Source organism: Erwinia sp. INIA01, assembly GCF_025947915.1.
Taxonomy (GTDB): domain Bacteria; phylum Pseudomonadota; class Gammaproteobacteria; order Enterobacterales; family Enterobacteriaceae; genus Erwinia; species Erwinia coffeiphila.
The window spans coordinates 663,779-721,449 of record NZ_JAPDNC010000002.1 but is presented as its reverse complement, the minus strand read 5'-3'; the positions used below and the strand labels follow the sequence as shown (position 1 = coordinate 721,449).

Genomic DNA, 57,671 nt, shown 5'->3' with positions numbered 1-57,671 from the left:
GAGCGTCTGAAAAATTCGATACTGCTGCGGATCGGTATCCTGAAATTCATCGATCAAAGCGACAGGGAAGCGCTGACGTACGGCAGCAGCTAACAGGTCGCCGCCGGGCTGTTGTAAGGCAGCATCGAAACGGCCAAGCAGATCGTCAAATCCTAACTGCGCGTGCAGGCGTTTTTCCTGACGGGTCACGGTACGGATTTCGTCCAGCGCACGGGCAACAATCAGATCGCGCAGCGTGTGGGGCTGTGCCAAAAAAGTATCAATCTGTTCAAAGAGCGGATGAACGGGAGCGACACCTTTTTTCGTTTTTTCCACCAGCACCCGCTGGCCAAAGCGTTCGAGATCTTTTGCCACGTCATAATCAAGAGTTTCGCTTTGCGCCCACTGGGTAATTTTATTCAGCCAGTTAGGTAAGTGCTTACTGTTGTAGCTACGCCGGTCGATACCTGACGCGTCAATCAGCTCAAACAGATTTCCCGCCGCCAGCCACGCCTGCTTCAGCGCAGTTATCTGGCCGATAATCGCCTCGTGCCGCTGTACCAGCGTTTCTTCCGGGTCCGGCGCTGATTTCAGTGAAGGAGCCTCGCCCCCCAGCCAGGGCGACAGGTCCCTGAGCAGCTGTTCAGGCCCATCCCACAGCTGGCGAACAACACGGGCAACCGGCAGCGGTAGCGGATAGCAGTGGCGTCGCCAGAAATCCGCCGCTGCACGGCGGCGCAGCGGCGTTTCATCTTCAATCAGCTGCTGTTCGAACAACATGCCGGATTCAAAGGCGTTCAGATTGAGCATCCGCTGACAGAAGCCGTGAATGGTAAAGATACCGGCTTCATCCATCTGCCGCTCGGCCGCCAGCAGTACTGATGCAGCCTGCCGCAGATCGGGAATTTGCTCAATCAACGCTTGCAGCATCGGATTACGGCTTTCACCACGCACACAGTCGATACGCAGTGCGTGGATGTTTTCACGAATACGCCCGCGAAGCTCGGCGGTGGCGGCCTCGGTAAAGGTCACCACCAGAATCTCCTCCACCGACAGCGGACGGCTGAATGCAGATTCTCCGCCTAATCCCAGCAGCAGTCGCAGATAAAGCAGGCCGATGGTAAAGGTTTTCCCCGTACCCGCCGACGCTTCAATCAACCGCTCGCCGTGCAGCGGCAGGGTTAACGCATTCAGCCTTTCCGCAACCTGCTGACTCATGGTTTATCCTGGCTCACCGGGAACGACTGTTGCAGGGTAGACAGATTTTTCCAGGTCTTCCATCCTGCCGGAGCCGCATAGTCCGCCTTACCGTGATGGCTGCCGGAAATCTGCGATAGCAGTGCCAGACCGGTTGGTGCGATAACCGCCTGATGGAAGAAATCAGCAATGCCATCCGGCGTCAGCGCCTGAATCTGCGCAATCACTTTTTCGCGCGTATCGAACTGATAATTTTCGCGATTAAAATCTTTGCTGTAACGACCGGCTTCTTCATCCAGAGTCTGCGGACGCTGTTTCAGCTCGTTGATCATCGCCGCCTGATACTGGGCAAAATCCTCTTTGCTCAGCGCACGCAGGCGCTTCTCGGCGGAAGGATAAAATGCCTGGAAACGCTGCAGCAGGTAAGCGGGCTGCTTGACGTTACTTTGCAGCAGGAAGCCGATGCCCCACTGACGCCCCACCGGCATCTGGAAGGCAAACACCGCATAGCCAAGCTGCTCTTCGGTACGCAGCTGGTTATAGAACCACGGCTGGATAATCTGGCTCAGCATGCTACTGCTGGCCATACTTTGATGTTCATCAAAGCCAACCGGCACGTAGACCGCCGCCAGCGCCGAGTCCGTGCTGCTTCCCGCTTTTTGCAGATTGGCCAGCGCCTTGTTATCCACTTTAATGAATTCATTGTGCCACCAGCTGTGGCCTTCGCAGTTCAGCTGCTGTCTGACCTGTTCAGCCAGATTGTTTACCGCCTCAGGAGTCATATTGCCGACAACCAGCAGCTCGGGCGTAGACTGCTCCAGCAGCATTTTACGGTAGTCCAGTAACTGCTTCAGGGTGATAGCAGGCAGTAACTTACGGCGCTCGCTACGCTGGGTATAAGGCAGACGCGACAGCAGCTGCGCAGGCTGGATAGCCAGTTCAAATGCTTTGCCTTTTTCCGCCGAGTCCAGGCGTTCCAGATACCAGGATTTGGCCTGTTCCAGCTGTTGTTCCGTCGGCGTGAAGCTGGCATACCCTTCCAGCAGCTGCTTCATCAACTTCGGCAGGCGCTGCGTAAAGCCGCTGGCGCTGAACGTCACGCCATCATCTTCCCCGGTGGAAAAACTAATGCCGCCGACCGATGCCTGCGAACTCAGTTCATCCAGCGCTACGCCAGCCAGATAATCATTGAGAGCGAACAGCACCTGATTCTGTGCGCTGTCCACCGCTGCTTTGTTACGCAGCGCCAGGGTGATATTGGCCTTAGGCTCATCAGCATAGTACTGGCTGGGCATGTAGAAGACCCGCAGCCCAGGCTGATTGAGCAGTTCCTCCGGACGTTCATACTTCTTATCCGGTTTGATCAGACTGAAGTCGTCAGGAATGTACGGGTTGAGCACCGGCAGAGACAGGGTTATTTTGTCGCTCTCTGCCTGCCATTTACTGAATCTTTCGCTGCCGATCTTATCCACCTGATAAGGCGCATCAACAAAGTAGGCCGTTTTGTTATGTGGTTCATTCGGGCTGATAAACCAGATGCGGGCATTCTGCGGGGTCATTCCCTCAAGGCGCGCTTTAATAGCCTGTGGATCGTAGCGGTCTGCGATGTAAGGTGCATCCAGCACATCGGCAACCGGCACGCGAAGCATGGTATCCACCAGCCATTCGATGTAGTCCATATCACGGGTGATGGAGGGATAACGGAAATCCAGGTCCAGCACGTGCGCCACTTCATCAAAGTAACTTTTATCGATGCCCTGCGTACGTAAGGTGTTCAGATAGCTGAAGACTGCGGCGATAACTTCATCACGATTGGCCTGGCCTTTATCCGTCAGCGAGACGGAAATCGAGAATACCCCACCGTTGCGGTCGATAACCGGATCGGCACCGGCACTGATAGAGTCAGCCAGCCCACGGCTTTGCAGCCAGTCTGATAAGGTGTTTTTGCTGCGGTTACCAATCAGATAACCAATAAGCGTATCGGTTTTACTGCGGAACTCGGCGCTGTTGTTATCAATGCGGAACTCAATGCGCAGCTGCTTGCGCGGCTGTGCAGGCACATAGTGAATGATGATGCCTTTCTGCTTATCGGTGACCACCGGCACGGTGATATCCGGCACCGTCGCCTGACGGTTTTCGACGCGGCCAAAGGTTTCGGCGGCTATTTTTTCCAGCTCGGGCAGCGGTTTATTACTGTAGATCACCGCTTTCATCAAATTGGCTGAGTAATAACGATGATAAAACGCCTTCAGGGCATCGTGCAGTTTACTGCCCGGCTTATCGCGCAGGGTTTCCAGATTCCCGCCGGAAAAGCGTGAGCTGGGATGTTCAGGGTTTAGCGTTTCAGCACCAACCTGTGCCATACGCAGGCCATCACGGGATCGCGCCATGGTCAGCTCGGCGTTGACCGCATTACGTTCGCGATCGGCATTGACCGGGTCGAGCAGCGGTTCGGCAATGGCGTCGGCCAGCCTGTCGGCAGCCGGTTGCAGCGCATCGTTCTCCACTTCCAGATAAAACGCCGTACGATAGGATGCGGTACTGGCGTTGTGGCTACCACCGTGCTTTTTCAAAAATTCGGCAAGGTTATCCGGCTGCGGGTAACGCTTTGACCCCATCAGCACCATGTGCTCAAGATAGTGTGCCAGACCAAGCTGATCGGTGGGGTTTTCCAGCGATCCGACCGGCAGCGCCAGTGCGGCCAGCGACTTTGTGGCCTTGTCATCGGAAACCAGCAAAACGGTCATGCCGTTATCCAGGCGGATTGCTTTGTACTGACGAGGGTCTTTTTCACTTTTACGAATAATGTCTGTGACCGGTTGCCATCCGGTTTCTGCCTGTGTCAGCGGGCTGAACAGGGCGAAAAAGACAAAGTAAACTAACCAGACTGCATAACGACGCATTCAAACTCCCTCAATTTTGCTGGTGTTTAATTGTTATAAAATAACACTACAGGAGATCATCCTGATTGTCCGTAAAACTTCCCCTATCTTCCTTGGGGAATGTGGGTACATCACCAAATACTATACAGAACGGTGCGCCTGAAGCAGCGGTAAAAGCCAGCGTTCAGCATTCTCGGTCATTGCCAGCAGGTACGTTTCATCCAGCGTACGGATCACCCGTTGCAGATAGGGATCGCTGCCTTCGCCCTCAATCTGATAATTTCCCTGCCAGCGCGCCAGCAGCTTGTTACGCGCTTTTTTCTGCGCAGCATCATCTCGCAGCAGCTCACCGGATGATTCATCGTAACTTTCCTCCAGCCAGGCAGCACCGGATTCAGTCAGCAGCAACGGTGAGCACATGCCCTCGCGGTAGCCCGCAACGTAACGTGCCAGCTGATGCAGGGCGTCATCCGCCGTAATCGCCGGGAATCGCCATTCGCTATCGTTGCGCCCCAGCATCAGGCTGGTACCATTGCCGCCCGTCGCACAGTAAACCAGGTGTTCCAGCCACAGGGTCAGGCCATCCTTAAAGTTAAGATTGCCCGGCCGCCAACGTAACAGTCCACTGTCCTGCACCTGAGCAAGCCATCCGGTAAGCAAAACACCGTCAACCAGCAGCGAGATTTCCCGGCTTTCCGCCGCCGCACGCTGCTCGCGCACGCGGCTGGCCAGCACGTTCATTTCCTGCTCCTGCTCTTGCCAAACCAGTTCACCGAATGCGCCGTAGGGTAAAGCCCCTGAAGCACGTTGCCGGGCGTAAAGGCGGGAACTTTCTTCCCCCTCTATCAGGCTGTTAAGCAACTGCGCATTCATCTGATAACGCGTCAGGCCATCCAGTGCAAAAGGCTCGGCGTCTGGCAATTCCATCTCTTCCAGTCTGAAGCTGACGCCAAGCCGCATGCTGAAAAATGCCCTGACCGGATGCCGCCAGAAGCGCACCAGTTGCTCAAAGCTTAGTGAATCAAGCTTTTCCGCTGCTAAAGGCTGCATAAACGGCGGATGAGCAATACCCGATGCTTTAGCAGCAGGTAACCACTCGTCAGCAAAACTTCTGAACTCAGAAGCTGCACTGAAGTTTTCGGCCGCAAAAGGCATTCTGCTGTGCAGATGATGCAGATGGTGCGCCACGTTTTTCGCACTGCGGTCAACATCCAGCGAACGGTCTTCGGGCAAGCAGAAGCTCTGGCAGATGTACTCCACTAATTCACTGACCAGTACAGAGGGATATCGTTCCGTATTATCCTGAATTGAACGGGCGATATAGCTGATATACAGCTGCTGCTGCGCTGAATTTAGCGCTTCCAGGAACAGATAGCGGTCATCATCGCGGCGGCTGCGATCGCCTTTTTGCAACTGCTTGCTCATTAAATCAAAGCCGAGCGGTGGCAGCGTTCGTGGATAAATACCGTCGTTCATACCCAGCAGGCACACCACCTTGAAGGGAATAGAACGCATCGGCATCAGGGTACAGAAGTTCACCGGCCCCGCGAGGAAACGCTGGCTGATACGCTGCTGATCGAGCCGGGAGACCAGTTCATCGCGCAGTACGGTTAGCGGTACGGCCTGCTGATAACCGGCTTCAACGCCGTAGCCAATCACCTGCTTCCACTGATCTTCAATCAGCGTTAGCGCCGCTTCCGTTTCCGCATCGCAGATAAAGAAATCATCTAATAGCTGGCGACAGAGCGGCAGCCAGTGTGCCAAATCGCTGGTTTCATCCAGCCAGCGCCGCCAGCGATGCAGCTGCATCAGTAACTCGGCCAGATTCCCAGCCAGTTCCGCGATCAAGCCACTGGACTCATCATAAGGCAGGACCCCCTGCCACTCCCCGGCATCACTGTTCATCGCGTAGCCCAACAGCATTCGCGTCAGGCCGAAGTGCCAGGTATGCTGACCGGTAGCCGGCAGGTCCAGCTCGCGGACGTTGTCATCATCCAGACCCCAGCGAATACCGGATTCAGCAACCCAGTGGCGCAGCAGGCGTAGCCCCTCTTCATCAATTGCAAAACGCCCCGCCACCGCAGGAACTTCAAGCAGGGCCAGAACATCTTCAGCGGTGAAACGGCTGTCAGGTAGGCTCAGTAGCGAAATAAACGCCTGAAGCGCGGGGTGCGCCTGACTGGCGCGACGGTCGGAAATGGCAAACGGCAGCGCACGCACCGGTGGTGCATTACCAAATACCGCCTGAATAAAGGGCGTATAGGCATCGATATCAGCCACCATGACGATGATATCGCGCGGGGTCAGCGCCGGATCGTCAGCCATCATTGCCAGCAGCCGATCCTGCAGAACTTCGACCTCGCGCTGCGGGCTGTGGCACTGATGGATCACAATTGAACGATCTTCCGGTGCAAGCAGGCGTTTGGCTTCACTGTTTTCCCATTCGCTTTTTTTCAACCCGATAACCGCGTTGTCTTCCAGTTCCAGCAAATCCCGCTTCAGCGTTTGCAGCAGGTTTACCGGCTCAATATCGACAAAGGCGAAGACCTCATTAGGTTCAATCTGCGCCAGCAGGTAGAGATTATCGCGCCCCAGCTTGCCCCATGAAGCCAACAGAGGATTACTCAGCTGCTGCTCACCTGCATCGTTGAACAAAGACGATGCGCTGTCAGCATCACGGAACTGGGAGATCTCATGATTATCCTGATAATGCCTGCGGTTGCGGTTTTGCAGCCTGGCCAGAAACGCGTAATCCTGAATATCTCCCCAGTAATGACGGCAGGGATTGGTAAACAGCAGATGAATATCGATATGTTTACCCAGCGCGCTAAGTGCCTGTAAATAAACCGGCGGCAGTGCCGAAATCCCACAAATAAACACCCGATCCGGCAGATTTTCCGGGCGAGTTGAGCTGTTTTCCAGCCGGTGAATAAAACGCTGATAAAGGTTGGCACGGTGCCATTCAGGTTGCCCAAGCTGATGGGTATATTCAACCAGTGCCGCCCACAGCGGAGCCTGCCAGACCTGTGCCTCGCCAAGCCCCTCGGTCAGTTCGCCTTTTTCCCATCCGTTAAGCCACTGCGGACGATACACCAGATACTGGTCAAACAGGTCGGCAACTCTGGATGCCAGCTGGAACAGCTTGCGCTTATCGTCGTCATCGCTAAGGTAATTACGCAGCGTTGCGAAAGCCTCTCCCGGCAGCATCTCAGGGAGGATCGCCATCAGTTTCCAGCTCATACCGGACTTGCTAAAAGCGCTCTCACGTGGAATATCCGGTAACACGCGAACAAACATGTCCCAGATAAAGCTGGCGGGGAGCGGGAATTCAATATTAGCCGCAATACCAAAATCTTCGGCCAGCGACATTTGCAGCCACTGTGCCATTCCCGGGCTTTGTACCAGCACCACCTCCGGGCTCAGCGGATTGGGCAAGGGCTGATTTTTTATCTGCCATGATGCCAGCGTCTTAAGCAGATCCAGCTGATTGGAATGGTATACCGTGAACATAACCGACAGATTCTCAACGTAAGAGGGTTTAATTTCCTGAAGGGTACTCTACCCGCACAGGACGAACATTGGAAATGTAGCACCATAGCGGTCAATTACCCACCGCCGGGCAGCGTAGCTGAACCAGTTCGGCCCGGCGCCCCGAAGGGCTTACCGTTTTGGCGATTAACAACGGGCATCCTTCCGGGCCATCCTTCTGCTGCACCTGTGCCTGCCATCCCTCCAGCGGATTACCCTGCAACAGTTGCCGGGCGTTACGCCATGCGCTGCGCTGCTGCCACTGTTGCTGGAACCCCTCTGCCAGCACCAGCTGATAGCGCATCAGAGCCATGATGCTAAGGCTAAACAGCAGCAGGGCAAACAGTGTTTCAACCAGGCTAAATCCCCGTTGATTACTACGAGGGATCATCACACAGGCTCCTGTCGGGCAATGGGCAATAATCCAGCCAGCCCTGAGGGACCGCGCTAACTTTCCCACCGGTAAGGCTGCTAACCCAGCGATACAGAGACAACGTTCCACTGCCGCTGTCACCGCGCAGCAGCATTCCGGAGGCGTGGCTTAGCAGGCAGGCGCGCCAGGTATACTGCGGCTGGATCTGGCAGTACCAGCCTTCAGCAGTATGCCAGGTCAAGCGTTCTCCCCAAGTCAGCGCAGATACCGCATCGGTGTACTCAAGGATATAGTGCCGTTCATCAGTGACCAGGCTGAGATTATCACTCAGCTGCTGGCGTGTAGCGTGCAGCAATGCGGTGCCCATAAGCAGAATGATAATCACCATCAGCAGTGCGCCGTTTCCCTGTTGTCGGTGCATTATAAATTCTCCGCCACCAGCCAGTGCTCAATATGCTGGACCAGAGCAGGCCAGACGCTGGAACTCCCCTTCAACATGAATCGGACCTGCTGCCGATTGCGAACCACCCTGAACTCCTCAATGGCGATGACGCGGGGATCGTTCAGCTTCTCCCAGCCGCCGCCTTCACAGCGATCAACGCCGCGCTGCATTTCCAGATTTTTCGATCTTAAGCGAAAGCCGTAGTAATCGCTGTCTTCTCGCCCGGTACTCTCCCATTGCCCGTTGCTGTTTTCATCCCAGCGCACCAGCAGGCAGCGACCTGCGTTCTGAATCTGCATCGCGGCCCCGCTACAGCGACCGTGGCAGTAGCCCGCGCGCCGGGCGGCTTTTTCCAGCGTCTGCATAATCTGCTGCAGCTCTTCATTGAGCTGAACCTGTATCTGCAGGCGCAAATTATGCTGCTGCAATAGCGGTAACGTTCGCGCAGCGCCGAGCATTATGACGCTTCCGATCGCCATCGCCAGCAGCGTTTCAAGTAAGGTAAATCCCCCCGTATTCATCGGCATCCTTCCTCTGATACTGAGCAAATGCGCACCCTGCCACGCGAAGAGACAATGATTCGCCGTTCACCGGCATCGCTGGCAATAGTGATATTGCCAGGGCGGGCGGTATTCTTCACACCATAGAACCCGATTTCCGCGGTCATCGAGCGTATGCTGACTTCCGGCCACGGAGCCAATAGTGTAAAGCGGGCCTGCGGGGAACAGACATCAGGAACACTTCCGCCTCCCAGACACCAGTATCTGCCCGGCTTAAGCCAGATGACCCTGTCGGCGTTATGCCACCAGGCATCGCTGCGCAGGCGCAGAAGCAGCCGCTGGATCTGCTGCGCACTGTCATTAAGCTGACGTAGCTGCTGCCATCGCTGCCAGCCCTGCCATGACCCCAGGCTCAGTACAGCGATGAGCGCGATTACCATCATCAGTTCCAGCAATGTGAATCCCGCTGATCGCGTTATTTTCATCAGCCGAGTGTTGGCTTTTCTCCGCCACGCCGCCAGCAGTACCTTGTGGGTTTACGCGTTATCTTCCAGGCTAAATACGTCTTCTCACCGGCTTTCATTGCCGCTGCGTGGCGCTACGCATTTTTACCAACAAGTCTGATACCATCGCCGGATTTGCCTGGCACCAATGGTGAGAAAGGCTAAGATGCCTGAGCGGGTCAACGGTGCAAGAGCCGAAAAAACCCTGAAAAAAGCCAGCGTGCCAGATTCGAGCAGAACCAAGAGAGAGAAAATGGATGAGATTCAAATGATCGATATTGCCACCTCGCTGCCGCAGGTGAAGATCGATTTAAAATACGCCACAGCGGATAACATTACCGGCCAGCCGATTTACTGCGAACACCGTTGCCTGTTGCACCCGGATGCTGCAGCGGCGCTGGCTCGCAGTGCGCATATCGCCGCTCTTGCAGGCTTTACCCTACTGGTCTACGACGCATACCGCCCGCAGAAAGCGCAAATGAATCTGTGGCTGGCCTGCCCTAATCCTGACTACGTTATCCCCGTCACTCAGGGCTCGAATCACTCCCGCGGAACGGCTGTTGACGTCACGCTGATGGATGAACAGGGAGCGATTGTGGATATGGGCAGTGGTTTTGACGAAATGCACGAATGTTCACATCCCTGGCATCCTTCGATCCCGACGCTGAAATTACGTAACCGGCTGATGCTGAGTGCGATTATGCTTGAAGGGGGCTTCAAGGGGATTACGACAGAATGGTGGCACTTTGAGCTGCCTGGAGCGGCAGATTATCCGCTGCTGACGGATATTTTTGACTGTTACCCACCGCAATCCGCGGCGTAATGCTATCCCCGGCATTATGCATGCCGGGGATAGCATTTTTACACGGCTACCGGCGCTTTAATCGCCGGATGCGGGTCGTAACCGACGATTTCGAAATCATCGAAACGATAGTCGAAAATAGAGGCCGGTTTACGTTTAATCACCAGCTGCGGCAGCGCGCGCGGTTCACGGCTCAGCTGCAGGCGAGTCTGTTCCAGGTGATTGCTGTACAGGTGGGTATCCCCCCCGGTCCAGACGAAATCACCCACTTCCAGATCGCACTGCTGTGCCATCATATGCACCAGCAGAGCATAACTGGCGATATTAAACGGCAGCCCGAGGAAGATATCGCACGAGCGCTGATAGAGCTGGCAGGAAAGCTTGCCGTCCGCGACGTAAAACTGGAAGAAAGCGTGACACGGTGCCAGCGCCATCTCGTCCAGTTCACCCACGTTCCACGCCGAAACGATGATACGGCGAGAATCGGGATCGTTTTTAAGCTGCTCAACAACCTTGCTCAGCTGGTCGATCTGGCGACCATCCGGTGCCCCCCAGCTGCGCCACTGTTTGCCGTAGACCGGGCCGAGGTCGCCGTTTTCATCCGCCCACTCGTCCCAGATCGAGACGTTATTTTCCTTCAGATAAGCGATATTGGTGTCGCCATTGAGGAACCACAGCAGTTCATGAATGATGGATCGCAGATGGCACTTCTTGGTGGTGACCAGCGGAAAACCGTCCTGCAGATTGAAACGCATCTGATGACCGAAGACCGACAGCGTACCCGTTCCGGTACGATCGTTTTTCGGTGTGCCCTGCTCAAGGACATGCTGCATTAATTCCAGATACTGTTTCATTTTTCCTCACGAAGTTGCTGCTGTGGGCGACGACGATACGCCCAGATCATCATAATCACGCCAGCCAGAATCATCGGCACGGAGAGGATTTGCCCCATGCTGATGCCGCTGAACAGACCAAGCTGCTGATCGGGCTGGCGGAAGAACTCAATAATAATACGGAAGGCGCCATAACCAATCAGGAACAGGCCTGAGACGGCTCCCATCGGGCGCGATTTGCGGATAAACACATTCAGAATGATAAACAGCACGATCCCTTCCAGAATCAGCTCATAAAGCTGTGAAGGGTGGCGCGGCAGTACACCGTAGGTCGCCAGCAGAGACTGCCATTCCGGATGAGTGGAAACCAGTGCGATATCTTCGCTGCGTGAACCCGGGAACAGCATAGCCCACGGCAGATTTGGGTCAACGCGCCCCCACAGTTCTCCGTTGATAAAATTACCGAGGCGACCAGCACCCAGCCCAAACGGGATCAGCGGAGCGATAAAGTCCGAAACCTGGAAGAAAGTACGCTTGGTGCGGCGGGCGAAGATCAGCATCACTACGATCACACCAATCAGTCCGCCGTGGAATGACATACCACCATCCCATACCTTAAACAGATACAGCGGATTATCGAGGAACAGCGGCAGATTGTAGAACAGTACATAGCCGATACGGCCACCGAGGAACACACCGAGGAAACCCGCATAAAGCAGATTTTCAACTTCCTCTTTTTTCCAGCCGCTGCCTGGTTTATTAGCCCGGCGAACAGCCAGCCACATAGCGAAAACAAAACCAACCAGATACATCAGCCCGTACCAGTGAAGAGACACAGGGCCGATAGAGAAGATCACCGGATCAAATTGAGGGAAAGCCAGATAGCCGTTATTCATCTTTCACCATTTTTAAATTCTGTCCTGACGGGCAGGCGACGGAATATGTAGACGCGTGCGCACGTGGCGCTGCTGCTTAAGGCTGCGCATGATAGCATAATGCGAATTATTCCGGCCCGGCGTAACTGTAAACTTTGTTAAGCACCGGATCGGATGACTATTTCCCGCCCCGGATCAGACCGCCCAACCCTCTGCGCTCCATAAAAGCCGCAATCAGTTGACGGACTTCACTGGTGTGCGGCGCTTCCAGACCACGCTGCGCAAGTTCCTGGGCCTCTGACCGGTCGATATGGCGAAGTAAATACTTTACGCGCGCCACATTACGGCCGTTCATGCTGAGATGGTAGTAACCCATGCCGATCAGCATAACCACACACATCGGATCGCCCGCCATTTCGCCACAAAGGCATAGCTCTACCCCTGCACGGCTGGCCTCCTGTCCAATACTGTGTAATGCACGGAGTACGGCTGGATGCAGACTGTCGTAAAGGCTGGCGACCCGTGTGTTGTTACGATCCACGGCCAGCAGGTACTGGGTCAAATCGTTGGTGCCAACGGAAACAAAATCTACACGACCCCGCAAATGGCTCAGCATAAAGATCATCGACGGCACTTCGATCATTACCCCGAGGCGCGGGCGCGGAATTGCATAACCCAGCATTTCTTCCACCTCGCGCCCCGCCCTGTCGAGCAGGCGCCGTGCCTCGTCGATCTCCTCAAGACTGGTGATCATTGGCAGCAGGATGCTCAGGTTTCCGCTGGCAACGTTGGCCCGCAGCATTGCGCGCAGTTGAACAAGAAAAATCTCGGGCTGATCGAGCGTCAGGCGAATGCCCCGCCATCCCAACGAGGGGTTTTCTTCACTAATCGGCATATAGGGCAGCTGCTTGTCGGCACCGATATCCAGCGTGCGCAATGTGACCGGCTTATCGAGAAACAGCTGCAGCATTCCCTGGTACTGTGCAACCTGCTCTTCTTCCGAGGGAAAACCGTTCTGTAACATAAACGGAATCTCGGTACGATAAAGGCCCACGCCATCTACCCGGCTACCGAGCGGATGCTCATGTTCAGCACTCAAACCCGCGTTAAGCATGACTTTCACCGGTTCGCCGCTTTTAAGCGCACCCGGCTGCTCAACCAGACCTTCTGCCAGCTGGCTTAATTCATTTTCTTCACTGATCAGCCGCTGATATTCCTGCACCAGCACCGGTTCGGGATCGACCAGCAGCTCACCGCGATAACCATCGACGATGAGCAAGCGTCCCTTCATCAGGTCGGGCTGAATATCGGCTCCCATCACCGTTGGGATACCCATTGCACGAACCATGATTGCCGCATGAGAGTTAGCGGCACCATCGCGCACGACAACCCCCGCCAGTCTTTCACGCGGCAGCTCTGCCAGGGTGGTAGCAGTCAGTTCGTCGGCCACCAGAATAAAACGCTCAGGCCAGGTATTGGTGCCCTGAATCGTATCATCGAGGTGAAACAGCAGGCGCTGGCCGAGCACACGCAAATCACCCGCCCGCTCCCGCAGGTAGCTGTCCTGCAGGCTGGCAAACTGCGCGGCAAATTTCTCAATAACCTTTTTTACTGCCCACTCAGCCACCGAACCGGCATCAATTTCCGCCAGCAGATCTTTTTTCAGTCGCGCATCGCTGAGCAGGTGCGAATAGAGGTCGAAAATAGCCGCGCTTTCTTTATGCATGCTGGCGGTGAAACGCTTGCTGTAGCGGCGAAATTCGTTCGATGCTTCGGCCATCGCCAGCGCCAGACGCTCACGCTCACGCACAGAATCCAGCGTTGATGCGGCGGAAACATGTTCCAGTGAGGGCTGTGAAGAATCAACCCAGCCTTCGGCTATCGCTACGCCAGGTGAGGCCGCCAGCGCTTTGATTCGCGTTTGCCTGTACTGCCCAAAGAGAACATTAAGCTGCGACTGAGAAAGGATCGCCGCCATCTGAGTGGCAAGGGTAACCAGAAACGACTCTTCGCTTTCATCGAATTGCCGATGTTCGCGTTGCTGAACCACCAGAACGCCCTGCAGCTGGCGTCGGCTGATAATCGGTACGCCAAGAAACGAGCGAAAACGCTCTTCTTTCACGGAGGGGATAAATTTAAAACTGGGGTGCTTTTGCGCATCAGCAAGGTTAATGGGTTCAGCAAGGCGACCAACCAGCCCAACGATGCCTTCATCAAATGCAAGGGCGACAGTACGCCCACGCGGCTTTTTCAGCCCACGCGTTGCCATCAGGTAGTAACAGCGGCGTTCATGATCGGCCAGATAAACCGAGCAAACCTCGATATCCATGGCCAGACAAATCTCATTAACCAGAATATCCAGCGCCTCGGTAAGCCGGGGCGCTGCCGCCACTTTCTCAACTATTTCGCGTAGTTGTGTGAGCATAATCTACGTGGCTTAACCTCTCTTCCTTCGAAAGCCTTGCGTATTTCTCTGCGCGGTATTCTCCTGCAGGGGCATAACCACACCAGCAAACTCTTTCATTACGCGGCGGTAAACATCGCGTTTAAAAGAGACCACCTGGCGTACCGGATACCAGAAGCTGACCCATCGCCAGCCGTCAAACTCTGGCGTGCTGCTGGTTTGCATATTGATATCCGCGTCATTGCACAACAGCTGCAGAAGAAACCACTTCTGTTTTTGGCCGATACAAACCGGCTTTGTGTCCCAACGCACCAAACGTTTTGGCAATTTATATCGTAACCAGTTACGGGTGGATGCCAGGATGCGAACATCCTTACGGCTCAAACCGACTTCCTCGAAAAGTTCGCGGTACATCGCCTGTTCCGCCGTCTCGCCAGGATTGATCCCTCCCTGAGGAAACTGCCAGGAGTGTTGGCCATAGCGCCTTGCCCACACAACCTGTCCCTGCCTGTTACAAATTACGATACCAACATTCGGGCGGTAGCCATCATCATCGATCACCGGACTACCTCAAACTAAAACTGGATGTTCTGATTGTTTCACACTCCTTACAGGCGGTAAACCACTGGTTTATGCCTGCGAGTCCGCATTGAACTTGGATAACTATTACCAGCAGACAGAGTTATAAACAGAAACAGGGGCAAAAAGGCGATCTTATTCACGTTTTCTGTGGATAGCTTTGTGCAGAACTCAGTTAACAGGTGGGGAAAACTTTATTCAACGTTTGGAGACACCTCGCAAAAAAAAGAAATAACCCCAGGTTAATCATAAGGTTTAACGTCATTTTTACGTTGAATCAGGTGCTGTCATGCTGCTGTCACAGACAGGCTTCCGGCAACTGGCGAAAGATCGAGCACTTGATGATTTATCCACAGAATATGGTGATTAGTTGGACATGAAAGGGGCTAAAGTTGCCAAAATCCCCTTCGTCAAGGCTGTAAATCGAAACAGTATTATTTTTAAATGTGAGTTATCCCATTTTTCTGTGGATAACTATGTAGAAGATCCTGTTCACTGTCGGTGACAAGACGGGTAAAACTTGTCTGAGCAGTGTAAATCCCCTTCAATGGGAGGAATAAAAAACATGATTTATCATGCTATTATTATGCTTACCCCCAGAATTAGCGTTAAGCCGTATAACGCTGGAACTGAGAGGTCGTTTTTTAAACAGATCTGGATATCACAATGACAGGCGCTCCTTTCCTCGTTCCTCCCCCCCGTGATGAAACCGAACTGCTGGACAGAGCTAACGCACTTGCCGGTTATACTCTCGGTGAACTTGCCCAACGTATAAGTTTACCGATTCCCCGAGACCTTAAACGGGATAAGGGCTGGGTGGGGATGCTGCTGGAACGTTATCTCGGTGCCAGTGCAGGCAGTAAGCCGGAACAGGATTTTGCCGAAATTGGCGTGGAGCTGAAGACGATTCCCGTAGATGCCGCCGGACGCCCGCTCGAAACGACCTTCGTTTGCGTCGCACCGTTGACCGGTAATAGCGGCGTCACCTGGCAAAACAGTCACGTGCGGCATAAGCTCGGGCGCGTGCTGTGGATACCGGTAGAGGGTGAACGAGCGATTCCACTGGCAGAGCGGCATGTTGGCGCTCCGCTGCTCTGGAGCCCAAATGACGAAGAAGAACATCAGCTGCAGCGCGACTGGGAGGAGCTGATGGATATGATTGTGTTGGGTCAGGTTGAACAGATTACCGCTCGCCACGGCGAGGTTTTGCAAATTCGTCCCAAGGCAGCTAACAGTAAGGCTCTGACCGAAGGTATTGGCCGCCATGGGCAACCCATTATGACTCTGCCGCGCGGCTTTTATCTGAAAAAAACCTTTACGGCAGCGCTGCTTGCACGCCATTTTTTTCTGTAGTTTTCCTGCTGATTTGCGGAAGATTATACGAATGTCAATAATATGCGCCTGATTGAGTCCATTTTCAGACTGATGAAATTATCACTACAGGGAAAATAGTTTATTACTACACTCATCAAAGTAATAAATATTAAGGGAGACAAGTATGAAGTGGATGTTAGGTATTGCGGCGCTGAGTGTATCAATGCTGATAAGCGGCTGCAGTAGTGACTACGTGATGGCGACCAAAGACGGTAAAATGATTATGACCGACGGTAAGCCAAGTATTGATAAAGAAACTGGACTGGTGAAATACGTTGATGAATCCGGCCATGAAATACAGATTAACGGTGATGAAATCTCTTCAATCGTTGAACGCTAAACCCTGCTTTGCCATCTGGCGCTGATATTTCAGATGGCAAACGATATGCTTTCCTCTCTCTGATGGGTAATCCCTCTTTCACCTCCCGCGTCTGGCGGTTATAGTCGAAAACCGGGTTCTGCTTCTGTAAGCACAGACACCGCAATCTTTTGCCAGGATCCCCTGTTGCGGACGCAGCTGATGTCCCTGACCTTTTAATAATGAAAAAAGGAAGTCTGCTATGCATTATCACCGTATCCCCCACAGCACACTTGAAGTCAGCTCTCTTGGTCTGGGTACCATGACGTTTGGGGAACAAAACAGCGAAGCCGACGCGCATGCCCAGCTTGATTTGGCGCTTAGCCGCGGCATTAATCTGATTGACACAGCGGAGATGTATCCGGTGCCGCCGCGCCCGGAAACACAGGGTTTAACTGAGAAATATATCGGCAGCTGGCTGAAAGCGCGCGGCTGCCGTGACAAAATAGTACTGGCTTCTAAAGTGGCGGGTCCGGTACGCGGTGCCGATGCCTCTATCCGACCCAATCAGGCATTGGATCGCAAAAATATTCGTGAAGCGCTGGACGCCAGCCTGAAAAGGCTGAATACGGACTATATCGATTTGTATCAGCTGCACTGGCCTCAGCGTCAGACCAACTACTTCGGCAAACTGAACTATCAGTACACCGATAACACCGCGCCGGTGACACTGCTGGAAACACTGGAAGCACTGACCGAACAGGTGCGCGCAGGGAAGATTCGTTACATCGGGGTTTCAAACGAAACGCCATGGGGCGTGATGCGCTATCTGCAACTGGCCGAAAAACATGAGCTGCCGCGAATCGTCAGCATCCAGAACCCTTACAGCCTGTTAAACCGCAGCTTCGAGCTGGGGCTGGCAGAAATCAGCCAGCATGAGGGCGTCGAACTGCTTGCCTACTCCAGCCTGGCGTTTGGTACGCTAAGTGGAAAATATCTGAATGGTGCGAAGCCTGCAGGCGCACGTAATACGCTGTTCAGCCGTTTTACACGCTACAGCGGCGAGCAGGCTCAGTTAGCAATTAGCGAGTATGTTGCACTGGCGCAGCGCCACGGACTCGATCCATCTCAAATGGCGCTGGCATTTGTGCGTCAGCAACCGTTTGTTGCCAGCACGCTGCTGGGAGCCACAACGCTGGAACAGCTTACTGTGAATATCGACAGCTACGATCTGACTCTGGATGCCGAAATTATTGACGAGCTGGAAGCAATCCACCGCCGTTATACTTACCCTGCCCCCTGACGGATCTGCACAAATGTTTGCGGGGCCATCGGGCCCCGCATCAGCACATCAGCACATCAGCACATCAGCACATCAGCACATCAGCACATCAGCACATCAGCACATCAGCACATCAGCATCATAAGACACGGATTATGAAGCAACAGCTTTAAGCTTCTGCGCCAGCTGCCAACCCCAGAGAACGGCAATAGCCAGGGCAAACAGTGCACCAAACCCGACGCCGGTTGCAACCGGCGGTGCGCCCAGCTTAATCGCCAGAGAATACAGCCCCAGCATCACCAGCATCGCCGTATTTTCACCCAGGTTCTGTACCGCAATCGCGTTACCTGCACCCACCGTCTGCTTTCCGCGCATTTGCAGCAGCGCATTCAGCGGTACCACAAAGAAACCGCCCAGCATCCCGATAATCGCCAGCAGCACGTAGGCGTTCAGCGCCGTATGCTGCAACGAGAAAGCCACCACCGCAACACCGATTAACACGCCGGCAGGCATACAGCGCCCGACGGTTTTCAGCGTCACCAGTTTTGCCGCCGCTGCGGCACCAAACACAATGCCGACGGCAACCATCGCATTAAGCATCGTTGGCGTTTTATTGTCGGTAATGCCCAGCGCCACCGGAACCCACAGCACCAGCAGAAAGCGCAGCGTAACGCCGGCCCCCCAGAAAAGGCTGGTACCCACCAGCGAGAAGCGGGTTTCGCCGTCGCGCCACAAAACGCGACAGGCGCGGAAGAAACTGGCGGACATCGCGGCAGGTCGCCAGGATTGGCCACTGCGGGCCGCTGCAAGTTTGGGGATCATCAAATTAGCAACGACCGCCAGCGCATAGGCGACAACACACGCCAGCAGCGCACTGGTAAGATTGAGGTCGGCAAGGTATCCCCCCGCCACGGAGCCGAGCAGAATCGCGGCTATCGTTGAGGACTCCATCAGACCGTTGGCTTTGACCAACGTTTCACCATCAGTCAGCTCGCCGAGAATCCCGTACTTGGCCGGGGAATAGGCGGCCGCACCAATGCCAACCAGACCATAACCTAAGAAAGGGTCCAGCCCAACGCAGATTGTCAGTGCGCCAAGCAGCTTGAGGCCGTTGGCAAACATCATCACCCGGCCCTTCGCAAAACTGTCGGCCACCTGGCCCACAAACGGAGCCAGAACAATATAGGTGGCAACGAACACCATCTGCAGAATCGGCTGGCTCCAGTCGGGATAAACCAGCTGCTTCAGTACCGCCAGAGTGGCGAACAGCAGGGCATTATCCCCAAAAGCGGAGAGGAACTGGGCGGCAATCACCGCCATCATACCTTTCGACAATAATGGTTTTGATCCGGCAGTCGGACTATTCATGAGTCTCCTCTGGCCGCTCGGCCATTTCGCGCAGGGTAACAAAATCCGGCTTGCCGCTGCCGAGCATCGGGAGCTGTTTCAACACCCGAATATCGCGTGGGATCGCCAGTTCAGGGCTACCCAGTTCACGTGCTGCGCGCTGTAAACGTTCGCGGGTCAGCTCACTGTCGGTGGTAAATAACACCAGAGCTTCGCCACGATTGCCGTCCGGCTTAATCGTCGCCGCGTGCTGTTTTTCATCAGACGCCTTCAGCGCAATCAGCTCTACGCTCTCCAGCGAAACCATCTCGCCGGCGATCTTCGCAAAACGCTTCACGCGTCCCTGAATCTGGCAGAAGCCGGCATCGTCAAAGCTGACGATATCACCCGTATCGTACCAGCCGCTCTCCATCCGTCCTTCACCGTTATCGGCCTCAGGCGCTTCAAGAACGCCGGGACGCTCAACGCGCAGATAGCCTTTCATGATATTCGGTCCACAAAGCTGCAGTAGTCCGCCTTCTTCAATACCGGGTACAGAAATCAGCCGTGAATCCATACCCGGCAGGATGCGGCCAACGGTATGCGATCGGGCGGCCATCGGCACGTTTATTGCCACCACTGGTGCGCATTCGGTCACACCATAGCCTTCCAGAATGCGGATGCCGAACTTCTCAAACCAGGCATCGCGAGTGCTCTGCTGTAGTTTTTCCGCTCCGGCCACCACGTAACGCAGGCGGGCAAAATCATACGGCTGAGCGAAACGGGCATAGTTACCAAGGAACGTCGAGGTACCGAACAGCACGGTACAGTTACGATCGTAGACCAGCTCGGGCACAATGCGATAGTGCAGCGGGCTGGGATAAAGGAAGACCTCAGCACCGGTCATCAGTGGCGTAAACAGCCCCACGGTCAGACCAAAAGCGTGGAACAGCGGCAGCGCTGACATAAAGCGATCGCGCGGAGTGAAATCAGCGACCGTGCGGATCTGTTCCACGTTAGCCAGCAGGCTTTTATGGGAGTGAACAACGCCTTTAGGATGCCCCTCTGACCCTGAAGTAAACAGCACCATCGCGGCATCTTCAGGCTGCTGTTTCACTTCTGCCAGTGACGGCATCAGCAAGCGGCTGAGTATCCACAGTTTGTCCCGGGTAGTAACGGTATCTTTCAAATCTTCCAGAAAAATCCACTTAACGTCGGGGATTCCTTCCGGCAGATGCCACAACTTGCCTTTATCGAGAAACTGGCGCGAGGTAAACACGGTCTTTACCTGAGCCGCCGTCAACGCACTGGTCAGCCCTTTGACTCCGGCGGTGTAGTTAAGCATTGCAGGAATACGCCCACGCAGGGTGGCCCCCAGGATCGCTGCTGCCGTAACCGTTGCGTTTGGCAACAGCAGGCCGACATATTCACCCTGCTGCGTATAACGCTGCAGAATACGGCCAACGCCCAGTGATTTTTTCAGCAGGCCGGTGTAGCTATCGGGCGTAAAGTTAACGTCCTCAATACAGGGCTTGAAGTAGCCATAGCGCACACGTGCTGCAAGAAAGGCCTGATAAATCGTCTGACGAGGACGCACCGCCATGCGTGCTTCCATCATAATATGGTGCAGATGCTCTCCTGCCAGCCTGCGACGATCGCGGGCACGAGGGGCTTCCGGCATCGGAATGGTCGTAGCGGGTAATACGGTAAGAGAGATTTTTGGAAACAGGCGGCGTTTGAAAACGCCAGCAAGGCGGCCAAAAAGCGTGTATTCAGCACCTTCAATACGTATCGGAACCACCGTTGCCTGTGATTTCGCCGCAACAAAACCCGCTCCGTCGTAGATTTTCATCAGTGAGCCGGTAACGGTAATACGCCCTTCGGGGAAAATCACCACCGGCCGGCCCTGGGCAATCAGTTTCACCAGGTGCTTAATCGACATCGGCTTCGTCGGATCAAGCGGCACAAAGTCAATAAAACGGCTCAGCCAGCGCATGTACCACTGCTGACTGATCGAGGTGTAAACGGCAAACACCGGTTTCACCGGCAGGAAAACGGCTAACAGCATGCCATCAAGGAATGACATATGATTTGGGGTGATTAACACCTTCTGCTTGTACAAACCCGAAAGATCGCCCGTTAGTTGGGCCCGAAAAATCAACCGGAAGAGTAACTTAAGGAAAGAGATCACGTTGCCAGCTCCGTAGCAGGTTGCAAGTTGAGTGTAACAATGCAAGATATACTAGCGTAACTCAACTTTTTAAACGTAAAATTAAGGTGTTAGCTGACAGAGCTTCATTATTCTCCCCCTTGCGATTGAGGCACGTATTAAACACAAAAATAATCCCCCCACGGCTCTGCAATGCCTTGTGATGTCATTACAACCAAACCTCAGAACCAGAGATTAAGAAAAGATAAAACCCTGTACTGTTCGCTCACTCCAAAATCAATCTTAAAACAGCTATTCAAAAATATAACCAAAACACCCACGCATTTAAAAAATATACCAGCATGATTCCAAACATAAAAAACCCACAAAACCATGTATTACTCACCAGTAGCACATATGTATAATCCCCTCCCTGGCACAGTCGCCTGATTTTCATAAAATAAGGACATATCAAAATGAAAACATTAAACCAGGAATAAATGAACAACGTCTCTGGAGCAGGCTTTGCGCAAAAGAACCTGAATTCAATTACAAAAACTATGACAACTTCACAACATACATGAGTTTCATGCTATCAAGCGGTTTTGACCCACTGACACCTCATGTCTCAGGTCTGCAGGCAGCTTACAAAAGCTGGTATAAAGAAATGAAAGTCAGCCCACTTCGCTCAGCCATTCTCAATAGTTGGTCCTACCGTGGTTGCTGATAACAATTAAAAAAGCCCGGATAATCCGGGCTTGATCCTAAACGCAATATTGATCGAAAAATCGATCAATATTGCGGAAGTTTAAAACAGGCTTAACGCTATGATTTCCATCCTCCACCCAGCGCTTTATAAAGCATTATCTGCTGAGTCAGCTGCCCCAGCCGGGTGGTAATTAATAGCTGCTGCGAACTGTATAACGATCGCTGTGCTACCAATACATTCAGATAATTGTCCACCCCTTCACGATAGCGAACGGTAGCCAGATCGTAGTTTCTCTGACTGGCTTGTTCATCCAACTGACGTGCGTACAGCTCATCTTTATAAGTTTCCTGCCCAGCAAGCGCATCTCCAACCTCTTTGAATGCTGTCTGAATCGTTTTTTCATAATCCGCAATTTCAATACGTTTTTGCAGTTTGGCAATATTCAGATTCGCGACGTTTTTTCCACCCCGGAAAATAGGCAGATCGATAGCTGGACTAACGGCCCATGCCGCAGTACCACCGCTAAGCAAATCGCTCAGCCTGCCGGATGTCGATCCTCCCATTGCCGTCAGGCTGATACTGGGGAAAAATGCCGCTCGCGCTGCGCCAATATTCGCGTTCGCGGATAACAGCGTGTGCTCCGCAGCAATAATATCAGGGCGGTTGGTCAGCAAGTCTGAGGGCAGCCCGGCCGGCGTTGCCGGGAAATTCCACTCTTTTTTCAGGCTGGCGCCGGCCAGTATATCCGCAGGCAAATCGGTGCCGACCAGCAAGGTCAACGCATTCACATCCTGTCGCACCTGTCGACTGTAGGTCGCCACATCCGCCTGGGCAATACGCACGAGGGTTTCGGCCTGGACCAGATCCTGCTCGGTGCTGACGCCCCCTTCATAGCTGCGTTTGATCAGATCGTAGGAGTCCTGCTGGCTTTGTGCCGTGCTCTGCGCCAGCTTGAGCAGTTCATTATCCGAACAGAGCGACAGATAACTTGCCGCCACCTGCGAAATCAAACTGATCCGTGTTGCACGCTGAGTGGCGTCCGTTGCCAGGTAACGTTCCAGTGCACTGTGGCTGAGACTACGCAGGCGACCAAAGAAGTCCAGTTCCCATGCGGTTACACCGAAGTTAGCATCAAACTGATGGTAGGTTACCCCCCCACCCGGCCCGGTGTTATACAGATTACCCGGCAGATGAGCGGCCGTTTCACCGGCATTAAGATCGACAGAAGGCATCAGCGCAGAACGAGCAACCGTTACCTGCGATCGCGCAACTTCAACATTCAGCGCCGCAACCCGCAAATCGCGGTTGTTTTCCAGCGCCTGGACGATCAGCTTGTGCATCATCGGATCGGTGAAAAAGTTTTGCCACCGGATATCTGCCCCGTTGCCGTTCAGATGCTGTCCCTGCCCTGCATAATGACCGGCAACAGGCAACGACGGTCGTTGATAGTCCGGTTCCATCGTACAACCAACCAGCATCAGTATCGGCAACAGCCCCATTGATAAAGTCTTATGCATCATGGTTCTGCACCTCTTGTTCTTTTTTATTCCTGCCGGCAAATAGCTGCGAAACGACAACGTAAAACATCGGCACAAAATAAATCGCCAGGAAAGTCGCCGTAAACATGCCACCCACAACGGCTGTACCAATCGAGTGCTGGCTCCCTGCACCTGCACCGTGTGAAATCATTAGTGGCATCACACCAAGGATAAACGCCATCGAGGTCATAATAATTGGCCTGATACGAAGTTTTGCCGCCTCAATTGCCGCTTCCACTAACCCCATTCCCTCTTTCTCATGAAGGTCTTTGGCAAATTCGACGATCAAAATAGCGTTTTTCGCCGCCAGCCCGACCGTCGTCAACAGACCAACCTGGAAGAACACATCGTTTTCTAGTCCCCGCATCGTCACGGCCAGCACGGTACCCAGTACCCCCAGCGGGACGACAAGGATAACGGAAAACGGTATTGACCAACTTTCATACAGAGCGGCAAGGCAAAGAAACACAACGATCAGAGAAATCGTATACAACGCAGGGGTTTGTGAACCCGACATCTGTTCTTCATATGACAACCCGTGCCACTCCACTTTAAATCCCGGGGGCAGTTTGGCAGCAATCTCTTTGACCGCTTTTACTGCTTCCCCAGAACTGTATCCCGGGGCCGGCGATCCCATTATTTCTACTGCGGAAATACCGTTAAAGCGCTCATAGCGTGGAGAACCATACTGCCACTCTCCTTTACCGAAAGCCGTATAAGGCACCATCGTTCCGCTGCTATTGCGGAAGTACCATTTTTTCAGGTCCTCCGGCGTTACACGGGAACCGGCATTTCCCTGCACGTAAACTTTTTTAACGCGGCCGCCATAGGTGAACTGATTCACGTAACTCGACCCCCAGGCAATGGAGAGTGTGTCGTTGATATCGCCAAGATTCAGGCCCAGCGCTCTTGCGCGCTCATCATCAATAATCAAGTGATACTGCGGTTCATCTTCCATGCCGTTAGGACGGGTGGCAAACAGGCGCTTATCTTTCGCCGCCATGGCCAGAAACTGATTTCGGGCGGCCATCAATGCGGCGTGGCCTTTGTTTTGAGTATCCTGCAGGAAGAAGTCAAAACCGGTCGCGTTCCCCAACTCCATTACCGCTGGCGGCACAAGCGCATAAATCCTGGCGTCTTTTGACTTAGAAAAATGCGCCATCGCACGCGCTGCCAGCTTCTGGACCGACTGTTCGCTGTTACGCTCACTCCAGGGTTTCAACAGGACAAATGACATCGCGGTGTTCTCACCTCGCCCCGAGAAACTAAAGCCGTTAGGGGAGAATACGGACATGACTTCGGGGTTTTTCAGCAACCACTCTTCCATATCATTAATCACTTCCTGAGTACGTTCTGAGGCGGCGTTAGCCGGCAGTGTCACCTGCATCATTAAAACGCCCTGATCTTCATCCGGCAGGAATGAGGTTGGCACCCGCATAAACAGTACGCCGGTTGCAACAACCATCGCCAGATAGATAACCAGGAACAGGCTGCGCCGGGAAATTACCGTTCCGACACTCCTCGTATACTTCAGCGTACCGGCATCAAATTTACGGTTAAACCAGCCGGCAATACCTTTATCTTTATGATCTTCAGAAGCGGGTTTTAAGATGGTTGCACACAGTGCCGGAGTGAAAATCATCGCCATCAGCACCGAAAGTGCCATGGCGGAGACAATGGTGATTGAAAACTGGCGATAGATAACCCCGGTAGAGCCGGCAAAGAAAGCCATCGGCAGCAACACCGCCGAAAGCACCATGGCAATACCGAACAGAGCGCCCTGAATCTGCTCCATAGATTTGATTGTCGCAGCCTTGGGATCGAGCCCCTCCTCATGCATCACACGCTCAACGTTTTCCACGACCACGATCGCATCATCCACCAGCAGCCCTATGGCCAGTACCATCCCGAACATCGTCAGTGTATTTATCGTATAACCACAGGCCGCCAGCACGCCGAAAGTCCCCAGCAGTACCACGGGCACCACCATAGTGGTAATCAGCGTAGCGCGGAGGTTTTGCAGGAAAATCAGCATAACGAAAAACACCAGCACGATAGCTTCGAACAGCGTTTTTACCACCTCTTCAATCGATGCACTTACCACCGGCGAGGTGTCATAAGGATACTTAACGATCACACCAGGCGGCAGCGACGGCATTGCATTTTCGACGGTTTGACGCACACCATCGATGGCATCTAACACGTTAGCTCCGCTGGCCAGACGTAAAGCAATACCGGCGGAGGGTTTACCGTTATACGTTGCTGAAATGCTGTAATCCTGCGGCCCTAAATCCACACCGCCCACATCACGTATGCGCACCTGTGAACCATCGGGATTCACTTTCAGCAGGATATTTTCAAACTGTGCGACCTTTTGGAAACGTGTTTTACCCACGATAGTGGCGCTGAATTTTGCCCCCTCTACCGAAGGCAGCCCCGCCAGCTTACCGCTTGATACCTGGACGTTCTGTTTGTTGATAGCGTTAGTCACATCGCTTGGAACCAGCTGAAACTGGTACAGCTTGGCCGGGTCCAGCCAGATACGCATGCCGTATTCTGACCCCATGACGATAAAGTCACCCACGCCATTCGAACGCGCAATCGAGTCCTGGAGTTTTGATACCAGCAAATCGGCGAGGTCACCGTTACTCATTTGACCGCTGTCCGCAATCAGGCTGACCACCAGCATAAAGTTGGCCTGATATTTACGGACGTTGATCCCCTGCTTAACGACCTCATCGGGTAGCTGTGACTCGGCGAGTGACACTTTGTTTTGCACCTGAACCTGAGCAATATCGGGATTGGTACCCTGATTGAAGGTCACAATAATTGTCGCGCTGCCGTCGCTGTTACTTTGCGATTCGATATAGCGCAGGTTATCTATGCCGTTCAACTGCTGCTCGATAACCTGCACAGAGGTATTCTGAACCGTCTCGGCGCTGGCGCCAGGGTAGGTCACCTGTACAGAGATAGCAGGCGGAGAAATATTCGGATACTGGTTAATCGGCAGGGTAAAAATCGACAATCCCCCAATCAGCATCACCAGAATCGCCACAACCCAGGCAAAGACAGGGCGCTCAATAAAGAATTTAGACATCCGTTTTCCTTACTGCGCTGAGGGATCGGCAGTGGTTAAGTTAGCCCGCTTAAAGACTTTAGGCTGATGCTCACTGGGCGAAACCAGGCTGCCATTACGGACCAGCTGTAATCCATCAACAACAACCCGGTCGCCCGACTTAAGTCCTTCAGTGACCAACCACTGGCCGTTAATCATCTCGCCGGTTTTAATAGCCTGCTCAACCACTTTATTATCTGCCCCAATTTTGTAGACATAAGGACGGCCTTTAGGGTCGTGCATAATGGCCGGCTGCGGTGCCAGTATTCCCTGATGAGCAACACCCTGAGGCAGAACCGCGTGTACAAACATACCCGGCAGCAGATCACGGTTGGGATTCGGGAAAAATGCACGCATCGTAATGCTGCCGGTGGTTTCATCGACAGTTACTTCCGAGAACTCCAGCTTGCCCATATGGACGTAGTCCGAACCATCTTCCAGCGTTAGCTTAACGGCAGCGGCGTTGTCCCCTACGGCCTGTAACTTGCCTTCAGCCAGCGCGCGCCGCTGACGCAGTAGCTGCAACGACGATTCACTAACGTCTACGTAGATCGGGTCTAGCTGCTGGATTGTCGTGAGGTAATTGCTTTGACCATTGGTCACCAACGCACCCTCGGTATAAAGAGAGCGCCCGATTCTGCCGGTGATCGGCGATCGAACGTTGGTATAGTTGAGATTAACCTGAGCAATTTCTAATTCTGCCTTCGCCTGTTTTTCCGCGGCAACGGCATCGTCGTAGCTTTGTTTGCTGACGGCTCTGGCTTCCATCAGCGGTTTGTAGCGTGTCGCCAGCTGGCGGGCATTTTCCAGTGTTGCCAGCGCCTTGTCGTAGGTCGCCTGGTAACTGGCGGGATCGATCAGATATAAGGGCTGCCCGGCCTTAACGTCACTTCCCTCAACAAACAGACGTTTGAGAATAATACCGCTAACCTGCGGCCGCACTTCGGCCGTCCTGACCGCTGTCGTCCTGCCAGGAAGTTGTGTAAATAGCGTTACCGGCTGACTTTTGAGTGTTGTCACACCAACACTGATCGGTTTTACCGTGGTGTCTTTGGTTCCCTGATCGCAGCCTGCAAGCATAAAAACCAGACATAGGGGAAGGATCGTTGATCTCATAATTTAATCTCTTACCATAACCTTTAAATTTAATAACGAGAGTGACTATTCTCAAGATGAGTTAATAACATACCGGGGAGCTGAGCCAGGCCTTAACACGGCTGGGCTTACGTCAAATATGTTTGCTTAAAGCGTTGAATGGCCCCTATAACGCTGGGTCACCAGTACGTTGGTTACAGCCTGCTGGCTGACAATTAGCAGGCTGTATCTGATCAGCCTCTGGGCTCAATTCCCCGGCGACGCAGCTCTCGCCGGGCCAGTTCCTTGAGCCAATATGCAAGGGTAATGTTGTCATCATCCGTCAACGACTTAATCTGAGCATGAAGCTCAGGATGTATTCGCAGCTGAAAGGCTGCTGAACGTCCACCGACTTTAGGCGTCCTGTCTTTAAGTTTCGGCATAGTAATCAGCTCCTGGGAATAAGAACGCCCCTTGTCGCGCTACCAACACCATCAAGGGGCTGACACCGTTAACAGAATGCGATGCTGACGGTGCTGGGGGCAGCTTAGCCTCAATGCAATTATTTCTTTGGTGGATTCAGGTGAAAGATGTAAACAGAATATTGAAAGTTGTGAGCGTTCTTCTGGATTGAAACAAAGAGTAAGATTCTGAAGATACAGACAAAAAAAAACCCACGCATCCGCGTGGGTTGGTGCAACTGAACAGGGTGCAGTCCGCCGGGAGCAGACTGTATTCACACCAATCAATACCTCTGGGACTGCTATTGTCACCAGAAGCCGATCCTGAAACCAGCAAACAAAAGCAAATGAATGGCGCTAAATGCAACCAGTGATGACCGGCCGCTCATTTCTTTACATATTGAACATCCTGAGGTTTTTCCTAACCCGGGTTATAAAGTGCATCCGGCGCGATATTCATATGCTTCAGCACCGGACCAATAATATTGCCAAATACCGGTGCCGCTACCGAGCCACCAAAGTGATCTCCGGCGGTCGGGTGGTTAATCATAATCACCAGTGCCACCTGAGGATTGCTGGCAGGGGCCACGCCGGCGGTATAGTTGATATAGCCGCCGTCATATTTGCCGCTGTCACCCATTTTTTCCGCCGTACCGGTTTTAATTGCCAGCCGATAACCCGGCACCGCCGCACGCACCCCACTGCCGCCAGGGAGCGCATCACTCTCCATCATATGCACCACGGTTTTGACCGTATCCTGATCGGCAACCCGCGTACCTAACACCGGCGGTGTCACCTTGGTGATCGACAGCGGGCGATAAACGCCGAATGAACCCAGCGTGGCGTACTCACGCGCAATTTGCAGCGGCGTAACGCGTAAACCATAGCCGAATGAGAACGTTGCACGTTCAATGTCCGCCCAGCGCTGACGGTGCAAGGGGAAGTAGCCGACGCTTTCGCCGGTCAGCCCAAGGCCGGTTGGTTTACCCAGGCCAAACGACTGATAGGTATTCACCAGCACCTCTGCAGGCATCGCCAGTGCGATATGCGACACGCCGATATCACTCGATTTCTGCAGGATACCGGTCATCGTTAGCCGTGACCAGTGGCCAACATCGCGGATCAGATGGCCGTTAACCCGGTAAGGGGTGGTATCCAGCACTGAGTCTGGGCGAACCAGTTTACGGATCAGCCCTTCCATCACCACCAGCGGTTTAACCGTTGAGCCCGGTTCGTAGCTGTCATTAATCGCCGTGTTACGCATCTGCGCGGGCGATACTTTGGCAAAATTGTTCGGGTTAAATGAGGGATAAGAGGCCATACCAAGGATCTCGCCGGTATCGATTTTGATCAACACCGCCGCACCGGAGTCCGCCTTATTCAGCAGTACGCCATCGCGCAGCTTGCTGTACAGAGTGTACTGGTCGAACTTATCAATACTCAGCTGCACCGTCGGCGGCTGCTGAGGCGGCTCGTAGTTAATCATTGCCACAATATTGCCGTTGGCGTCCTGGCGATATTTCTCCACGCCGGGCGTTCCCTGCAGGACTTTATCGAAGCCTTTCTCCAGCCCGGTCAGCCCGTTGCTGTCTGCACCAACGATACCAATAAGCGGCGCGGTGGCCTCACTCATAGGATAAAAACGGCTGTCGTCATAAACCGTGGTAATACCGGTAAGATGAAGTTTGGAGATATCTTTCGCGATACCCAGCTCGATTTTTCTGCCCAGATAAAGGAAGCGACGATTGGGATTAGCATTAATTTGTGCCGCGATCTCCTCCGGCCTGAGCTCCAGCGCATTAGCCAGATAGGCCCACTTGGCGCTGGTAAAGTCCGGATGCGCTTCTAAAACTCGTTGCGGATCGGCAATCACATCGCGCGAGGGAACGCTGAGCGCCAGCGCTTCGCCGTTCCTGTCGAGCAGGGTGCCACGGTTGGTCGGTAAGGTAACGGTTCTCAGCGAGCGTTCATCCGCCTCTTTTTCCAGCATCGGATGGTTAATCAACTGTAAATCGGCCACCCGCGCGAGCAAAACACCCAGGCATGCCAGCACGCCCACACAGACAAGGCGGAATCGAACGGGATTTAACGTCGGGGCTGGCTGAGATTTGGTCAGCGATCTTTTCAAGGGAGGCATGTTTTTTCCAGAACAGGGTGCGTGATAACTCTCTGGCGTTTATACAAAAAATGATTCGGAGTTAACAGGCAAACAGTGTTTCAGATCGTGATTAAGCGAGAGGAGAAGTCATGCAGAAAGTTCAGAAAAAAAGATGAATAAAATCAGTAATCTGTAAGAAAACCCTTAGATTACAGGCAAAAAAAAACTGCGCATCTGCGCAGGTCGGTGAAACAAAGCGATAAATACTTTTTGATGTTCACCCATCAATACCTCTGGGATCTGAACTGTATCAATCCGCCGCATCGGCTCGCTACTCAGGAATCGCAACAGTTACCCGCAAAATGTAACCAGCTATGTGATTTGTAGGGGTTTTAGCAATGAATCGCCAACATTCAGGCTAACCCCCCTTCATCCCGTCAGGCCACCTCAGGCAGTTTGCGAATCTCCACCAGGCAACTCATGGCGTTCGGCCCCTGGGTTAAAGACGAAGTACCAATATCCAGCGTCAGTACGTTAGGGTTTCCGGCACGATCGTAGTCCCGCCAGGCTTTGCCAAACCCGGGATCGAACCAGGCACCAGTGGAAATCAGCACCACATTCTGACTGACGCCTTCCGTCAGGCGCACACCGGCCTGAATGCGGCCGCGATCGTTACTGACTTCAATCACGTTACCGTCGCTGATACCGCGTTCCGCCGCATCCAGCGGATGCATCCACAGCGTTTCGCGCCCGGCCGTTTTGTTGGCCTGCACCGTTGGCGTCGCATCCAGCTGACTGTGTAGACGGTCGCCGGGTTGAATAGAAATCATATGCAGTGGGAAGCGTTGTTTAACTTCCGATCCCAGCCACTCGGCAGGCTCGCGCCATTCGGGATGCGGGCCAAAGTCAGCAAGCTGATAGCCCTCAATCGTTTCCGAAAAGAGTTCGATTTTACCACTGGCGGTTTTAATCGGATTGGCCACCGGATTAGCGCGAAAATCAGCCATAAATACCCAGTCTTCCTTCGGCAGCGGGATCTCCACGTGCCCTTCCTCCCAGAATGTTTCGAACTCCGGGAAGTCGACCCCCTTGTGATTGTGGGCCACCGCGCAGCGCTGGTAGAGATGTTTGATCCACTCCATTTCATTGCGGTTTTCGGTAAAGGTGTCGCGATACCCCAGCCGCTCGGCCAGATCGGCAAAGATATCAAAGTCGTTGCGCGCCTGATGCTGTGGTGCAATCGCCTGATGCATCGCCAGCACGAAGCGATCTTTGGACGATCCGCCGATATCATTGCGCTCAAGGGTGGTGGTCACAGGCAAAACGATATCCGCCATCTGCGCTGCGGGAGTCCAGACGATATCCTGCACGATAACCGTATCCGGGCGCTGCCAGCCCTCGACCAGGCGGTTCAGCTGCTGATGATGGTGGAACGGATTGCCGCCCGCCCAGTGGATCAGATGAATATCCGGGTAGGTGTGCGTTTCGCCCTGGAAGGTATATTCCTCGCCGGGTTGAAGCAGCATATCGCTGATACGGGCAACCGGTATCGCCCGGTGCGCAATCGGGTTAACCCCGGTAGACATCAGGGGAGACGGGCCTTCAATACGCGGATTGCCGACGCTGTTCATGGAGCCGTGACCAAACGAGAAACCGGCCCCCGGCAGGCCCGGTTGACCCAGCATTGACGACAGGGCAATCATCATCCAGTACGGCTGTTCGCCGCGATGGGCGCGCTGAACCGAGTAGGAGCAGGTAATAAAGCTGCGCTTGCCGCTTAGCTGCTTTGCCAGCAGCGCGATGCGCGCGGCCGGGATACCGGTAATCTCGCTGGCCCACTGCGGCGTTTTCGGCTGGCCGTCGCTTTGCCCCAGCAGATAACTTTTGAGCTGCGGATAACCCACGCAGTGCGACTGCAGGAAGGCATTATCCACCGCACCCAGGCGCTCGATTTCAAATCCTAACGCCAGCATCAGCGCCACGTCGGTGTTCGGGCGGATCGGAATCCATTCAGCATTGACGAACTCCGGGCAGTCGTCACGCATCGGGCTGATGTTGATGACCGGTGTGCCCTTTGCCGCCAGCTGCTCTAGCGCGGGCTTCAGGCTGTGCTCGCCCGCTCCGCCGGAGGCAACCTGTGCGTTTTTCAGCGCCAGCCCGCCAAAAGCGATAAAAACTTCACAGTGTTTGACCACATCCGGCCAGTCGGTAACGCGACCGGTCAGCGGCATATAGGTGCCAATCACATAAGGTAAAAAGAACTGCGCGGCACCCCAGCTATAGTTGCCCTGCTGATCAATGCCGCCGCCGCCAAGGTTGTAAAAACGGCGCACCAGCGTGCGGGCATGGTTTACGCGGCCCGCCGATGACCAGCCGTAGGAACCGTCGAAGATCCCACTGGCACCGTAGCGGTCGCGCACCCGGCGGTTTTCCTCGGCAACCAGATCGAGCGCGGTTTCCCAATCCACTGCGACAAAATCCTCGCGCCCGCGCAGAGTACGATCGCTCTTCTCCCGCGACTTCAGCCACGAACGGCGCACCATCGGCTGGCGGATACGCTTATCCGAATAGACCAGTTCCGGAATGGTATTCAGCATCGGTGACGGGTCCTGGTCAGCGAAAAAGGGGGCACAGCGCAGCAGTTTGCCATTTTCAACAACGGCACTGAAGGCACCCCAGTGGGCAAGGTGAGGGAGTTTTTTTAACGTCATGCGAGGACCCGGTCATGGTGTCAGTTTTTCTGGAAACTCAGAATAGCATCGCTCAGTAACGGAGTGAAACCGTGTTCACTTTATCAGAACGAACGGCCTGCAATCAGGTGAACCCAAAGAGGAAAATCCTCAGCTTTGCGACGCCCGGCGCATTCTCCAGGCTTGCAGTCACTGCGGCTTTCCGCAACACTACTGCAATGTAAACGCTTACCCAGAAAGGTTGGACCCTATGGCTACCATAAAGGATGTCGCCAGACTCGCGGGGGTGTCGGTAGCAACCGTTTCTCGCGTCATCAATAACTCCCCTAAGGCCAGTGAAAATTCGCGCCAGGCGGTGACGCAGGCGATGGAGTCGCTGAAATATCATCCGAATGCCAACGCCCGCGCGCTGGCGCAGCAGTCCACGGAAACCATTGGGTTAGTGGTCGGGGACGTTTCCGATCCCTTCTTTGGCGCAATGGTAAAATCTGTCGATGAAGTGGCATGGAATACCGGTAATTTTCTGCTGATCGGCAACGGCTACCATAATGAGCAAAAAGAGCGTCAGGCCATTGAACAGTTGATTCGCCACCGCTGTGCGGCGCTGGTGGTGCATGCAAAAAAAGTCCCGGACAGCGAGCTGATCGGCCTGATGAAGCAAATTCCCGGGATGGTGCTGCTGAACCGCGTGCTGCCGGGCTATGAACAGCGCTGCATTGCGCTGGATGACCGTTACGGTTCCTGGCTGGCCACCCGCCATCTGATCCAGCAAGGGCATAAAAATATTGCCTTTATCTGCTCTAATCATTCTATTTCCGACTCCAGCGACCGCCTGCAGGGCTACTACGATGCGCTGAAAGAGCATGGCCTGCCCTGCAACGACCGGCTGGTCGCTTTCGGTGAGCCGGATGAAGTGGGCGGTGAAACGGCGATGACCGAGCTGCTGGGCCAGGGAAAAACCTTCAGTGCGGTGGCCTGCTATAACGATTCGATGGCGGCAGGTGCGCTGGCGGTGCTGAGCGATAACGGCGTGCGGGTGCCGGAAGAGATTTCGCTGATCGGCTTCGACGACGTGCTGGTATCACGCTACGTTCGCCCACGCCTGACGACCGTTCGCTATCCGATTATCACCATGGCGCAGCAGGCTGCCATGCTGGCGCTGGCGCTGGCCCACGGTCAGCCGTTGCCGGAAGTGACCCATCTGTTCAGCCCGACGCTGGTGCGCCGTCATTCAGTGGGAACGCCAGCCTGAACCGAAAGCGACAGCGGTTCAGCGGTTCAGCGGTTCAGCGGTTCAGCGGTTCAGGGTCTGATTGCAACGATTTATGGTAAAGGTGCACGGTGGTCGCGGGATAGTCCAGCGCATCACCGATATAGCGCCAGCCGAACTTTTCGTAGTAACCCATGCAGGCAGAGTAGAGATAGAGATTTGTATCCCCGCGCTGTCTGCAGCAATCGATAATGGTTTGCTGCAGCTTCTCGCTTAGCCCCCGCCCGCGCCAGCTTTCATCAATATACAGCGCTGCCAGCCAGGGAAACAGATCCTGGCGGCTGACCAGATCGCAGCGCCACAGCCCCGCCGTTCCCACCGGACGCTCACCGTCGAGAGCCACAAAGGTGATTGGCAGGTCGCTACCCGCAAGGCTGCTGTCGATGACGCTGGCAAAAAAGTCGCGGCTGTTATCGGTGCCAAACGCCTGCCAAAGCCAGTCGGTAATCACTTCGCGCGTTTCCGGCACGGCACTCAGCGGCACGATGCGCAGCGTCATACCAGCTTGCCCTGAAAAATCGGCACCGACTCAAACAGATAGCCGTCAAAATCGGGCGCATCGGCATCGGACAGTTCCAGCAGGCTGTGTTTGACATTTTCCAGATGCTGCCACATCGCCTGCCATGACCCCATCACATCACGACGGCGCAGCGCGGCGAGAATGGTCTGATGGTCACCAAGCCACTTTAGCCGGTAGCTGCGGGTTTCAATATGGCCGCGCAGCTGCTGCCACAGCGGGCTGCTTTCATGATGACGCCAGATGCTGTTGACGGTATCCAACAGCATCTGATTCTGCGTGGCCCCGGCCAGCAGCAGGTGGAACATCTTGTCGTTGTCCTGGCTTTTGTCATCCAGGGCAATAGCGCGCTGCTCCTGCTCCAGCGTGCGCTTGAGGTTTTCAATATCCGCCTTCGTCGCCATCTTCGCGGCAAAAGCGGCGATATTGCTCTCCAGCAGCTGGCGGGCCTGCAGCATCTCGAACGGCCCGACGTCGCTGCGGAAGAAGGCCTCTTCTTCGTCGCTGCTCTCCGATGGGATGCGCATCACATAGACGCCGGAGCTTTGGCGAATGTCCACCGTGCCCTCCAGCTCCAGCATCAGCAGCGCTTCACGCACAATGGTACGACTAACGCCCCAGGTTTCGGCGATGTTACGCTCCGGCGGCAAACGCGAGCCAACCGGATAGTGACCATCGATGATTTGCTGGCGCAGATCGTGTCCGATTTCCTGATACTGCTTTTTTTCCTGCGCAGGCGCACCTTTGTCCACAAAACCACCTTTTGAGCCATTATCCGTATTGATTGGCGCTAGTTTACCAAAGCCAGCGCCTGATCGAGTACTTTTACGCCGTTAAGGGTGCCATAAGCCACCGAATCAATGACCGCGATGGGGATCTGGTAGCTGTCGGTCAGTTTGCGGTTCTCTTCCAGCTTAAATCGCACCTGTGGCCCGAGCAGCACCACCGCCACTTCACCCACGTTGTTTTCCAACTCGTCACGCAGGTTCTGTTCGGGAATAGCGTAGATCTGATACTCCAGTCCGCGTGCTGCTGCTTCTTTTTCCATCCGCGTCACCACCATGGAGGTAGACATGCCTGCTGCACAGGCAAGGACGATTCTTTGCATAATTAACTCCTTATTTGGCTTCATCATCCAGCTCAATGCTGAGCTGGCGGCTGTCACTGAGCTGGCGATACCAGTGGGCAGATTTCTTCATTCGCCGCTGGCGCTGGTTTTCCAGGTCGATCTCGATCAGTCCGTAGCGGTTTTTAAACGCATTCATCGGCGACACATTGTCAGTAAAGGCCCACAGCATATAGCCCTGGCAGTTGATGCCCGCTTCACGGGCCAGCAGTGCCTGATACAAATGCTCGCCAATAAATTCGATGCGATAATTATCCTGGATCTCGCCGCCGGTATTTTTGAACTGCGCTTCGTTCTCGATCCCCATGCCATTTTCGGCAATAAACCACGGGAAATTGTCGTACTCATTCTTCATACGCTGCGCCATATCCCAGATGATACGCGGCTGGATCTCCCATCCCCGTGATTTATTCATCCGCCGTCCCGGCAGTTCAAAATGCTCGAAGTAATAAGCCGGATGGAACGGGGTTTCCGGATGCCAGGCTCGTGAGGGCGCTTTCACGCGATGCGGATAGTAGAGGTTGATACCGACTTCATCGACGCGGTTGGCGCGAATAATAGCCAGTTCCTGCTCATCGACCTGCCAGTTCACACCATGTTTTTCCAGCAGCGCCAGCAGTGCTTGCGGATACTCGCCTTTAATCGCCGGATCGAGAAATACGCGGTTATAAAACAGATCGTAAATCTCCGCCGCCTGTACATCATGCGCAGCGCCGGAGCGGGGATAAGTCACTTCCGGGTTGAGGATTGTGCCGACGCTGCCCTGATAACCGTTCGCACGGAACAGCTGCACCACTTTCGCCGTGGCGAGATTTTTATGGTGATTCCACTGCATCCAGGTGTCGGTGCTTTGCTGGTACGGCCAGCGCAGCGCATCGAGATAGACCCGCGTCTGCACCACCACCGGCTCGTTAAACGCGAACCAGCGCGTGACCTTGTGCGCATAGCGCGCAAATACCTGTTCTGCATAACGCACGAACAGCTCGACCACATGTTTCGACGCCCAGCCGCCGTACTGCTCCAGCAGCGTGGCGGGCAGTTCGTAATGTTCCAGGCACAGCATCGGCTGGATGCCGTTGGCCAGCAGCTCGTCAATCAGGCTGTCGTAGTACGCCGCGTACTCTTCATCCACCACGGCGTTTTCATAGTCGGTGAGAAAGCGTGACCAGTTGATTGAGGTGCGGTAATGGCTCAACCCCGCCGCTTTCATCAATGCCACGTCTTCTTTATAGCGGTTGATAAAATCGGTCGCGACCGCCGGGCCGTAGCCGTCATGCCAGACGTGGCGGTCCTGCTGATACCAGGCATCAAGATAGGAATCCTGCCCCGCTTTCTTGCCGCTCCACCCTTCGGTCTGCCAGGCTGAGGCCGCAGCGCCGAGAATAAAATCAGCCGGGATGGGGATATTAACCTTACTCATTTTCACTCCTTAATTTTTCGCCAGCTCAGGCTGTAGCGTCTGCGCTTCAGCGGCTTCTGCGCGGCGAGCAGCAATTTTGACAAACGGGATATAGATGAGGATCGACACCAGGATACAAACGATCTGCGTGACGACCGCCCCCATCGACCCGGCGGTGGAAAGCCAGGCGTTGATGATTGGCGGCGTGGTCCACGGCACCATCACCACCGCTTTGCCAGCGAAACCGGTGACCGTGGCAAAGTAGCCGATAGACCCCGTGATCAGTGGAGTAATGATGAACGGTATCGCGAGGATCGGATTGAGCATGATCGGCATACCAAAAATCACCGGTTCGTTAATGTTAAACAGGCCGGGGCCGAATGAGAGCTTAGCTATTTCGCGCATCTCTTTGCGTTTGGTTACCAGCATCACCGCACTCAGCAGGCCGATGGTCAGCCCGGACCCGCCGATGCTCATATACACATCCCAGAACGGCATGGTGATGATGTTCGGCGCCTCTATTCCCTGTTCGAAGGCGTTCATATTCACCAGAATCGCTCCCAGCAGCAGCGGTTCGCGGATAGGTTTCACCATCTGGTTGCCGTGAATGCCAATCACCCAGAACAGTTGGGCAACAAACATCAGCAGCAGGATGCCCCACAGGCTCTGCACCACCGACTCCAGCGGCTCCTGCACTATTTTGTACACCGCGTCATACAGATACATGCCGGTAAAGCGGTGGAAGATAAAACCCAGGGTGGCGATAGCGGAAACGGTGATAATCGCCGGGATCAGCGCCGAGAAAGAAGCGGCAACATTGGGCGGCACGGTATCCGGCATTTTAATTTTCAGGCGGTCAACATGCTCAAGGCGGCAGTAGATCTCCACCGACAGAATGGCGATAAACATGCCCAGGAACAGGCTTTTGGTATCGGAGAACTGCTTTGCCAGCACATCGGTCACCAGCTGCATCTGGCCGTTGACCATCATGTTTAGCGTGGTGGGAGTGACGGCAATAAAGCAGATGATCGCCAGCAGGCCGGGGAACAGGGTTTTAATGCCGTTGATTTTCCCCAGCTCAATGCCAATCAGGAAGACTGCGCCAATATTGAGGAAACTCAGCGTGGCGTAGTTGATGCTGGAGGTAATCGGCTTCAGTTCGGCCAGGAACGACAGTGCCTGAAAACTGGCGAGTCCATTCTTACCGTCGAGCACCATATTGGATATCAGCACCGAGAAGGCACCGACGATAATCACCGGCATCAGAGTAATAAACGATGCCTTGATCGCCATGATATAGCGATAGCTGTTGAACTTGGTGGCAAAACTCCCCAGAGAGTCGATTAGCCGATCCTGTAGAGACATGGGTGAATCCTCAAGGTAAGGGGTCAGGCATCCCGGCATTGATGTTTGTGCAACTTCCGCTGTAGTGGCATACCAAAAATAAACAATCGGTGATTATTTACTGTGATAAAACTCTCAGAAGCAATCACTGGTATTCCAATAGGATGTATAAACCAATTTTGGCATACCAATAGAGGTTGTGATGGATTTTGAACAGACGATGATGGAGCTGCTGATCAATGCAGGTGAAGCGCGATCCCACGCCATGAGTGCTATTCAGCTTGCACGCAAGCGCGACTGGCAGGGAGCAGATGAAGCACTGGCGGCCTCCACTGAGGCTTCACGCGGTGCGCATAAAATCCAGACGCAGTTAATTGGAGCGGATGAGGGCTGCGGCAAAGTGCCGGTGACGCTGATCCTCGTGCACGCGCAGGATCATCTGATGAATGCCATGCTGTGCCGCGATCTGGCCGAAGAGATTGTGCTGCTGAGGAAAGAGATGTTTGCAGGATGAAAACTGACGTGGGGCGAAAGTAAAAACGATCGCCCCCTGTAGAACCACTCTGGCGCAGGGGCTGACCGGCTTTCCGGTCAGCCCGCAGGCCGGGTTACAGCTCCAGCGCCAGCAGCTCCGCCACGGTCTGCGCACGACGGATCTGCCGTGGCTGACCGTTCTCGAACAGCACCTCCGGCAGCAGCGGACGGCTGTTGTAGTTTGACGACATCGACGCACCGTAGGCACCGGTATCATGGAACACCAGATAATCCCCCACCTTCACCGCCGGCAGCGCGCGGGTTTCCACCTTGCCGCCTTCCTGCTGGGTGAACACATCGCCCGACTCGCACAGCGGACCCGCCACTACCGTCTCGACGGTATTCTGCTCGTCCAGCTGACGGCCATCGCCTGCAATCGCGGAAATGTGGTGATAACTGCCGTACATGGACGGACGCATCAGATCGTTAAAGCCCGCGTCCACCAGCACGAAGTGACGGCTACCCATCTCTTTCACCACGCGCACCTGGCTGACCAGCACGCCCGACTCGGCCACCAGGAAACGACCCGGCTCGATCTCAAGTTTTACCGGGTGACCCAGATGTTTTGCCACGCGCTGGCGGGCGGCATCCCACAGACCGAAATAGTGATCGGTATCGATCGCTTCTTCACCAAAACGATACGGAATCGACAGACCGCCACCGGCAGAAATCGCTTCCAGATCCTGACCGAAGCTGACCACCTGATCCACCATCGCATCGCAGACCTGCTCCAGATGGCTGTAGTCCACGCCGGAGCCGATATGCATATGAATCCCGACCAGCTTCAGCTGATAGCGCTGAACCGCTTCCAGCGCCAGTGCCATATCGCCGAACCAGATACCGTGCTTGCTGTTCTCGCCGCCGGTGTTGGTTTTCTGGCTGTGGCCGTGGCCGAAGCCCGGGTTAACGCGCAGCCAGACCGGATGCCCGGCAGATACGGCACCCAGCTGGTGCAGCATGTCGACAGAACCGGCATTGACCGGCACCTTCAGCTCCGCCACGCGGGCCAGAGTTGGCGCATCCAGCAGGTCGGCCGTAAAGACGATCTCGTCGCCGCCCGCCTGATAGCCCGCCGCCAGGGCGCGCTCAATCTCACCCAGCGACACGGAATCGACCTTCACGCCCGCGGCACGCATCAGGCGCAGAATATGAATATTCGAACAGGCCTTCTGGGCGAAGCGCACCACGTCAAACTGCTGCAGCTGAGCAATGCGCTGCTCAATGATACTGGCGTCGTAAGCCCAGACCGGGCCGCCCGTCTGGCGGGCAAGGGCTAAAAGATTGTCCTGATTCAGAGCGGTAGTGGTGTCGGTCAGCAGGCGTGGCATAAGGGTTCTCCATAAGTGAATAACGCTATTACGCCACATCTCCTGACGGCATAAAAATATCTGTTTTATCGCAGTCTATTCATCCATGATATGGCTTAACTGAATTGTCTTCCCGTGGAGAAAGCGATGGCCGGAGTCTCCCTGCGCCACATTGAGATTTTTCATGCCGTGATCACCACCGGCAATCTCACCGAGGCGGCCGCACTGCTGCACACCTCGCAGCCGACCGTCAGCCGCGAGCTGGCGCGCTTTGAAAAACTGATTGGATTACAGCTGTTTGAACGGGTACGCGGACGCCTGCAGCCCACCGTACAGGGCCTGCGGCTGTTCGAAGAGGTGCAGCGTTCCTGGTACGGGCTGGACAGAATTATCAGCGCCGCCGAGGGCCTGCGGCAGTTTCGTCAGGGCGAGCTTTCCATCGCCTGCCTGCCGGTTTTCTCCCAGTCGCTGTTGCCGCTGCTGTGCCAGCCGTTTATGCAGCAGTACCCGGAAGTCAGCCTGAATATCATCCCGCAGGAGTCGCCGCTGCTGGAAGAGTGGCTGTCGGCACAGCGTTACGATTTAGGGCTGACTGAAACCAGCCACACGCCCGCCGGGACCGAGCGCCAAGCGCTGTTCACGCAAAATGAAGTCTGTGTACTACCGAAGGACCACCCGCTGGCGCGTCGCGACTGCCTGACGCCGCAGGATTTTGCCGGCGAAAATTATATCAGCCTGTCGCGCACCGACAGCTATCGCCAGCTGCTGGATAATCTGTTTAACGAACAGGGCGTGCAGCGAAGGATGGTAATGGAAACGCACAGCGCGGCGTCGGTGTGCGCGATGGTCAGAGCGGGAGTGGGCGTGTCGATTGTGAATCCGCTGACGGCGCTGGATTACGCCGACAGCGGAGTGGTGATGCGGCGCTTCAGCGTGGAAGTGCCGTTCACCGTCAGTTTAATCAGGCCGCGTCACCGGCCCGCGTCGGCGCTGGTTGATGCCTTCAGTGAACATCTTCAGCAGCATATCGGCCTGTTCAGCCAGCGCCTGGAGCAGCAGCTGAATTAAGCGCTAACCGGCTGCCCCTGCGCGCGGGAACCGCGGAAGGTGACCAGGCAGATAATCAGGCCGATTGCCGCCAGCACCGCCGCAGAAACCGGCACCGCCGTCAGGCCGTAGCCGCCACCGATCACCGCACCGCCAACCCAGGCACCGAGGGCATTGCCGACGTTAAACGCGGAAATATTCAACGTGGACACCAGGTTCGGCGCATCTTTACCGTGGCGTACCACGTTAATTTGCAGCGCAGGCACGGTGGCAAAGGTGGCCATCGCCCACAGGAACAGGGTGATTTCCGCCAGCCACAGCGCGTGAGAGGTCCAGCTGAACAGCAGCGAGAACACCGCAATCAGCGAGAAGCTGAGGATCAGGCTGAACGACACGCGCCAGTCCGCCAGCTTGCCGCCCAGGGTATTACCCACGGTCAGACCGGCACCGATCAGGAACAGGGTCCAGCTGACGCCGCGATCGGTAATTCCGGTCACTTCCAGCAGCAACGGGGCGATATAGCTGAACAGTGCAAACATCGCGGCGGCGAAAAACACCGTCATCAGCAGCGACAACCACAGCTTGCCGCTGCTCAGCGCGCTGAATTCGCTGGCCAGATCCACCGGCTTTTCATTGCGATTAGTCGGCAGGCTGACAATCAGGCCGATAAACGCCAGTACGCCAATCACCGATACGCCCCAGAAGGTGGCACGCCAGCCGAACAGCTGACCAAACCAGGTGCCCAGCGGCACGCCCAGCACGTTGGCCAGGGTCAGGCCGGTAAACATCAGCGCCACGGCGGACGCCTGCTTGCCCGGCGGCACCAGGCTTGCCGCCACGACGGCACCGATACCGAAGAAGGCACCGTGGCATAACGCGGTAACCACGCGGGCCAGCATCAGCAGGTTGTAGCTGTAGGCCAGCGCGCAGAGAATATTGCCGATGATAAAAATCACCATCAGCAGGATCAGCGTACGTTTACGCGGCAGTTTCGCCGTCAGCAGCGCCATAATCGGCGCGCCAATCGCCACGCCCAGCGCATAGCCGCTGATCAGCCAGCCCGCAGACGGGATCGATACCTGCAGATCGCTCGCGACCTCCGGCAACAGCCCCATAATCACGAACTCGGTGGTGCCGATAGCAAAGGCGCTCAGCGCCAGTGCCAGTAATGAAACAGGCATTTCACACACTCCCAGGATTGTCAGAATTCAGCCCCCTACGTGGAGGGCCATTATCGTCAGGTGAATATTTTTTACGCGATACGCGACGAAGGTCACAGAACTACATTAAAACACAGGCGAGGAATCGCTTACAGCACGGCGCAGGCAAGGGTGTGTTGCCAAATTAGCAATAATTAATCCCCCAACATCCGCGCCAAACGTAAGCGAAAAAAACACCGGATATTAATGACATGGCGAAATATTCACCTGGCGTGAACAAACACATAACACCAGCTAATGTTTTTTCCTGCGGAAAACTCCTGGTTTTTGGAAATTCCATACCATTTCATTGCGATCTCCCCCGTTGCCGTTAGGCTTATTGAGATCGTTAACAATATGAAATTACTGCTGTGGATAGCCAAAGGCGTTATGCAGAAACGCTTACTTCACCGGCTATCTTTTCAACTAATCATTGGGGATTATCGATGAGAGTGGTTATTTGCCTGCTAGCCGCCTGTCTGGGCGGGTGTTCAGTAGGGAAGTATCAGTACAGCAGTGAAGCTGAAAAACGGGTCGATATGACGGTAACCGGCATCCCCACCATCCTGGGTGCCGGGGCATTGGGAACCACCATTCCGCTGACGGCGAACTACAGCCTGACCGCGGCTCACGTGGCGAAGCTGTCGATGTACGAGGTGAAGTCTTACCACCCGGAGTGCGATCTGGCGGTGATTTACCACAAGAATGAGGGGCTGAAACAGGAACCGCGTTTCCGCAACGGCAAGATTGGCGACAAAGTGAATATGTACGGCTACAGCTTTATCTCCGCGCTGCCGATGGCCTCCAGCGGGGTCAATCTGATTAATACCGGGCTGGTCAACGAATGGAATAAAAAACCCTGCGTGGTGGTCGCCACCAACGCCGGGGTGGTGCAGGGAATGTCGGGCGGCGCGGTGTATAACGCCTCCGACGATTCGATTGGTGGGGTGATTGTTGGCTACACGGACACCGTTAACGATCTGAAAACCGGCAAGCCGCGCTATCGCGATGTCTCGCTGTATGTTCCCTACTCACGCTTTAAAGACTGGCTGAATGATGCAGTGAAGTCCTGATCCGTCAGTCAGGAGCTCACCGCAGCATAAACTCCACCGCCGCCTGTGCATGGATGGCGGTGGTGTCAAACACCGGGACCGGGCAGTCGCAGGCTTTCAGCAACAGCCCGATTTCCGTACAGCCGAAAATCACGCCCTCTGCGCCTCGCGCCACCAGGCCGTCGATAATCGCCAGATAGCGCGATTTAGACTCGGCGGTAAACTGCCCCTGGCAAAGTTCATCGAAGATGATGCGGTTAATCTGCTGACGATCGGCTTCATCGGGTATCAGCGTGGTAATGCCGTGCTGCGCCAGCATCGGTCCGCGATAAAAATCCTGTTCCATGGTGTAGCGCGTCCCCAGCAGCGCAACCTGCGACATGCCCGCCCGCTTAATCGCCTCCGCAGTACCATCGGCGATATGCAGGAACGGCAGGCCGCTCTGGTCAATAATCGGCTGCGCCACTTTATGCATGGTATTGGTACAGAGCACGATCCCTTCGGCCCCTGCCCGCTTCAGCGCCACCGCAGCATCCGCCAGCATCTGCCCGGCTTTATTCCAGTCGCCGCTGGCCTGGCAGGCTTCTATCTCATAGAAGTCCACGCTCCACAGCACCAGCTTCGCCGAATGCAGCCCGCCCAGGCGCTGCTTGATCCCTTCGTTGATCGCCCGATAGTACGGCAGCGTCGATTCCCAACTCATGCCGCCGATCAGTCCCAGTGTTTTCATTCCTGTTCCTCAGTCCGTGTTATTGATCCTGTAACACAAACATACCAAACGGATGGATCTGGAGATAGAACTCATCGCCCGGCGAAGGCTGGAGTTCGGTGGCGTTGACCTGCAACAGCAGCTGCTGCCCCTGCCACTCCACCAGCACCTCGTACTGCGGCCCCATATAGGCGACTTTTTTAATCGTGCAGCGCTGGCTGGCATCACCCTGTAATCCGAGGGTGATGGCTTCCGGGCGCACGCCGACAGTACAGTGTTGCAGGCCCGGCGCAAACCCTTCCGGGCGCGGGATGGCGTAGCCGAGGATCTCCACGCGATTGCCGCTGATTTGCGCCTCAAAGATATTGGCATCGCCCATAAAGCTGGCCATAAAGCGCGAAGCCGGGAAGCGATAAAGCCGCTGCGGTTCGCCGATCTGCATAATCTGCCCCTTGTTCATCACCAGCACGGTATCGGAAACCGCAAAGGCTTCGCTCTGGTCGTGGGTGACGTACAGCGAGGTGATATTGAACTGCTGCTGCAATTCGCGGATCTTCTCACGCATGCTGCGGCGCAGGTTGGCATCCAGGTTACTCAGCGGTTCGTCGAACAGCAGCACCTTCGGCTTGAGGATCAGCGCACGGGCCAGCGCCACGCGCTGCTGCTGCCCGCCGGAGATCTGATCGACGTAGCGATCGGCGAAACCGGCCAGATCCACCAGCTCCAGCGCCTCTTCCACGCGGTCGCGGATCTCGCCTTTCGGTTTGCCCAGCATCTTCAGGCCGTAGCCGATATTCTCCCCTAGCGACATATGCGGGAACAGGGCGTAGGACTGGAACACCATGCAGATGTCGCGGTGCTGGATCGAACGATGGGTCACGTCCTCCCCGTCGATAAAAATCTGCCCGTCGCTGGGTTTTTCCAGCCCGGCGACCATTCTCAGCACGGTGGTTTTGCCGCAGCCCGACGGCCCCAGCAGCGTCACCATCTCCCCTTTCGGGATGGCGAGGCTGAGGTTTTCAATCACCGAGTTGCTGCCAAAGCGTTTTGCCACGTTGCGCAGTTCAACGAAGCTTTTCTTTTCCTGGGTTTGCGCGAAGTTAGTATTCATATGCACCTTAATTAACGGGTTTTCGCCCGCGAGCGGGCCACGCGCGCTTCACCCACCAGCGCATCGAAAATAAAGATAATTGCCAACATCACCACGATCAGAATCGAACCGTAGGCGATCGCCATGCCGTACTCTCCGTCCTCAACGCGGTTAAGGATGTAGGAGGTGGCCACGCGGGTATCCGGCGTAACGAGGAAGATAATCGCGCTGACGGTGGTGATCGCACGGACGAAGCTGTAGATCAGCGCTGAGAGGATCGCCGGGCGCAGCAGCGGCAGGATGATATACAGCACGGTGCGCAGCGATCCGGCACGCAGGCTGAGCGAGGCTTCATCCAGCGATTTGTCCAACTGGCCCAACCCGGCGATCCCGGCGCGGATGCCGACCGGCACGTTGCGCATCACCATCGAGATAATCACAATCGCCGCGGTCCCGGTCAGATACACCGGCGCACCGTTAAAGGCGAGGATATAGGAAACGCCCGCCACGGTGCCCGGAACGGCAAAGCACAGCATGGTGGAGAACTCGATCACCTTCTTGCCGCGGAACTGCTGGCGCACCACCACGTAGGCAATCAGCAGGCCGAAAATCGCGGTGATCGGCGCGGCGATCCCGGCGTACAGCAGGGTGTCGAGCAGCGATGGCCACGCGCCGTCACTGAAGCCCTGACCGAACAGCTTGCTGAAGTTATCCAGCGTCAGGGTGTAGTCCACGCCCCAGTTCACGGTAAAGCTGCCGAAGAAGATGCTGCCGTACAGCAACACGTTAAAGGCGATCCACACCCACAGCATCGCCGTCACCGACCACACCAGCGACACCGGCAGCGGCTGCACGTCGCCACGGGAGGATTTGCCCGAGATGGTGACGTAGGAGCGTTTACCGATCCACAGATACTGCACGCAGAACACCAGCAGTGAGAACAGCAGCAGGATCACGCCCAGCGTACTGGCCGAGGTGTAGTCCAGCTGTGCGCCGGTAATGTAGAAGTAGATTTGCGTGGCCAGCACGTCAAAGTTGCCGCCCAGCACCAGCGGGTTACTGAAGTCCGCCAGCGACTGGACGATAACGATCAGGAACGAGTTGGCGAGTGCCGGTTTCAGCAGCGGCAGGAACACCCGGCGGAAGGTTTGCAGCCGGCTGGCTCGCAGCGTGTAGGACGCCTCTTCCAGCGACGGGTGCAGCGTTTTGATCGCGCCGTCGAGGATCATAAAGGACATCGGGGTAAAGGCCAGCACCTGCGCCAGCCAGATGCCGGTAAAACCGTACAGCCAGTTGGTGTTGGTCAGGCCAAGGTAGTTAACCATAAACTCCGTGACGTAGCCGGAGCGGCCCATCATCAGGGTCACACCCAGACCGACAACGAACGGCGGGGTGACAATCGGCAGGATCGAGAACACCCGCCCCAGCAGCGCCGAGCGTTTGGCGATGCGCGTGGTGTAGATCGCCAGCACCATACCGAAGAAGGTACAGCCGATGCCGACCGCCGCGCTCAACAGGAAGGAGTTCCAGATCACCTGCAGAATATGTTTCTGCCCCAGCACCGCCATAAACTGCAGCGGCGCAAAAGTACCGTCATCAGCGGTGATCATCGGTTTGAAGATCGCCAGGCTCGGCCAGATGATAAACAGGCCAATCAGCGCAACGATGGCGATCAGCGATCCCAATACAAAGCGGTCACCGCCCAGCCATTCCAGCCGCGACAGCGCCACGGTCATGACCCCGCCCAGCGCGCAGAAAATAACGATGCTGCCGTAGCCCAGGCCGCGCTCCAGCCAGGCGGCGCTGACCACCATAAAGACGGCGCAGCACAGCGCCCATGCCGCGTCGAAGCGGTGTCGCCCGCGCGAAGCCGTGCCGCGAACCGGCCGCAGAAGCAGAACCAGCGGCAGCAGCAGCCACGCCTGGCTGATATTGGCACCCGACCAGCCGTAGGCCGCGAGAATCTCGTCAGACGTTGATTCCAGCAGGCCGTAGTCGAGGCTGAAGATCGGCAGCAGCAGGTAGCCCGCCACCAGTATCACCAGCCAGATAAAAACAGTATCCCGTCCCTGCAGCAGGCGCAGAGCTGTGGCATCACTCATAGTGTTCCCCGGAGGTTGAAGCGAAAGCGATAGCGCGGCAGCAGGCCGCGCCAAAGTTAAGAATTACTGCCCCATCTTCACGTCGTTAACCCACTTGTTGATCAGATGCTTACGCATCTCGGTGGCGCCGTATTTATCCATGTCGTAATCGATCAACTTCAGGTCATCCAGCTTGAGCGAGTTCGGTGAGGTTTCTGCGGTGGTGTTGGTCAGGATCTGGTAGGACTGCCCCTGCTTCCACGCCAGCTCCTGCGCTTCTTTCGACAGCGCCCAGTCCACGAACAGACGGGCGTTGTCGATATTGCGCGCTTTCTTCAGGATGCTGACGCCGCCGACTTCATAGCCGGAGCCTTCACATGGAGAGATCAGGGTCAGCGGTGCGCCCTTGTCTTTTTCCAGCGAGTAGTCGTGCAGGAAGCCGATGCCGATCGCGGTTTCACCACGGGCGGCGTTACGCGCCGGGGCAATGCCGGACTTGGTGTACTGAGAGACGTTCGCGTTGAGCTTTTTCAGATAGTCGAAGGCCTGATCTTCCCCCCAGAGCTGGGTAAAGGTCGCCAGCGCGGTGTAGGCGGTGCCGGAGCTTTGCGGATCGGCAATTTGGATCTCACCCTTGTAGATCGGGTTGGTCAGATCCTTCCAGCACTTTGGCTCCGGCAGATTTTTCTGCTTCAGGCGATCGGTGTTGACGCCGAAGCCGAGGATACCGATGTAGATCGCCGAAGAGTAGTTGCCCTTCACTTTGGCCGGATCGCGGAACTGCGGCATGATCTGATCCAGCACCGGGGATTTATAGGCTTCCAGCAGCCCCATTTCACCGGCCTGAGACTGCGGATCGAGCGTACCGCCGTACCAGACATCGGCCTGCGGGTTATTCTTCTCGGCATCGACCTTCGCCAGCGTGCTGCCGGAGCCGTTGCGGATAAAGCTGGTTTTCACATCGTACTTCTCACCGAAGGCTTTCGCTTCAGTTTCACACATGGAGTTGGTGGCGCTGCAGTAGATCACCAGGCGGCCTTTGGCATGTGCCGCACCGGACATCGCGCTCACTGCCAGCCCGGCAGCGATCAGGGTAGAGAGGGCTAAACGTTTCATCAGGTTATCCTTATCGTCGAGGGTCGGCAGACCCCGTCGGTTACGGAGCCTGTTTAAATCTCTGCCGGTTCAGTCCGGCAATCAGCAGCGGCATCAGCAGCACGCCGATACAGCCTGCGGTAGCGGTCAGCAGGGCAAAAAAGCCCGACCAGCCGTAGTGCTGCATCACCTGGGCCAGCGGCCAGCCCGCCAGCGCGGCGCCCAGGTAAGCAAACAGGCCGAGGAATCCGGTAACGGTTCCCGGCGCGGCCTTGTGGCTGTATTCCACCGCCGCCAGGCCAATCAGCATCTGCGGGCCAAAAACAAAAAAGCCCAGGCTGAAGAAGCACACCGAGAGCAGCGACCGGTGATGTACCGGTGCCAGCCACAGCGCCGCCATGCTGAGGAACAGACCTAAGGCAAACAGCAAAATCATCGGGGCACGCTGGCCACGAAACAGCAGATCCGAACCCCATCCGGCGAACAGCGCCCCGATCACTCCGCCCAGCTCAAATAGCGTCAGCGTGGTATTGGCGCTCAGCAGGTTTACACCGTGGGCCTCGGTCAGCCACAGATTGCCCCAGTCGTTGAGCGCGATGCGGATCAGGTACACCAGCACGTAAGAAACGCCCAACAACCAGATGGTGCGATTGGCCAGAATCTGCTGGCGCAAAATATCGCGCATCGACATCGCCGGGCTGTGCTCCTGCTGCCACAGCTCCAGCGGATCGCGCCGCCATTCCCCCACCGTCGGCAGTCCCTGTGCGGCGGGCTTATCGCGCAGCCGCCAGCAGAGCCAGATGCCGATCAGAATGCCCATAATCCCCGGCAGCAGCAGCGCGGCCTGCCAGCCCCAGCGCATCGCCAGCCAGCCCGACAGCAGCGGCACCAGCGCGCCGCCAAGGTTGATCGAGGTGTTCCAGCAGCCCCACCAGAAGCCGCGCTCGTTGCGCGAATACCAGTGGGTGAGCAGCTTGGCGCACGGCGGCCAGCCCCAGCCCTGGAAAAAACCGTTCAGCGTCCATACCAGCAGCAGCGCACTCCACGAGCCGCAGAAGGTAAAGACGATATTCAGTATCCCGGTAGCGATCAGCCCGCCGCCCATAAACCACTGTGCGGGCGTGCGATCGCTGATCGTGCCGGAGAGAAATTTCGATGCGCCGTAGACCAGATAAAACAGCGTGCCCAGCAGGCCGATGTCGGCTTTATCCAGTCCCAGTTCCAGCTGCATCACCGGCATTACCTGGCTGATGCTGCGCCGCGTCAGATAAAACGCGGCATAGCCGATCACCATGGTGAACAGCAGTCGCGGTCGCCAATAATGGTAGCGCTGGCTAATCTGCTCTGGCGTCAGGGTGATGGCTGCCATGTAAACCTCCGGGTCATCACGGGCTAATATAGGGAAGGCATTACGCCGGGGCATGAGACAAAGTTGGAATGAACCAGGAATTATTCCTGGTCAGGGCGCAGTTTCGCGTGATTTTGTGGGCAAGTTAACAGTTATGCAGGTTCCCGGCGGCGGCAGGAGCTGCCAGTCGCCGCCGAGCGCCCGCACCCGCTCCTCGATTCCGCGCAGGCCAAAACCGCTAACGACAGGTTCGGTGATGCCGATGCCGTCATCGCTAACGCTCAGCGTCAGCAGGCCCGGCTTCTCTTCCAGCGTCACCACCACCTGTCGTGCTCCCGCATGTTTGCTGATGTTGTTCAGCAGCTCCTGCACCACGCGATACAGCGTGAAGGTCAGGGTTTCATCCGTAGGAGAGGTGCTGAGTCGGTAATGAAGCTGGAAATCAATGCCGCGATCGGCGAAGGAGAACTCGGCGGCCAGATGCTGTAGCGCTTTATCCAGCGCCATTTCGTCCAGCACCGGCGGGCGGATCTGCCGCAGCAGCTGGCGGGTGGTGTGATGAATGCGCCGCGACAGGTCGCTAATCTGCCCTGCGGCCTGTCTGGCCGCCGGTGCATCGCTGCCGCGCGCCACCAGCATTGCCTGGATCTGAATGGCGGTAATGTTCTGGCCGATCTCATCGTGCAGCTCGCGGGCAATGGCTTTACGCACCTGTTCTTCAGTGTCCACCAGCTGTGCCATCAGCCGGTGCCGGGCCTGTAGCTCTTTTTCCAGCTGCTGACGATAGCGCTGTAGATGCTGGGCCAGCTGCTGCTGACGGCTGACGGCAATCCCCAGCCCGATGCCGAGCAGCGCCTGGGTGGAGAGAAACAGCTCCAGCTCGCGCAGATCGTGAAACGCGCCGCTGGCCTGCCGGGTCAGGGTAATCAGCACGCTGCCGACGATCGCCGACAGCACCCCGCCCTGCCAGCCAAAGCGGTAGGCCATCACCACGTTGGGCAGGAAAACAAAGATCAGCAGCAGCCGCTCCATATCCGGGGCAATCGATACCTGCACGCAAACGCCGATGGCGAAAATCACCGAGCACCAGATCAGCAGCGAGGTGCGCAGCGGCGGATCGGGCATGCGCTGCGCCAGCATATCGCTGAGGTGCTGCTGTTTGAGATATTCATAAATCAGGTAGATAAACGGCGTAAGCAGTACCCCGCCGGTAAAGCTGGCCAGCAGAGTCTGAGTGACTGCTTCCTCCAGCCAAGGGCCGATCGTCACACCCTGTAGCAGCGTGTTCAGGGTCACCGCCGCCAGCAGCAGGATCAGCCGCTGCCAGTAAAGCGTGTAGCGATGCCACTGAGACTGGCAGACCGAGGCAGGCAGCACACTCAGCAGCGGCGACAGCAGCATCACCGGCCGCACGATCAGCTGCTCCAGCTGTAGCCAGCTAATCAGGATCGCTTCCACCAGCAGCAGCGCCGCCCAGTAGCGCTTCGGCAGCAGGATCATCAGCGCCAGATGCAGTCCGGCAGGCAGCAGCAGCACCGCCTGCTGGCCGTTCTGGCTAAGCCACAGGCCGATAGTCCACAGCGCCAGCCAGCCGAGGGCGAAAAACAGCGCCAGCATCAGCGATAAAACAATATGGCGCACCTGCGGCATCAGGTATGGCTCAGCAGCTGATGCTGAAGGGCAAAGTGCACCAGCTCAACGGTGGTCTGGCAGTTCAGTTTGCCCAATACGTTGGCGCGATGAACGTGCACGGTTTTATGGCTGAGCGCCAGCTGGTCGGCAATCGCCTTCACGCTGATGCCGTTAATCAGCAGATCGAATACCTGCTTCTCTCTCGGCGTCAGCGAAGTCAGCTCTTTGGGTACGGGCCGGGTCTGGCGCAGCGCACGCAGCGCATCGGCACACAGGTAAAGCCCGCCGACGCTGACCGAACGCACCGCCTGCACCAGTTCCTCCGGCCCGCAGCGTTTAGTCAGATAGCCGCTGGCCCCGGCATCCACCGCGCTTTGCACAAAGGCGCTGGTGTCATAAATGCTGAGGATAATCGCCCGGAAGCCCGGACGCTGCTGCCGCAGCCGGGACAGCAGGCTCAGCCCGCTCTCATCCGGCATGGCAATATCCAGCACCGCTACGTCGAAAGGCTCGCGCAGCAGATGCGGCCAGGCCTCGGCGGCGGAAGCAAACTGGCCGGTCACCTGGATATCGCTTTCCAGGGAGAGAAGCTGAGCAAAACCGGAACGCACCACGATATGGTCGTCGATCAGGGCTACGTTAATCATGATGGATAAACCTGCTGAAAATTTTGTGCATGATGCCCGCCGAACGGGGCGTTGAGCAAATGCGAGCGGGGAAAATGCTGGGGGGTTAACAGTTTAGTCTGCGGGGGAAATAAAAACGGCCAGCAAAAGCTGGCCGTCGGGTAGGACAATAATACTTACTTGCTGCCCGGGCGCAGAGCCGGGAACAGGATCACATCGCGGATGGTGTGGCTGTTGGTAAACAGCATCACCATACGGTCGATACCGATGCCCAGACCGGCAGTTGGCGGCAGACCGTGTTCCAGCGCGGTGACGTAGTCTTCGTCGTAGAACATCGCTTCGTCATCACCGGCGTCTTTGGCGTTAACCTGCTGCAGGAAACGCTCGGCCTGGTCTTCCGCATCGTTCAGCTCCGAGAAGCCGTTACCGATTTCACGGCCGCCGATAAAGAACTCAAAGCGGTCGGTGATTTCCGGGTTCTCGTCGTTGCGGCGCGCCAGCGGCGACACTTCAGCCGGATACTCGGTGATGAAGGTTGGCTGGATCAGATGCGCTTCGGCGGTTTCTTCGAAGATCTCAGTAACCAGACGGCCCAGACCCCAGCTCTTCTCAACTTTGATGCCGATAGACTGGGCAATCGCCACAGACTTGTCGAAATCGTCGAGATCGGCCAGGTTGGTTTCCGGACGATATTTCAGAATCGCTTCTCTCATCGTCAGTTTTTCAAACGGCTTGCCGAAGTCGAACTCCTGCTCGCCGTAAGGCACAACGGTGTTGCCCAGAATATCCTGCGCCAGAGTACGGAACAGGCTTTCTGTCAGTTCGATCAGATCTTTGTAGTCCGCGTAGGCCATATAGAGTTCCATCATGGTGAACTCTGGGTTATGGCGCGGCGAAATACCTTCGTTACGGAAGTTACGGTTGATCTCGAATACGCGATCGAAGCCGCCCACTACCAGACGCTTCAGATACAGCTCTGGCGCAATACGCAGGTACATATCGATGTCCAGCGCATTGTGATGGGTGATGAACGGACGGGCAGATGCGCCGCCTGGGATCACCTGCATCATCGGGGTTTCCACTTCCATAAAGTTGCGGTTAACCATGAAGCTGCGGATGCCCGCCATGATTTTTGAACGCACAACGAAGGTATTACGGGAGTCATCGTTACTGATCAGATCGAGGTAGCGCTGACGATAGCGGGTTTCCTGATCGGCCAGGCCGTGGAACTTATCCGGCAGCGGGCGCAGTGCTTTGGTCAGCAGGCGCAGTTCGCTACAGTGGATCGACAGCTCGCCGGTCTTGGTCTTAAACAACTTACCGCGAGCGCCGACGATATCGCCGAGGTCCCACTTTTTGAACTGTTCGTTGTAGATGCCTTCAGCCAGATCGTCACGGGAGACGTAAAGCTGAATGCGGCCACCGACATCCTGCAGTGTGACGAAAGAGGCTTTACCCATGATGCGACGGGTCATCATACGGCCAGCGACGCTGACCTCAACGCCCAGTGCTTCCAGCTCTTCGTTTTCCTTGTCGTCAAACTCGGCATGCAGCGTGTCCGAGGTGCGGTCACGGCGGAAGTCGTTCGGGAACGCCACGCCGGTTTCACGCAGCGCGCTGAGCTTTTCGCGACGCGCTTTCAGTTCGTTATTAAGCTCAACTGCTGCATCAGCGGCCTGCGGTTGTTGTTCAGACATGTGAGTTCCTTATAACCCTGCTTTCAAACTTGCTTCGATAAAACGATCCAGATCGCCGTCCAGAACCGCCTGCGTATTCCGCGTTTCTACACTGGTACGCAGATCTTTAATGCGTGAATCATCCAGAACGTAAGAGCGGATTTGACTGCCCCAGCCGATGTCAGACTTGTTGTCTTCCGCCGCCTGCTTGTCAGCATTTTTCTTCTGCATCTCGTATTCATACAGCTTGGCTCGCAGCTGTTTGAATGCCTGATCTTTGTTCTTATGCTGAGAGCGGTCGTTCTGGCACTGCACGACAATGTTGGTCGGTAAGTGGGTAATACGCACCGCCGACTCGGTTTTGTTAACGTGCTGACCACCGGCACCGGAGGCGCGGTAAACGTCAATGCGCAGGTCGGCCGGGTTGATTTCGATATCGATATCGTCTTCAACTTCAGGGTAGATAAAGACCGAGCTGAACGAGGTGTGGCGACGGCCGCCGGAGTCGAACGGGCTTTTGCGCACCAGGCGGTGAACGCCGGTTTCAGTACGCAACCAGCCGTAGGCGTAGTCACCGATAATTTTGATGGTAGCGGATTTAGTACCGGCCACTTCACCATCGGACTCTTCGATGATTTCGGTTTTGAAGCCTTTCGCTTCTGCCCAGCGCAGATACATACGCAGCAGCATGCTGGCCCAGTCCTGTGCTTCCGTACCACCGGAACCGGCCTGGATATCCATGTAGCAGTCGGCACTGTCGTACTGGCCGGAGAACATGCGGCGGAATTCCAGCTCGGCGAGCTTTTTATCTAAGCCATCCAGCTCGGCAACCGCTTCGTTGAAGGTGTCTTCGTCTTCGGCTTCTACCGCCAGTTCCAGCAGGCCGGAAACGTCTTCCAGCCCCTGCGACATCTGGTCGAGGGTTTGAACAATGGCTTCTAATGAGGAACGTTCTTTACCCAGCGCCTGAGCGCGATCGGGTTCATTCCAGACATCAGGCTGTTCAAGCTCAGCGTTTACTTCTTCGAGACGTTCTTTCTTGGCATCATAGTCAAAGATACCCCCGAAGAACGCCGCTGCGCTCAGTGAGATCCTGAATTCGGTTCTTTACCGGATTAATTTCAAACATGGTTTTAGAATCTTTTTAGGTGATCGAAAAGGACGTGAATGTAACGGAGCAGTTTACCTGAAATAGCGTGCAGTTTGTAGTTTTGACCACGCTTTGGCAGCGTAATAATCCCAACTTGCTATAAATGGAGAAAGTAATGAGCGTAACCGGGGCTCAGATGGCATTAACTGTTGCCGGGATGCGGGTGAACGTTGCGGGGCACACTTTGTTGGACATTTTTTCGCTTCAGGTACTGTGCGCGGGTGAACGTTACGGGGCGCACTATGTGGAGCATTTTTCTCGCTTCAAATGCGGAGGCCGGGCGACCGTCAGGGGGCAGAACGCCGGATCGCCGTGAACACGTCCGTGTGGGCTTGGCTGCGGCATCCCTGCCGCAGACATCCGGCTTATCTGCCCCCTGACGTTCGCCTTCCGAATTACCGTATCGCTTTGGGTATGCCCCGTTACGTTCACCTTTTCAGAAATTCACGTCGCAGTTTTAAAGAATTGATTCGGTAACTGTTTACCCACAGCAAATCCATTGCCGATGGGCAATCGGTGACGGGCGGGTTCGCGGACCGTTGAGCGCAGGGATGCGCGAATCGAGGCTACAGGGACGTATTCACGCCGAGTCCGCGAACCTGACCGACACCAATACGCCTTACAACGATCTTTCCGCGACACAATCCCGTCACCGTTACGCCAGACGCGGAAACTATCGCGACATAACCAACCCTACCGCGACTTAGCTAACCCAGCCCGCTATAACGCCCAGAGATGATCGATAATCAACTGCACATTACGATTACCGCGAAACTCATTCACATCCAGCTTATAGGCCAGCTCCACATGCCTCACGCTTGGATCGGGCCACAGCGCGGTATCAATATTAAACGCGATACCGTCCAGCAACGGGCCTCCGCCCAGTGGTTCCAGCATAACCTTCAGATGGCGCTCGCCCACCAGCTTCTGCTGCAACAGCTTGAACTTACCGTCAAACGTTGGCTCCGGGAACGCCTGCCCCCACGGACCCGCGTCACGCAGCAGCTCGGCGGTCGGCAGCGTCAGCTCCTGCGCCATCAGCTCGCCGTCACTCCACACCACGCCCTGTAACGACTCCGCATCCAGCAAATCGGCAACCAGCTCGGCAAAACGCTGGCGAAACTCGTCAAATCTGGCCTCTTCCAGTGACAGACCCGCAGCCATGGCATGGCCACCAAATTTGATAATCAGCCCGGGATTCAGCGTATCCAGCCGCTCGAGTACGTCACGCATATGCAGCCCGGAAATGGATCGACCGGAACCTTTTAGCGTACCGTCACCCGCCGGTGCAAACGCGATCACCGGCCGGTGGAAGCGCTCCTTCAGACGTGAAGCCAGAATGCCTACCACGCCCTGGTGCCACTCCGAATGATACATGGCAATACCCAGCGGCAGCGCATCGCTACTCTGCTCAAGACTATTGCACAACGCCAACGCTTCGGACTGCATGCCCTGTTCAATTTCTTTCCGCGTCTGGTTCAATGCGTCCAGCTCAGCCGCAAGCATTCGCGCCTGGCCCAGATCTTCACTCAGCAACAGCGCAACGCCGACCGACATATCATCAAGCCGACCGGCGGCATTTAAGCGCGGCCCCAGCGCGAAACCCAAATCGCTGGCTGCCAGCTTGCTGGCATCGCGATTGGCGATTTCCAGCAGGGCGCGAATACCCGGACGGCATTTGCCCGCGCGAATACGGCTCAGACCCTGCCAGACCAGAATACGATTATTGGCATCCAGCGGCACCACGTCGGCGACCGTACCCAACGCGACCAGATCCAGCCACTCGGCAAGATTCGGTAACGTTGCCACACCGCTGTCGCGCAGCCGCGCACGCAGAGCCAGCATTAAGTAGAAAGCAACACCGACGCCAGCCAGCGCCCGCGAAGGGAATTCGCAGTCGCTGAGATTAGGATTAACGATGGCATCCGCCGCAGGCAGCGATTCCCCCGGCAGATGGTGATCGGTCACCACCACCGAAATGCCCTTCTGGTGCGCCAGCTCCACGCCTGCGTGGGAGGAAATACCGTTATCCACGGTAACAATCAGCTGCGCGCCACGGGCGGCGGCCTGTTCGACAACTTCCGGGCTGAGGCCGTAACCATCATCAAAACGGTTCGGCACCAGATATTTGATATTGCGCCCGCCCATAGCGCGCAGCGCCAGCACCGTCAGCGCCGTACTGGTTGCGCCGTCGGCATCAAAGTCACCGACGATCACAATGCACAAATCGTCGGCCAGCGCCCGCTGGAGGATATCAACGGCGCGATCGATGCCGCTAAGCGAATGGAATGAATGCAGATTTTTGGCACCGCGCTCCAGGGCGACGGCTTCTGTCACGCCGCGCTGGGCATAAAGACGACGCAGTAACGGGTTTAAATCGGCAGGAAGTGCAGCAGCATCCGCCGCCTGACGGCGACGGAGTTCGGTTTTAGCTTTGTACAAAATCAGCCACCGTTTT

At 55.6% G+C, this 57,671-nt stretch carries 46 protein-coding genes (2 of these 46 running past the window's edge); 9 read left to right on the top strand and 37 right to left on the bottom strand.

The window, feature by feature from the left end; all coding sequences use genetic code 11:
* From recB to OMR58_RS05105, 7 genes are all read right to left on the bottom strand, one after another.
* Nucleotides 1-1,197, bottom strand: partial view of an exodeoxyribonuclease V subunit beta gene (gene recB / locus OMR58_RS05135; RefSeq protein WP_264545394.1) — the 5' end (the start) only. It extends 2,340 nt beyond the left edge of the window; 1,197 of the gene's 3,537 nt are visible here — the first part of the coding sequence; the start codon lies at nt 1,195-1,197; its stop codon lies off the left edge, out of view.
* Complete coding sequence (gene ptrA, locus OMR58_RS05130; protein ID WP_264545393.1) at nt 1,194-4,079, bottom strand: pitrilysin; 2,886 nt, start codon at nt 4,077-4,079, stop codon at nt 1,194-1,196. Before ptrA ends, recB begins: the two co-directional genes overlap by 4 nt.
* A gap of 120 nt (nt 4,080-4,199) precedes the next feature.
* A complete protein-coding gene (recC, locus tag OMR58_RS05125) occupies nt 4,200-7,568 on the bottom strand; it encodes an exodeoxyribonuclease V subunit gamma (RefSeq protein WP_264545392.1) in 3,369 nt (1,122 codons plus the stop codon).
* Between the two features lie 91 nt (nt 7,569-7,659).
* Nucleotides 7,660-7,977, bottom strand: a complete 318-nt coding sequence (locus OMR58_RS05120; protein WP_264545391.1) for a prepilin-type N-terminal cleavage/methylation domain-containing protein — start codon at nt 7,975-7,977, stop codon at nt 7,660-7,662.
* A complete protein-coding gene (locus tag OMR58_RS05115) occupies nt 7,964-8,380 on the bottom strand; it encodes a YgdB family protein (RefSeq protein WP_264545390.1) in 417 nt (138 codons plus the stop codon). The genes OMR58_RS05120 and OMR58_RS05115 overlap by 14 nt, the downstream gene beginning before the upstream one ends.
* Nucleotides 8,380-8,928 (bottom strand): prepilin peptidase-dependent protein, encoded by a 549-nt coding sequence (locus tag OMR58_RS05110; RefSeq protein WP_264545389.1) that lies wholly within the window; start codon nt 8,926-8,928, stop codon nt 8,380-8,382. The genes OMR58_RS05115 and OMR58_RS05110 overlap by 1 nt, the downstream gene beginning before the upstream one ends.
* Nucleotides 8,919-9,386 (bottom strand): prepilin peptidase-dependent protein, encoded by a 468-nt coding sequence (locus OMR58_RS05105; RefSeq protein ID WP_200560074.1) that lies wholly within the window; start codon nt 9,384-9,386, stop codon nt 8,919-8,921. Before OMR58_RS05105 ends, OMR58_RS05110 begins: the two co-directional genes overlap by 10 nt.
* Nucleotides 9,387-9,657: 271 nt before the next feature.
* Between OMR58_RS05105 and ddpX the strand changes: the two genes are divergently transcribed.
* Entirely contained in the window at nt 9,658-10,227 is a 570-nt protein-coding gene (gene ddpX, locus OMR58_RS05100) for a D-alanyl-D-alanine dipeptidase (RefSeq protein ID WP_200560075.1), read from the top strand.
* A 38-nt stretch (nt 10,228-10,265) separates the two neighbouring features.
* Here ddpX and thyA read toward each other — a convergent pair whose 3' ends face one another.
* The 4 genes from thyA to rppH form a co-directional block, all read right to left on the bottom strand.
* Nucleotides 10,266-11,060 (bottom strand): thymidylate synthase, encoded by a 795-nt coding sequence (thyA, locus tag OMR58_RS05095; protein ID WP_105593898.1) that lies wholly within the window; start codon nt 11,058-11,060, stop codon nt 10,266-10,268.
* Nucleotides 11,057-11,935 (bottom strand): prolipoprotein diacylglyceryl transferase, encoded by an 879-nt coding sequence (lgt, locus tag OMR58_RS05090; protein ID WP_105593897.1) that lies wholly within the window; start codon nt 11,933-11,935, stop codon nt 11,057-11,059. Before lgt ends, thyA begins: the two co-directional genes overlap by 4 nt.
* 157 nt (nt 11,936-12,092) lie before the next feature.
* Nucleotides 12,093-14,339, bottom strand: coding sequence for a phosphoenolpyruvate--protein phosphotransferase (gene ptsP / locus OMR58_RS05085; protein WP_264545388.1), 2,247 nt, complete (start codon nt 14,337-14,339; stop codon nt 12,093-12,095).
* 12 nt (nt 14,340-14,351) lie between these two features.
* Nucleotides 14,352-14,879 (bottom strand): RNA pyrophosphohydrolase, encoded by a 528-nt coding sequence (gene rppH, locus OMR58_RS05080; protein WP_105593895.1) that lies wholly within the window; start codon nt 14,877-14,879, stop codon nt 14,352-14,354.
* Nucleotides 14,880-15,563: 684 nt separating this feature from the next.
* Between rppH and mutH the strand changes: the two genes are divergently transcribed.
* The 3 genes from mutH to OMR58_RS05065 all read left to right on the top strand — a co-directional run bounded on the left by mutH (nt 15,564) and on the right by OMR58_RS05065 (nt 17,872).
* Nucleotides 15,564-16,250, top strand: a complete 687-nt coding sequence (gene mutH / locus OMR58_RS05075) for a DNA mismatch repair endonuclease MutH (protein ID WP_264545387.1) — start codon at nt 15,564-15,566, stop codon at nt 16,248-16,250.
* A gap of 145 nt (nt 16,251-16,395) precedes the next feature.
* The gene (locus OMR58_RS05070; RefSeq protein ID WP_200547070.1) at nt 16,396-16,611 is read left to right on the top strand and encodes a YgdI/YgdR family lipoprotein; all 216 of its coding nucleotides are present in this window, start codon (nt 16,396-16,398) and stop codon (nt 16,609-16,611) included.
* Between the two features lie 220 nt (nt 16,612-16,831).
* Nucleotides 16,832-17,872 carry an NADP(H)-dependent aldo-keto reductase gene (locus OMR58_RS05065; protein WP_105593892.1) on the top strand — a complete coding sequence of 347 codons (1,041 nt, stop codon included), beginning with the start codon at nt 16,832-16,834 and terminating at the stop codon, nt 17,870-17,872.
* A 132-nt stretch (nt 17,873-18,004) separates the two neighbouring features.
* Here the strand turns inward: OMR58_RS05065 and lplT are convergent, their stop codons facing one another.
* From lplT to OMR58_RS05025, 8 genes are all read right to left on the bottom strand, one after another.
* Complete coding sequence (lplT, locus tag OMR58_RS05060) at nt 18,005-19,219, bottom strand: lysophospholipid transporter LplT (RefSeq protein ID WP_264545386.1); 1,215 nt, start codon at nt 19,217-19,219, stop codon at nt 18,005-18,007.
* A complete protein-coding gene (aas, locus tag OMR58_RS05055; protein ID WP_200560077.1) occupies nt 19,212-21,368 on the bottom strand; it encodes a bifunctional acyl-ACP--phospholipid O-acyltransferase/long-chain-fatty-acid--ACP ligase in 2,157 nt (718 codons plus the stop codon). Before aas ends, lplT begins: the two co-directional genes overlap by 8 nt.
* 783 nt (nt 21,369-22,151) lie before the next feature.
* Nucleotides 22,152-23,555 (bottom strand): efflux transporter outer membrane subunit, encoded by a 1,404-nt coding sequence (locus OMR58_RS05050; RefSeq protein WP_200560078.1) that lies wholly within the window; start codon nt 23,553-23,555, stop codon nt 22,152-22,154.
* Nucleotides 23,545-26,670, bottom strand: coding sequence for an efflux RND transporter permease subunit (locus tag OMR58_RS05045; RefSeq protein ID WP_200560079.1), 3,126 nt, complete (start codon nt 26,668-26,670; stop codon nt 23,545-23,547). The genes OMR58_RS05050 and OMR58_RS05045 overlap by 11 nt, the downstream gene beginning before the upstream one ends.
* Before the next feature lie 9 nt (nt 26,671-26,679).
* On the bottom strand, nt 26,680-27,804 hold the full coding sequence (locus OMR58_RS05040) for an efflux RND transporter periplasmic adaptor subunit (RefSeq protein ID WP_200560080.1): 1,125 nt from the start codon (nt 27,802-27,804) through the stop codon (nt 26,680-26,682).
* Between the two features lie 212 nt (nt 27,805-28,016).
* Nucleotides 28,017-28,205 (bottom strand): toxin-antitoxin system HicB family antitoxin, encoded by a 189-nt coding sequence (locus tag OMR58_RS26040; RefSeq protein WP_234471798.1) that lies wholly within the window; start codon nt 28,203-28,205, stop codon nt 28,017-28,019.
* A gap of 439 nt (nt 28,206-28,644) precedes the next feature.
* Entirely contained in the window at nt 28,645-30,360 is a 1,716-nt protein-coding gene (locus OMR58_RS05030) for a penicillin-binding transpeptidase domain-containing protein (protein ID WP_200547076.1), read from the bottom strand.
* Between the two features lie 398 nt (nt 30,361-30,758).
* Complete coding sequence (locus OMR58_RS05025; protein ID WP_264545385.1) at nt 30,759-33,032, bottom strand: molybdopterin guanine dinucleotide-containing S/N-oxide reductase; 2,274 nt, start codon at nt 33,030-33,032, stop codon at nt 30,759-30,761.
* A 229-nt stretch (nt 33,033-33,261) separates the two neighbouring features.
* On the opposite strand from OMR58_RS05025, the gene galR reads away from it, so the two are divergent.
* Nucleotides 33,262-34,263 (top strand): HTH-type transcriptional regulator GalR, encoded by a 1,002-nt coding sequence (galR, locus tag OMR58_RS05020; protein ID WP_264545384.1) that lies wholly within the window; start codon nt 33,262-33,264, stop codon nt 34,261-34,263.
* Between the two features lie 34 nt (nt 34,264-34,297).
* Here the strand turns inward: galR and OMR58_RS05015 are convergent, their stop codons facing one another.
* Genes OMR58_RS05015 through OMR58_RS04995 form a run of 5 tightly spaced genes read right to left on the bottom strand, consistent with a single transcriptional unit; the run spans nt 34,298 to nt 38,688 of the window.
* Nucleotides 34,298-34,774, bottom strand: a complete 477-nt coding sequence (locus OMR58_RS05015) for a GNAT family N-acetyltransferase (protein WP_264545429.1) — start codon at nt 34,772-34,774, stop codon at nt 34,298-34,300.
* 2 nt (nt 34,775-34,776) lie between these two features.
* Nucleotides 34,777-35,550: an FCD domain-containing protein gene (locus OMR58_RS05010; protein ID WP_133622843.1), complete on the bottom strand. Its 774-nt coding sequence runs from the start codon at nt 35,548-35,550 to the stop codon at nt 34,777-34,779.
* Nucleotides 35,551-35,588: 38 nt separating this feature from the next.
* Nucleotides 35,589-35,906, bottom strand: a complete 318-nt coding sequence (locus OMR58_RS05005; protein ID WP_205066037.1) for a PTS sugar transporter subunit IIB — start codon at nt 35,904-35,906, stop codon at nt 35,589-35,591.
* A gap of 10 nt (nt 35,907-35,916) precedes the next feature.
* Nucleotides 35,917-37,344, bottom strand: a complete 1,428-nt coding sequence (locus tag OMR58_RS05000) for a glycoside hydrolase family 1 protein (protein ID WP_264545383.1) — start codon at nt 37,342-37,344, stop codon at nt 35,917-35,919.
* A 9-nt stretch (nt 37,345-37,353) separates the two neighbouring features.
* Nucleotides 37,354-38,688 (bottom strand): PTS sugar transporter subunit IIC, encoded by a 1,335-nt coding sequence (locus OMR58_RS04995; protein ID WP_264545382.1) that lies wholly within the window; start codon nt 38,686-38,688, stop codon nt 37,354-37,356.
* A gap of 181 nt (nt 38,689-38,869) precedes the next feature.
* Between OMR58_RS04995 and OMR58_RS04990 the strand changes: the two genes are divergently transcribed.
* Entirely contained in the window at nt 38,870-39,181 is a 312-nt protein-coding gene (locus OMR58_RS04990; RefSeq protein ID WP_205066034.1) for a PTS lactose/cellobiose transporter subunit IIA, read from the top strand.
* 94 nt (nt 39,182-39,275) lie between these two features.
* Here OMR58_RS04990 and lysA read toward each other — a convergent pair whose 3' ends face one another.
* Complete coding sequence (lysA, locus tag OMR58_RS04985; protein WP_264545381.1) at nt 39,276-40,529, bottom strand: diaminopimelate decarboxylase; 1,254 nt, start codon at nt 40,527-40,529, stop codon at nt 39,276-39,278.
* Nucleotides 40,530-40,655: 126 nt separating this feature from the next.
* Between lysA and OMR58_RS04980 the strand changes: the two genes are divergently transcribed.
* Nucleotides 40,656-41,576, top strand: coding sequence for a LysR family transcriptional regulator (locus OMR58_RS04980; RefSeq protein ID WP_264545380.1), 921 nt, complete (start codon nt 40,656-40,658; stop codon nt 41,574-41,576).
* Here OMR58_RS04980 and OMR58_RS04975 read toward each other — a convergent pair.
* Nucleotides 41,573-42,736: an MFS transporter gene (locus OMR58_RS04975; RefSeq protein ID WP_200560085.1), complete on the bottom strand. Its 1,164-nt coding sequence runs from the start codon at nt 42,734-42,736 to the stop codon at nt 41,573-41,575. The genes OMR58_RS04980 and OMR58_RS04975 overlap by 4 nt on opposite strands.
* 464 nt (nt 42,737-43,200) lie before the next feature.
* On the opposite strand from OMR58_RS04975, the gene OMR58_RS04970 reads away from it, so the two are divergent.
* Nucleotides 43,201-43,827 carry a serine protease gene (locus tag OMR58_RS04970; RefSeq protein ID WP_200548072.1) on the top strand — a complete coding sequence of 209 codons (627 nt, stop codon included), beginning with the start codon at nt 43,201-43,203 and terminating at the stop codon, nt 43,825-43,827.
* 16 nt (nt 43,828-43,843) lie between these two features.
* Here OMR58_RS04970 and OMR58_RS04965 read toward each other — a convergent pair whose 3' ends face one another.
* The 9 genes from OMR58_RS04965 to prfB all read right to left on the bottom strand — a co-directional run bounded on the left by OMR58_RS04965 (nt 43,844) and on the right by prfB (nt 55,192).
* Complete coding sequence (locus OMR58_RS04965; RefSeq protein WP_264545379.1) at nt 43,844-44,536, bottom strand: amino acid racemase; 693 nt, start codon at nt 44,534-44,536, stop codon at nt 43,844-43,846.
* A 19-nt stretch (nt 44,537-44,555) separates the two neighbouring features.
* On the bottom strand, nt 44,556-45,626 hold the full coding sequence (fbpC, locus tag OMR58_RS04960; protein WP_200548074.1) for a ferric ABC transporter ATP-binding protein: 1,071 nt from the start codon (nt 45,624-45,626) through the stop codon (nt 44,556-44,558).
* Between the two features lie 11 nt (nt 45,627-45,637).
* A complete protein-coding gene (locus OMR58_RS04955; protein WP_264545378.1) occupies nt 45,638-47,707 on the bottom strand; it encodes an ABC transporter permease in 2,070 nt (689 codons plus the stop codon).
* A 63-nt stretch (nt 47,708-47,770) separates the two neighbouring features.
* Entirely contained in the window at nt 47,771-48,802 is a 1,032-nt protein-coding gene (locus OMR58_RS04950) for an ABC transporter substrate-binding protein (protein WP_264545377.1), read from the bottom strand.
* Nucleotides 48,803-48,842: 40 nt separating this feature from the next.
* The gene (gene uhpC / locus OMR58_RS04945; RefSeq protein WP_264545376.1) at nt 48,843-50,150 is read right to left on the bottom strand and encodes an MFS transporter family glucose-6-phosphate receptor UhpC; all 1,308 of its coding nucleotides are present in this window, start codon (nt 50,148-50,150) and stop codon (nt 48,843-48,845) included.
* 90 nt (nt 50,151-50,240) lie between these two features.
* The gene (locus tag OMR58_RS04940; RefSeq protein ID WP_264545375.1) at nt 50,241-51,779 is read right to left on the bottom strand and encodes an MASE1 domain-containing sensor histidine kinase; all 1,539 of its coding nucleotides are present in this window, start codon (nt 51,777-51,779) and stop codon (nt 50,241-50,243) included.
* Nucleotides 51,779-52,408 carry a response regulator transcription factor gene (locus OMR58_RS04935; protein WP_105593867.1) on the bottom strand — a complete coding sequence of 210 codons (630 nt, stop codon included), beginning with the start codon at nt 52,406-52,408 and terminating at the stop codon, nt 51,779-51,781. The genes OMR58_RS04940 and OMR58_RS04935 overlap by 1 nt, the downstream gene beginning before the upstream one ends.
* Before the next feature lie 155 nt (nt 52,409-52,563).
* Entirely contained in the window at nt 52,564-54,084 is a 1,521-nt protein-coding gene (gene lysS, locus OMR58_RS04930; RefSeq protein WP_105593866.1) for a lysine--tRNA ligase, read from the bottom strand.
* Nucleotides 54,085-54,093: 9 nt separating this feature from the next.
* Nucleotides 54,094-55,192 (bottom strand): peptide chain release factor 2 gene (prfB, locus tag OMR58_RS04925; RefSeq protein WP_200546343.1). Its coding sequence is split into 2 segments (ribosomal slippage): nt 54,094-55,116 and nt 55,118-55,192, totalling 1,098 coding nucleotides; the frame shifts between segments, so codons are not numbered across the junction.
* A 136-nt stretch (nt 55,193-55,328) separates the two neighbouring features.
* Between prfB and OMR58_RS04920 the strand changes: the two genes are divergently transcribed.
* Nucleotides 55,329-55,529: a hypothetical protein gene (locus OMR58_RS04920; protein WP_264545374.1), complete on the top strand. Its 201-nt coding sequence runs from the start codon at nt 55,329-55,331 to the stop codon at nt 55,527-55,529.
* A 404-nt stretch (nt 55,530-55,933) separates the two neighbouring features.
* Here OMR58_RS04920 and recJ read toward each other — a convergent pair whose 3' ends face one another.
* Both recJ and dsbC read right to left on the bottom strand, forming a co-directional pair.
* Nucleotides 55,934-57,655 (bottom strand): single-stranded-DNA-specific exonuclease RecJ, encoded by a 1,722-nt coding sequence (gene recJ / locus OMR58_RS04915; protein WP_264545373.1) that lies wholly within the window; start codon nt 57,653-57,655, stop codon nt 55,934-55,936.
* A gap of 2 nt (nt 57,656-57,657) precedes the next feature.
* Nucleotides 57,658-57,671 carry the 3' portion of a bifunctional protein-disulfide isomerase/oxidoreductase DsbC gene (gene dsbC, locus OMR58_RS04910; protein ID WP_105592332.1) on the bottom strand. It continues 688 nt past the right edge of the window, so the window shows 14 of its 702 coding nt (coding positions 689-702); its start codon lies off the right edge, out of view — the gene reads right to left on this strand; it ends in the stop codon at nt 57,658-57,660.

What these genes read in the sequence shown, in the direction of transcription:
- ddpX (WP_200560075.1), top strand. Translation starts at nt 9,658, where the DNA reads ATGGATGAGATTCAAATGATCGATATTGCCACCTCGCTGCCGCAGGTG.
- mutH (WP_264545387.1), top strand. Translation starts at nt 15,564, where the DNA reads ATGACAGGCGCTCCTTTCCTCGTTCCTCCCCCCCGTGATGAAACCGAA.
- OMR58_RS05050 (WP_200560078.1), bottom strand. Translation starts at nt 23,555, where the DNA reads ATGATGCATAAGACTTTATCAATGGGGCTGTTGCCGATACTGATGCTG.
- OMR58_RS05040 (WP_200560080.1), bottom strand. Translation starts at nt 27,804, where the DNA reads ATGAGATCAACGATCCTTCCCCTATGTCTGGTTTTTATGCTTGCAGGC.
- thyA (WP_105593898.1), bottom strand. Translation starts at nt 11,060, where the DNA reads ATGAAACAGTATCTGGAATTAATGCAGCATGTCCTTGAGCAGGGCACA.
- OMR58_RS26040 (WP_234471798.1), bottom strand. Translation starts at nt 28,205, where the DNA reads ATGCCGAAACTTAAAGACAGGACGCCTAAAGTCGGTGGACGTTCAGCA.
- OMR58_RS04920 (WP_264545374.1), top strand. Translation starts at nt 55,329, where the DNA reads ATGAGCGTAACCGGGGCTCAGATGGCATTAACTGTTGCCGGGATGCGG.
- OMR58_RS04995 (WP_264545382.1), bottom strand. Translation starts at nt 38,688, where the DNA reads ATGTCTCTACAGGATCGGCTAATCGACTCTCTGGGGAGTTTTGCCACC.
- galR (WP_264545384.1), top strand. Translation starts at nt 33,262, where the DNA reads ATGGCTACCATAAAGGATGTCGCCAGACTCGCGGGGGTGTCGGTAGCA.
- OMR58_RS05070 (WP_200547070.1), top strand. Translation starts at nt 16,396, where the DNA reads ATGAAGTGGATGTTAGGTATTGCGGCGCTGAGTGTATCAATGCTGATA.
- OMR58_RS05065 (WP_105593892.1), top strand. Translation starts at nt 16,832, where the DNA reads ATGCATTATCACCGTATCCCCCACAGCACACTTGAAGTCAGCTCTCTT.
- ptsP (WP_264545388.1), bottom strand. Translation starts at nt 14,339, where the DNA reads ATGCTCACACAACTACGCGAAATAGTTGAGAAAGTGGCGGCAGCGCCC.
- fbpC (WP_200548074.1), bottom strand. Translation starts at nt 45,626, where the DNA reads ATGAATACTAACTTCGCGCAAACCCAGGAAAAGAAAAGCTTCGTTGAA.
- OMR58_RS04980 (WP_264545380.1), top strand. Translation starts at nt 40,656, where the DNA reads ATGGCCGGAGTCTCCCTGCGCCACATTGAGATTTTTCATGCCGTGATC.
- OMR58_RS05030 (WP_200547076.1), bottom strand. Translation starts at nt 30,360, where the DNA reads ATGCCTCCCTTGAAAAGATCGCTGACCAAATCTCAGCCAGCCCCGACG.
- lgt (WP_105593897.1), bottom strand. Translation starts at nt 11,935, where the DNA reads ATGAATAACGGCTATCTGGCTTTCCCTCAATTTGATCCGGTGATCTTC.
- lplT (WP_264545386.1), bottom strand. Translation starts at nt 19,219, where the DNA reads ATGAATAGTCCGACTGCCGGATCAAAACCATTATTGTCGAAAGGTATG.
- OMR58_RS04955 (WP_264545378.1), bottom strand. Translation starts at nt 47,707, where the DNA reads ATGAGTGATGCCACAGCTCTGCGCCTGCTGCAGGGACGGGATACTGTT.
- OMR58_RS05115 (WP_264545390.1), bottom strand. Translation starts at nt 8,380, where the DNA reads ATGCACCGACAACAGGGAAACGGCGCACTGCTGATGGTGATTATCATT.
- OMR58_RS04940 (WP_264545375.1), bottom strand. Translation starts at nt 51,779, where the DNA reads ATGCCGCAGGTGCGCCATATTGTTTTATCGCTGATGCTGGCGCTGTTT.
- OMR58_RS05000 (WP_264545383.1), bottom strand. Translation starts at nt 37,344, where the DNA reads ATGAGTAAGGTTAATATCCCCATCCCGGCTGATTTTATTCTCGGCGCT.
- OMR58_RS04990 (WP_205066034.1), top strand. Translation starts at nt 38,870, where the DNA reads ATGGATTTTGAACAGACGATGATGGAGCTGCTGATCAATGCAGGTGAA.
- OMR58_RS04950 (WP_264545377.1), bottom strand. Translation starts at nt 48,802, where the DNA reads ATGAAACGTTTAGCCCTCTCTACCCTGATCGCTGCCGGGCTGGCAGTG.
- OMR58_RS04935 (WP_105593867.1), bottom strand. Translation starts at nt 52,408, where the DNA reads ATGATTAACGTAGCCCTGATCGACGACCATATCGTGGTGCGTTCCGGT.
- lysA (WP_264545381.1), bottom strand. Translation starts at nt 40,529, where the DNA reads ATGCCACGCCTGCTGACCGACACCACTACCGCTCTGAATCAGGACAAT.
- OMR58_RS05005 (WP_205066037.1), bottom strand. Translation starts at nt 35,906, where the DNA reads ATGCAAAGAATCGTCCTTGCCTGTGCAGCAGGCATGTCTACCTCCATG.
- OMR58_RS04975 (WP_200560085.1), bottom strand. Translation starts at nt 42,736, where the DNA reads ATGCCTGTTTCATTACTGGCACTGGCGCTGAGCGCCTTTGCTATCGGC.
- recC (WP_264545392.1), bottom strand. Translation starts at nt 7,568, where the DNA reads ATGTTCACGGTATACCATTCCAATCAGCTGGATCTGCTTAAGACGCTG.
- lysS (WP_105593866.1), bottom strand. Translation starts at nt 54,084, where the DNA reads ATGTCTGAACAACAACCGCAGGCCGCTGATGCAGCAGTTGAGCTTAAT.
- OMR58_RS05045 (WP_200560079.1), bottom strand. Translation starts at nt 26,670, where the DNA reads ATGTCTAAATTCTTTATTGAGCGCCCTGTCTTTGCCTGGGTTGTGGCG.
- OMR58_RS05025 (WP_264545385.1), bottom strand. Translation starts at nt 33,032, where the DNA reads ATGACGTTAAAAAAACTCCCTCACCTTGCCCACTGGGGTGCCTTCAGT.
- OMR58_RS05120 (WP_264545391.1), bottom strand. Translation starts at nt 7,977, where the DNA reads ATGATCCCTCGTAGTAATCAACGGGGATTTAGCCTGGTTGAAACACTG.
- ptrA (WP_264545393.1), bottom strand. Translation starts at nt 4,079, where the DNA reads ATGCGTCGTTATGCAGTCTGGTTAGTTTACTTTGTCTTTTTCGCCCTG.
- uhpC (WP_264545376.1), bottom strand. Translation starts at nt 50,150, where the DNA reads ATGGCAGCCATCACCCTGACGCCAGAGCAGATTAGCCAGCGCTACCAT.
- OMR58_RS04965 (WP_264545379.1), bottom strand. Translation starts at nt 44,536, where the DNA reads ATGAAAACACTGGGACTGATCGGCGGCATGAGTTGGGAATCGACGCTG.
- OMR58_RS05110 (WP_264545389.1), bottom strand. Translation starts at nt 8,928, where the DNA reads ATGCCGATGAATACGGGGGGATTTACCTTACTTGAAACGCTGCTGGCG.
- OMR58_RS04970 (WP_200548072.1), top strand. Translation starts at nt 43,201, where the DNA reads ATGAGAGTGGTTATTTGCCTGCTAGCCGCCTGTCTGGGCGGGTGTTCA.
- OMR58_RS05105 (WP_200560074.1), bottom strand. Translation starts at nt 9,386, where the DNA reads ATGAAAATAACGCGATCAGCGGGATTCACATTGCTGGAACTGATGATG.